This window comes from Streptomyces sp. HmicA12, assembly GCF_000373565.1.
Classification (GTDB): domain Bacteria; phylum Actinomycetota; class Actinomycetes; order Streptomycetales; family Streptomycetaceae; genus Streptomyces.
In genome coordinates this window covers 456572-513919 of sequence record NZ_KB891831.1, presented here as the reverse complement: position 1 = coordinate 513919, position 57348 = coordinate 456572, and the positions used below count along the sequence as shown (strand labels likewise).

51 protein-coding genes and 3 pseudogenes (2 of these 54 only partly in view) are annotated in these 57348 nt (G+C 69.5%); 28 read left to right on the top strand and 26 right to left on the bottom strand.

From position 1 onward, the window contains the following. The 4 genes in view from B072_RS0132485 to B072_RS0132470 are tightly spaced (at most 17 nt apart) and all read left to right on the top strand, a layout consistent with a single transcriptional unit that may run on beyond the window. Nucleotides 1-482: the final stretch of a sensor histidine kinase gene (locus B072_RS0132485; protein WP_043245076.1), read on the top strand. 2020 nt of this gene lie to the left of the window's left edge; the window shows 482 of its 2502 coding nt (coding positions 2021-2502); its start codon lies beyond the left edge, outside the window; the stop codon is at nt 480-482. Next, the gene (locus tag B072_RS0132480; RefSeq protein WP_018534148.1) at nt 479-916 is read left to right on the top strand and encodes a roadblock/LC7 domain-containing protein; all 438 of its coding nucleotides are present in this window, start codon (nt 479-481) and stop codon (nt 914-916) included. The genes B072_RS0132485 and B072_RS0132480 overlap by 4 nt, the downstream gene beginning before the upstream one ends. 17 nt (nt 917-933) lie before the next feature. Further along, nucleotides 934-1419 carry a DUF742 domain-containing protein gene (locus B072_RS0132475; RefSeq protein WP_018534147.1) on the top strand — a complete coding sequence of 162 codons (486 nt, stop codon included), beginning with the start codon at nt 934-936 and terminating at the stop codon, nt 1417-1419. Then, nucleotides 1400-2008 (top strand): GTP-binding protein, encoded by a 609-nt coding sequence (locus tag B072_RS0132470; protein ID WP_018534146.1) that lies wholly within the window; start codon nt 1400-1402, stop codon nt 2006-2008. Before B072_RS0132475 ends, B072_RS0132470 begins: the two co-directional genes overlap by 20 nt. Before the next feature lie 9 nt (nt 2009-2017). Here the strand turns inward: B072_RS0132470 and B072_RS0132465 are convergent, their stop codons facing one another. Beyond that, nucleotides 2018-2446, bottom strand: a complete 429-nt coding sequence (locus tag B072_RS0132465) for a PPOX class F420-dependent oxidoreductase (RefSeq protein ID WP_018534145.1) — start codon at nt 2444-2446, stop codon at nt 2018-2020. A gap of 118 nt (nt 2447-2564) precedes the next feature. Between B072_RS0132465 and B072_RS0132460 the strand changes: the two genes are divergently transcribed. After that, a complete protein-coding gene (locus B072_RS0132460) occupies nt 2565-2978 on the top strand; it encodes a roadblock/LC7 domain-containing protein (protein WP_018534144.1) in 414 nt (137 codons plus the stop codon). A 142-nt stretch (nt 2979-3120) separates the two neighbouring features. Continuing rightward, entirely contained in the window at nt 3121-3987 is an 867-nt protein-coding gene (locus tag B072_RS0132455; RefSeq protein ID WP_026246538.1) for a DUF6397 family protein, read from the top strand. A gap of 27 nt (nt 3988-4014) precedes the next feature. On the opposite strand, the gene B072_RS44635 is transcribed toward B072_RS0132455, so the two are convergent. The 3 genes from B072_RS44635 to B072_RS0132440 all read right to left on the bottom strand — a co-directional run bounded on the left by B072_RS44635 (nt 4015) and on the right by B072_RS0132440 (nt 8013). Beyond that, complete coding sequence (locus B072_RS44635; RefSeq protein ID WP_018534142.1) at nt 4015-4548, bottom strand: tetratricopeptide repeat protein; 534 nt, start codon at nt 4546-4548, stop codon at nt 4015-4017. Further along, complete coding sequence (locus B072_RS0132445; RefSeq protein ID WP_018534141.1) at nt 4545-5417, bottom strand: acyl-CoA thioesterase; 873 nt, start codon at nt 5415-5417, stop codon at nt 4545-4547. The genes B072_RS44635 and B072_RS0132445 overlap by 4 nt, the downstream gene beginning before the upstream one ends. Nucleotides 5418-5499: 82 nt before the next feature. Then, entirely contained in the window at nt 5500-8013 is a 2514-nt protein-coding gene (locus tag B072_RS0132440; RefSeq protein WP_018534140.1) for a DEAD/DEAH box helicase, read from the bottom strand. A gap of 202 nt (nt 8014-8215) precedes the next feature. Between B072_RS0132440 and B072_RS0132435 the strand changes: the two genes are divergently transcribed. After that, nucleotides 8216-9010 carry a metal-dependent hydrolase gene (locus B072_RS0132435; protein WP_026246537.1) on the top strand — a complete coding sequence of 265 codons (795 nt, stop codon included), beginning with the start codon at nt 8216-8218 and terminating at the stop codon, nt 9008-9010. A gap of 29 nt (nt 9011-9039) precedes the next feature. Here B072_RS0132435 and B072_RS0132430 read toward each other — a convergent pair whose 3' ends face one another. Together B072_RS0132430 and B072_RS0132425 are read right to left on the bottom strand one after the other, a co-directional pair. After that, nucleotides 9040-10830: an ABC transporter ATP-binding protein gene (locus B072_RS0132430; RefSeq protein WP_018534138.1), complete on the bottom strand. Its 1791-nt coding sequence runs from the start codon at nt 10828-10830 to the stop codon at nt 9040-9042. After that, entirely contained in the window at nt 10827-12713 is a 1887-nt protein-coding gene (locus tag B072_RS0132425; protein WP_018534137.1) for an ABC transporter transmembrane domain-containing protein, read from the bottom strand. The genes B072_RS0132430 and B072_RS0132425 overlap by 4 nt, the downstream gene beginning before the upstream one ends. A gap of 254 nt (nt 12714-12967) precedes the next feature. Between B072_RS0132425 and B072_RS0132420 the strand changes: the two genes are divergently transcribed. Next, nucleotides 12968-13732: a L,D-transpeptidase family protein gene (locus tag B072_RS0132420; RefSeq protein ID WP_234018965.1), complete on the top strand. Its 765-nt coding sequence runs from the start codon at nt 12968-12970 to the stop codon at nt 13730-13732. Nucleotides 13733-13910: 178 nt separating this feature from the next. On the opposite strand, the gene B072_RS0132415 is transcribed toward B072_RS0132420, so the two are convergent. The 3 genes from B072_RS0132415 to B072_RS0132405 all read right to left on the bottom strand — a co-directional run bounded on the left by B072_RS0132415 (nt 13911) and on the right by B072_RS0132405 (nt 18948). Beyond that, nucleotides 13911-15347 carry a Gfo/Idh/MocA family protein gene (locus B072_RS0132415; RefSeq protein ID WP_018534135.1) on the bottom strand — a complete coding sequence of 479 codons (1437 nt, stop codon included), beginning with the start codon at nt 15345-15347 and terminating at the stop codon, nt 13911-13913. A gap of 157 nt (nt 15348-15504) precedes the next feature. Continuing rightward, a complete protein-coding gene (locus tag B072_RS0132410) occupies nt 15505-18435 on the bottom strand; it encodes an FAD-binding and (Fe-S)-binding domain-containing protein (RefSeq protein ID WP_018534134.1) in 2931 nt (976 codons plus the stop codon). Nucleotides 18436-18504: 69 nt separating this feature from the next. Beyond that, nucleotides 18505-18948: a MarR family winged helix-turn-helix transcriptional regulator gene (locus B072_RS0132405; RefSeq protein ID WP_018534133.1), complete on the bottom strand. Its 444-nt coding sequence runs from the start codon at nt 18946-18948 to the stop codon at nt 18505-18507. A gap of 95 nt (nt 18949-19043) precedes the next feature. Between B072_RS0132405 and B072_RS0132400 the strand changes: the two genes are divergently transcribed. Beyond that, nucleotides 19044-20861, top strand: a complete 1818-nt coding sequence (locus tag B072_RS0132400; protein ID WP_018534132.1) for an ABC transporter ATP-binding protein — start codon at nt 19044-19046, stop codon at nt 20859-20861. A 102-nt stretch (nt 20862-20963) separates the two neighbouring features. After that, the gene (gene mltG / locus B072_RS0132395) at nt 20964-21815 is read left to right on the top strand and encodes an endolytic transglycosylase MltG (RefSeq protein WP_018534131.1); all 852 of its coding nucleotides are present in this window, start codon (nt 20964-20966) and stop codon (nt 21813-21815) included. Between the two features lie 50 nt (nt 21816-21865). On the opposite strand, the gene B072_RS0132390 is transcribed toward mltG, so the two are convergent. The 6 genes from B072_RS0132390 to B072_RS50030 form a co-directional block, all read right to left on the bottom strand. After that, on the bottom strand, nt 21866-22987 hold the full coding sequence (locus B072_RS0132390) for an NAD(P)-binding domain-containing protein (protein WP_018534130.1): 1122 nt from the start codon (nt 22985-22987) through the stop codon (nt 21866-21868). A 53-nt stretch (nt 22988-23040) separates the two neighbouring features. Then, nucleotides 23041-24210, bottom strand: a complete 1170-nt coding sequence (locus B072_RS0132385; protein WP_018534129.1) for an LLM class flavin-dependent oxidoreductase — start codon at nt 24208-24210, stop codon at nt 23041-23043. A gap of 4 nt (nt 24211-24214) precedes the next feature. Beyond that, nucleotides 24215-25270, bottom strand: a complete 1056-nt coding sequence (locus tag B072_RS0132380; RefSeq protein ID WP_018534128.1) for an ABC transporter substrate-binding protein — start codon at nt 25268-25270, stop codon at nt 24215-24217. Between the two features lie 101 nt (nt 25271-25371). After that, nucleotides 25372-26244, bottom strand: a complete 873-nt coding sequence (locus B072_RS0132375) for an ABC transporter ATP-binding protein (RefSeq protein WP_018534127.1) — start codon at nt 26242-26244, stop codon at nt 25372-25374. Next, entirely contained in the window at nt 26217-27158 is a 942-nt protein-coding gene (locus B072_RS0132370; protein ID WP_026246535.1) for an ABC transporter permease, read from the bottom strand. Before B072_RS0132370 ends, B072_RS0132375 begins: the two co-directional genes overlap by 28 nt. 172 nt (nt 27159-27330) lie before the next feature. Then, complete coding sequence (locus tag B072_RS50030; RefSeq protein WP_351286961.1) at nt 27331-27399, bottom strand: putative leader peptide; 69 nt, start codon at nt 27397-27399, stop codon at nt 27331-27333. 140 nt (nt 27400-27539) lie between these two features. Here B072_RS50030 and B072_RS0132365 point away from each other — a divergent pair, with 140 nt between their 5' ends. The 9 genes from B072_RS0132365 to B072_RS0132325 all read left to right on the top strand — a co-directional run bounded on the left by B072_RS0132365 (nt 27540) and on the right by B072_RS0132325 (nt 36283). Continuing rightward, the gene (locus B072_RS0132365) at nt 27540-27965 is read left to right on the top strand and encodes a secondary thiamine-phosphate synthase enzyme YjbQ (protein ID WP_026246534.1); all 426 of its coding nucleotides are present in this window, start codon (nt 27540-27542) and stop codon (nt 27963-27965) included. Nucleotides 27966-28485: 520 nt separating this feature from the next. Further along, the gene (locus tag B072_RS0132360; protein WP_018534124.1) at nt 28486-29199 is read left to right on the top strand and encodes a Crp/Fnr family transcriptional regulator; all 714 of its coding nucleotides are present in this window, start codon (nt 28486-28488) and stop codon (nt 29197-29199) included. 135 nt (nt 29200-29334) lie between these two features. Beyond that, complete coding sequence (locus B072_RS0132355) at nt 29335-30105, top strand: hypothetical protein (protein ID WP_026246532.1); 771 nt, start codon at nt 29335-29337, stop codon at nt 30103-30105. Next, nucleotides 30098-32374: a hypothetical protein gene (locus tag B072_RS0132350; protein ID WP_018534122.1), complete on the top strand. Its 2277-nt coding sequence runs from the start codon at nt 30098-30100 to the stop codon at nt 32372-32374. Before B072_RS0132355 ends, B072_RS0132350 begins: the two co-directional genes overlap by 8 nt. Nucleotides 32375-32460: 86 nt before the next feature. Then, on the top strand, nt 32461-33000 hold the full coding sequence (locus tag B072_RS0132345; RefSeq protein WP_018534121.1) for a Pycsar system effector family protein: 540 nt from the start codon (nt 32461-32463) through the stop codon (nt 32998-33000). Nucleotides 33001-33319: 319 nt separating this feature from the next. Next, on the top strand, nt 33320-33631 hold the full coding sequence (locus tag B072_RS0132340; RefSeq protein ID WP_018534120.1) for a hypothetical protein: 312 nt from the start codon (nt 33320-33322) through the stop codon (nt 33629-33631). Between the two features lie 56 nt (nt 33632-33687). Then, on the top strand, nt 33688-34923 hold the full coding sequence (locus B072_RS44630) for a hypothetical protein (RefSeq protein WP_018534119.1): 1236 nt from the start codon (nt 33688-33690) through the stop codon (nt 34921-34923). Next, the gene (locus B072_RS0132330; RefSeq protein ID WP_018534118.1) at nt 34920-35657 is read left to right on the top strand and encodes a hypothetical protein; all 738 of its coding nucleotides are present in this window, start codon (nt 34920-34922) and stop codon (nt 35655-35657) included. The genes B072_RS44630 and B072_RS0132330 overlap by 4 nt, the downstream gene beginning before the upstream one ends. A gap of 23 nt (nt 35658-35680) precedes the next feature. Then, nucleotides 35681-36283 carry a hypothetical protein gene (locus B072_RS0132325; RefSeq protein ID WP_018534117.1) on the top strand — a complete coding sequence of 201 codons (603 nt, stop codon included), beginning with the start codon at nt 35681-35683 and terminating at the stop codon, nt 36281-36283. Between the two features lie 270 nt (nt 36284-36553). Here B072_RS0132325 and B072_RS0132320 read toward each other — a convergent pair whose 3' ends face one another. From B072_RS0132320 to B072_RS44615, 6 genes are all read right to left on the bottom strand, one after another. After that, a complete protein-coding gene (locus tag B072_RS0132320; protein ID WP_018534116.1) occupies nt 36554-37885 on the bottom strand; it encodes a M28 family metallopeptidase in 1332 nt (443 codons plus the stop codon). A gap of 173 nt (nt 37886-38058) precedes the next feature. Further along, nucleotides 38059-38541 carry a phospholipase gene (locus B072_RS0132315; protein WP_026246531.1) on the bottom strand — a complete coding sequence of 161 codons (483 nt, stop codon included), beginning with the start codon at nt 38539-38541 and terminating at the stop codon, nt 38059-38061. A gap of 348 nt (nt 38542-38889) precedes the next feature. Then, nucleotides 38890-39450, bottom strand: a complete 561-nt coding sequence (locus tag B072_RS44625) for a LysR substrate-binding domain-containing protein (protein WP_018534114.1) — start codon at nt 39448-39450, stop codon at nt 38890-38892. A gap of 3 nt (nt 39451-39453) precedes the next feature. After that, on the bottom strand, nt 39454-39555 hold the full coding sequence (locus tag B072_RS48835; protein WP_018534113.1) for a LysR family transcriptional regulator: 102 nt from the start codon (nt 39553-39555) through the stop codon (nt 39454-39456). A gap of 206 nt (nt 39556-39761) precedes the next feature. Next, entirely contained in the window at nt 39762-43100 is a 3339-nt protein-coding gene (locus tag B072_RS44620; protein WP_234018964.1) for a GH92 family glycosyl hydrolase, read from the bottom strand. 438 nt (nt 43101-43538) lie between these two features. Continuing rightward, nucleotides 43539-44297 carry a hypothetical protein gene (locus B072_RS44615; protein WP_158689272.1) on the bottom strand — a complete coding sequence of 253 codons (759 nt, stop codon included), beginning with the start codon at nt 44295-44297 and terminating at the stop codon, nt 43539-43541. A 437-nt stretch (nt 44298-44734) separates the two neighbouring features. Between B072_RS44615 and B072_RS0132290 the strand changes: the two genes are divergently transcribed. The 7 genes from B072_RS0132290 (at nt 44735) to B072_RS0132260 (ending at nt 53209) form a co-directional block, all read left to right on the top strand. Next, nucleotides 44735-45529, top strand: a complete 795-nt coding sequence (locus B072_RS0132290; RefSeq protein WP_018534109.1) for a heparin lyase I family protein — start codon at nt 44735-44737, stop codon at nt 45527-45529. Nucleotides 45530-45579: 50 nt separating this feature from the next. Next, nucleotides 45580-47601 (top strand): PQQ-binding-like beta-propeller repeat protein, encoded by a 2022-nt coding sequence (locus B072_RS0132285; RefSeq protein ID WP_018534108.1) that lies wholly within the window; start codon nt 45580-45582, stop codon nt 47599-47601. 112 nt (nt 47602-47713) lie between these two features. Next, nucleotides 47714-48820 carry a LacI family DNA-binding transcriptional regulator gene (locus B072_RS0132280; RefSeq protein WP_043245188.1) on the top strand — a complete coding sequence of 369 codons (1107 nt, stop codon included), beginning with the start codon at nt 47714-47716 and terminating at the stop codon, nt 48818-48820. Nucleotides 48821-48934: 114 nt separating this feature from the next. After that, a complete protein-coding gene (locus B072_RS0132275; RefSeq protein ID WP_026246529.1) occupies nt 48935-50239 on the top strand; it encodes an ABC transporter substrate-binding protein in 1305 nt (434 codons plus the stop codon). Nucleotides 50240-50339: 100 nt separating this feature from the next. After that, nucleotides 50340-51236, top strand: a complete 897-nt coding sequence (locus B072_RS0132270; RefSeq protein ID WP_018534105.1) for a carbohydrate ABC transporter permease — start codon at nt 50340-50342, stop codon at nt 51234-51236. Then, on the top strand, nt 51233-52171 hold the full coding sequence (locus B072_RS0132265) for a carbohydrate ABC transporter permease (RefSeq protein WP_018534104.1): 939 nt from the start codon (nt 51233-51235) through the stop codon (nt 52169-52171). The genes B072_RS0132270 and B072_RS0132265 overlap by 4 nt, the downstream gene beginning before the upstream one ends. Before the next feature lie 21 nt (nt 52172-52192). After that, nucleotides 52193-53209, top strand: a complete 1017-nt coding sequence (locus B072_RS0132260; RefSeq protein ID WP_234018963.1) for a hydroxyacid dehydrogenase — start codon at nt 52193-52195, stop codon at nt 53207-53209. Here the strand turns inward: B072_RS0132260 and B072_RS49455 are convergent. The 4 genes and pseudogenes from B072_RS49455 to B072_RS49445 all read right to left on the bottom strand — a co-directional run. Further along, nucleotides 53146-54195, bottom strand: coding sequence for an FAD-dependent monooxygenase (locus B072_RS49455; protein ID WP_018534102.1), 1050 nt, complete (start codon nt 54193-54195; stop codon nt 53146-53148). The two genes, B072_RS0132260 and B072_RS49455, sit on opposite strands and share 64 nt — an antisense overlap. A gap of 69 nt (nt 54196-54264) precedes the next feature. Further along, nucleotides 54265-54666, bottom strand: a pseudogene (locus B072_RS49450) (FAD-dependent monooxygenase); the annotation flags it as partial. A 121-nt stretch (nt 54667-54787) separates the two neighbouring features. Then, nucleotides 54788-54856, bottom strand: a pseudogene (locus B072_RS49695) (hypothetical protein); the annotation flags it as partial. 34 nt (nt 54857-54890) lie between these two features. Beyond that, a pseudogene (locus B072_RS49445) lies at nt 54891-55503 on the bottom strand (VOC family protein); the annotation flags it as partial. Nucleotides 55504-55612: 109 nt separating this feature from the next. Here B072_RS49445 and B072_RS49440 point away from each other — a divergent pair. Both B072_RS49440 and B072_RS0132240 read left to right on the top strand, forming a co-directional pair. Continuing rightward, complete coding sequence (locus tag B072_RS49440) at nt 55613-56077, top strand: FadR/GntR family transcriptional regulator (RefSeq protein ID WP_234018962.1); 465 nt, start codon at nt 55613-55615, stop codon at nt 56075-56077. An 80-nt stretch (nt 56078-56157) separates the two neighbouring features. Next, nucleotides 56158-57087 (top strand): aldo/keto reductase, encoded by a 930-nt coding sequence (locus B072_RS0132240; RefSeq protein ID WP_018534099.1) that lies wholly within the window; start codon nt 56158-56160, stop codon nt 57085-57087. 43 nt (nt 57088-57130) lie between these two features. Here the strand turns inward: B072_RS0132240 and B072_RS0132235 are convergent, their stop codons facing one another. Further along, nucleotides 57131-57348 carry the end of an ATP-binding protein gene (locus B072_RS0132235; RefSeq protein ID WP_026246526.1) on the bottom strand. Its footprint extends 1849 nt past the window's final position, so only the last 218 of its 2067 coding nucleotides appear in the window; its start codon lies beyond the right edge, outside the window; the stop codon is at nt 57131-57133.

Here is a 57348-nt window from a genome sequence, read left to right as displayed (position 1 = left end):
TGATGCCCACCTCCTTGTTGCACAAGGACGGCCTGGAGACATCCGGCGACCGGCACCCACCGTCCGAAGAAGAGCGGCGCTACGCGCGCGTGCCCGAGCCCGAAGCAGCGCCCATGAACGGAAATCCCGTACCCGCACCCGCCCCCCGTCCGGCTCTCGCGCCTTCGGCGGGACCCGCACCCGAAGAAGCGCCGCACCCGCCCGGTGTCACCGCGCTCCGCCTGCGCAGGCCGCCGGACGAGGGCGGCGGCGACGAGGCGCAGGACACCAACGGCCTGCCGCGCCGGGTGCGTCAGGCCAGCCTCGCCCCGCAACTGCGCACACGCCCCGAGGAAGAGGCCTCGTCCGCGCGGCGCGCACCGGAACCGCGAGAGCGAACGCCCGAACAGGTCAGAGCCCGGATGGCGTCCTTCCGGGACGGTTGGGTCCGCGGCGGCGGACGTCCACCAGGCAGAGACAGCAGCGGAGGAGACCTCACATGATCAAGGATCCGACCACGGGCACGGCCCACGGCTCCGGCGAACTCGACTGGCTCCTCGACGACCTGGTGGTGCGTGTCACGGAACTGCGGCACGCCGTCGTGCTCTCCAACGACGGCCTGGCCGTCGGTGCGTCCAACGGCCTCGGCCGCGAGGACGCCGAACACCTGGCCGCCGTCGCCTCCGGGTTCAACAGCCTCGCCAAAGGCACCGGTCGGCACTTCGGCACCGGGGGAGTGCGGCAGACGATGGTCGAGATGGACGACGGCTTCCTGTTCGTGGCCGCCGCGGGAGACGGCTCGTGCCTGGCGGTCCTGAGTACGGCCATGGCCGACATCGGGCTCGTCGCCTACGAGATGGCCCGTCTGGTGAAGCGGGTCGGCGAGCACCTCTACACGCCGACCCGGTTCGCCGGACCGTCGGCCACCGCGGGCTGACGGAAACCGCCGGTCGCATGGACGACGACATGGATGACGGCATGGACGACGACCTGTTCGGCGCACCGTTCCGTGACGCGGGGGCCCCTACGGGCCACCAGAAGCGGGGCAGCCCCGAGGACCAGGGCAGCCAGTGGTTCGACAACGAAGCCGGGCCGCTGGTCCGCCCCTACGCGATGACCGGCGGCCGGACCTCCGCCGGCCCGCAGGGAGCGCGGTTCGACCTGATAGCCCTGGTGTCGCTCGACGCCGCCGCCCCGGACACCCACGACGACATCGCGCTCGGCCCCGAGCACCGGTCGATCATCGAGCTGTGCCGGGCCGAGACACAGACGGTCGCCGAACTCGCCGCCGGCACCGACCTGCCCGTGGGGGTCGTCCGCGTACTCCTCGGCGACCTGCTGGAACTGGGCTGCGTCAAGGTCAGCAGGCCGGTTCCGCCCGCACAGCTACCGGACGAGACGATCCTGAGAGAAGTCATCGATGGACTCCGAGCACTCTGACGCCACGGCCGTGGGCACCTCCGCCGCCATGGCCCTGAAGATTCTGGTCGCGGGCGGCTTCGGGGTGGGCAAGACCACCCTGGTCGGCGCGGTCAGCGAGATCCGGCCCCTGCGCACCGAGGAACGACTCAGCGAACTCGGTGAATCCGTGGACGACACCGCGGGCGTGGCCCGTAAGACGACCACGACCGTCGCCATGGACTTCGGACGCATCACCATCAGGTCGGGTCTTTCGCTCTATCTGTTCGGCACGCCGGGCCAGGACCGCTTCTGGTTCCTGTGGGACGAGCTGTCGCAAGGGTCCCTCGGCGCCGTCGTCCTCGCGGACACCCGACGGCTCGAGGACTGCTTCCCCGCCGTGGACTACTTCGAGCACCGCCGCATCCCGTTCGTCGTGGCGGTGAACTGCTTCCCGGGCGCAAGGGCGTTCGGGGCGCACGAAGTGGCACAGGCCCTCGACCTCGACCGCGGGACCCCCGTGGTGCTGTGCGACGCGCGCGACAAGGACTCCGGGAAGGAGGTGCTGATCAGACTGGTCGAGTACGCCGGGCGCATGTACACCGCCCGGCTGCTCGACTCGGTGAGCTGAGCGTCTCGCTCAGCTCGCCACGTCCCCGAGGGCCACGACCTTGTCGACGCGGACGCGGACGACGAGTTCACCGGGCACGCCGTTGCGCCTGCCGAACTCCTCGGCGCGGTCCGCGCCCATGTACCGGCCGCCGATCCGGGTGGCCGAATCCAGCAACTCGGCCGGGTTCTCGCTGAGTTCGGCCTGCCCCTGGATCGTCACGAACGAGAACGGCGGACGCTCGTCGTCGATGCACAGGGCCACGCGGCCGTCGCGCGCCAGATTGCGTCCCTTGACGGTGTCCTTGCCGGTGTTGAAGACGATGTCGTCACCGTCCAGGACGAACCAGATCGGCGCGATGTGCGGGCTGCCGTCCGCCCGCACCGTGGACAACTTCGCCGTGCGCGTGCCTTCCGAGACGAAGGCCCGCCATTCCTCATCGGTCATCTTGTGTGCCATGGGTCCATCCTGCTTGCCGGGACGGCGACCGTGGGGAAGGCTTGCGAGACAGATCCTCCGGGTGCGGGAGCAGCTGCGCCCGGGGCGGGGAGTCACGGGAAAACGGGGAGACGGGAACATGACGGAGAACGCGGGCCTCGGCTGGCTGCTGGACGACCTCACGCAACGCGTCGAGCACGTCCGGCACGCCCTGGTGCTGTCCAACGACGGCCTCGTCACCGGGGCCAGTACGAGTCTGCGCCGCGAGGACGCCGAACACCTGGCCGCGGTGTCATCGGGTCTGCACAGCCTCGCCAAGGGGTCGGGGCGGCACTTCGGGGCCGGCGGCGTGCGCCAGACGATGATCGAGTTCGATGACGCGGTGCTGTTCGTCACCGCGGCGGGGGACGGTAGCTGCCTGTGCGTGCTCAGCGCCGCCGAGGCCGACATCGGCCAGGTCGCGTACGAGATGACGCTTCTCGTCAATCGGGTCGGCGAGCACCTCGGTGTCGATGCGCGGCAGCCGGAGAAGACATCCGCCAGCGAGCTCTGACCTGCGCATTCTTGGGCTCGGCAGAGTTATCCACAGGTTTGCACGGAGAGCGGTGATCGGCGCTACGGTTTTCCCGAGCGGTCACGGAGAGTGATCGCGTCGTTCGGATCGACGGGGGAGAACCATCGTGCACAGCAACACCATGACCAGGCCCCAGGGCAGCGCGGCCCGCGAACTGGGACTGAAACGGGGCGAGTTCGACCTCGCCGTACGGCTCGGCCGCATCCGCACCGTCGCGGCACCGGACGGCGGCCGACGCCGGGTGCCACGCGAGGAGATCGACCGGATCCGGGAAGCCGAAGGCTTCCCGGACACGCTCCGAGAACAGGTGCGCGTGGTGGGCACCGCGCAGGGCGCCGAGATCATGGACATTCCGCCGACCAGGTTCACACGGCTGGCACGCGCCGGAATGCTGACGCCGGTCACGTTCTATCTCAATCGCTACCGGGCCGTGGTCTGGCTCTATCCGGCGCAGGAACTGAAGGAGTTCGCCGACTCCGAGGTCAACGCCCCGCTCCTGACCGGGCGGGCGCCGGACAAGATGCGTGCCCGCATCGCGGCGGGCGAGGACCGGCGGCCACGCACCTGGCGGGCCCGGCACGCCGGGTACCTGCTCGGGCAGTGCGGCGGCCCGTGGGAGCGGGCCGCCGCGATCGCCACCCTGCTCGACCCGACCCAGCTCGCCGAACTGGTCGAGAGCCCCTACGAGCGGGCCCACCTGCACCGGCTGCGCCCCGAGGAGAGGTGGTACGGGGCGCCCGAGTCGCCGACCGCGCGGGTCGTCGAGCGCATCCTCGTCGCGGACGACCCGGGCGAGATCAGCTGGTTGCGGGCGAACCTGCTGCTGAGCCTGGACGAGGCACGCCGACGGGAGCCCGCGCCCCGTCCCGCCGCACCGCAGCCACCGCCCGAAGTGGCCAGGGAGCCCCAGGGCACCCTGGCCCCTGAGCCGGCACCGGCCGAGCCGACCCGAAGCCTGTGGGGGCGCCTGCTCGGCAGACGAGGCTGAACTCCCGGGAGCGGCACGCTTGTTCCGCTACTCCGCGCCGCCCGCGGTGTCGCCCTCCACGGCGTCCAGGTCCTGGGCGTAGTACTCGATCGCGGGCCGGTAGCCCGTGACGTCCGGGTCGGCGCTGGTCGCGGCCAGCACGGTGAGCAGCAGCCGCATACCGTCGTGGGCGCGCCCCACGTTGTACAGGGCCATCGCCAGGAACGTCTTGAGCGCGTTGTCGTCCGGGAACTCGACGGTCGCCTCGCCCAGGGTGGCCACGGCGTCCGTGTAGCGGCCGAGCGTGCGGTAGGTGCTGCCCAGACCGAGCAGGGCCCCACGCCGGTCCTCCGTGGACAGGCCCGGTCCGGCGAGCGCGTCGACGTAGTGCGGGACGGCGTCCGCCTCCAGGCCGAGCGTGTCGTGAACCCAAGCCGTCTGGTAGGCGACCCGCGCGTCGTCGGGGAAGCGGGCGCGCAGCGCGAGGAGTTCCTCGCGCGCTTCCTCCTTGCGACCGGCCTCGCGCAGTCGGACGGACCGCGCCAGCAGGGCATCGAGGTCGTTCGACGGTGTCGCGCTCACGCGTCGAGCTTCCGGAACAGACCCTCCTGGACCACGGACACCAGCAGCCGTCCCTCGATGTCGTAGATGCGACCGCGGGCCAGACCTCGGCCGCCCGTCGCGATCGGCGACTCCTGGTCGTACAGGAACCACTCATCGGCACGGAAAGGACGGTGGAACCACATGGCGTGGTCGAGCGAGGCCATGTCGAAGCCGCGCGGGCCCCACAGCGGCTCGATCGGCAGACGCACCGCGTCGAGCAGCGTCATGTCGCTCGCGTAGGTGAGCGCGCAGGTGTGCACGAGCGGGTCGTCGCCGAGCGGGCCGACCGCGCGCATCCACACGGCGCTGCGCGGCTCGGCGGCCTCGACCTCCTCGGGGGTCCAGCGCAGCCGGTCCACGTAGCGGATGTCGAAGGGCTGACGCCGGGCCATGCGCTCCAACGCCTCCGGCAGAGCGCCCAGATGACCCTTGATCTCGTCGGCGATGGTCGGCAGCGACTCCGGGTCCGGGACCTCCCGGGCCGGCGGCAACTGGTGCTCGAAGGCTCCCTCTTCGGGCTTGTGGAAGGAGGCGGTGAGATTGAAGATCGTGCGGCCCTGCTGCACGGCGGTGACGCGGCGGGTGGTGAACGAGCGGCCGTCGCGGACCCGTTCGACCTGGTACACGATGGGCACGCCCGGGCGGCCCGGGCGCAGGAAGTACGCGTGCAGCGAGTGCACGGGGCGGTCGCCCTCGGTGGTGCGGCCGGCGGCCACCAGAGCCTGCCCGGCGACCTGCCCGCCGAAGACGCGCTGCAGCGACTCCTGCGGGCTGGGCCCGCGGAAGATGTTGACCTCGATCTGCTCCAGGTCGAGCAGGTCGACGAGCCGCTCCGCAGGATTCGTCATACGTGGTTCTCTCTCGTGTGTGCGGCCGGACCGCTCCGGCGCGGGGACGCGGCCGGACTTTACCGCCCGGCCGGTCGACGTCCTACAACTGACCGACGTCCGTGACCCGGACGACGGCACGGCCCTCGGTGTCGGAGGCCGCGAGGTCCACCTCGGCGCTGATGCCCCAGTCGTGGTCGCCGTTCGGGTCGGCGAAGGTCTGGCGGACCTTCCACAGGCCGTGCTCCGGATCCTCCTCGATCATGAGCAGCTTGGGGCCGCGCGCGTCGGGGCCGGTGCCGAGGTCCTCGTACTCGTCCCAGTACGCGTCCATCGCCTCGCCCCAGGCGTCGGCGTCCCAGCCGGAGTCGCCGTCCATCTCGCCGAGCTCGTCGACGTTGTCGAGCGCGGCGAGCTCGACGCGGCGGAACATGGCGTTGCGCACGAGCACACGGAAGGCGCGCGCGTTCGCGGTGACCGGCTTGACCTGGTCGGCCCGCTCCTGGGCCTCCTCGGCGGTCATCACCTCCGGGTTGGCCAGCTGCTCCCACTCGTCCAGGAGGCTGGAGTCGACCTGGCGCACCATCTCGCCGAGCCAGGCGATCAGGTCCTCCAGGTCCTCCGACTTGAGGTCGTCCGGCACGGTGTGGTCGAGCGTCTTGTACGCGCTCGCGAGATAGCGCAGGACGATGCCCTCGGTGCGCGCGAGTTCGTAGTAGGAGGTGAACTCCGTGAAGGTGAGCGCCCGTTCGTACATGTCACGGATCACGGACTTCGGCGACAGCGGGTGGTCGCCGACCCACGGATGGCTCGTGCGGTACGTGTTGTACGCGTGGAAGAGCAGCTCTTCCAGCGGCTTCGGGTAGGAGATGTCCTGGAGGCGCTCCATGCGCTCCTCGTACTCGACCCCGTCCGCCTTCATCAGGGCGACGGCCTCACCCCGCGCCTTGTTCTGCTGGGCGTGCAGGATCTGCCGCGGGTCGTCGAGCGTGGACTCCACGACCGAGACCATGTCGAGCGCGTACGACGGCGACTCCTTGTCGAGCAGGTCGAACGCGGCGAGGGCGAACGTGGACAGCGGCTGGTTCAGCGCGAAGTCCTGCTGGAGGTCGACGGTCAGCCGGACGACGCGGCCCGTCGCGTCCGGGGTGTCGAGCTTCTCGACGATGCCGCCGTCGAGCAGCGAGCGGTAGATCGCGATGGCGCGGCGGATGTGCCGCAGCTGCGCCTTGCGCGGCTCGTGGTTGTCCTCGAGCAGCTTGCGCATCGCATCGAAGGCGTTGCCCGGGCGCGCGATGACCGACAGCAGCATCGTGTGCGTGACCCGGAAGCGGGACGTGAGCGGCTCGGGATCGGAGGTGATCAGCTTCTCGAAGGTGCTCTCCGTCCACGCGACGAAGCCCTCGGGGGCCTTCTTGCGGACGACCTTGCGGCGCTTCTTCGGGTCGTCGCCCGCCTTGGACAGAGCCTTCTCGTTCTCGATGACGTGCTCGGGGGCCTGGGCCACCACGAAGCCCGCCGTGTCGAAGCCGGCCCGACCGGCACGGCCCGCGATCTGGTGGAACTCGCGGGCGCGCAGGGTGCGCACCCGGTTGCCGTCGTACTTGGTGAGCGCGGTGAACAGCACCGTGCGGATGGGCACGTTGACGCCGACGCCGAGGGTGTCCGTACCGCAGATGACCTTCAACAGGCCCGCCTGGGCGAGCTTCTCGACGAGACGGCGATACTTCGGCAGCATGCCCGCGTGGTGGACGCCGATGCCGTGCCGTACGTAACGGGACAGGTTGCGGCCGAACTTGGTGGTGAACCGGAAGTTGCCGATCAGCTCGGCGATCTGGTCCTTCTCCTCACGCGTGCACATGTTGATGCTCATCAGCGCCTGTGCCCGCTCGACGGCCTGCGCCTGCGTGAAGTGCACGATGTAGACCGGCGCCTGCCTGGTGTCGAGCAGTTCGGTCAGCGTCTCCGTGAGAGGCGTCAGCTTGTACTCGTAGGAGAGCGGGACCGGGCGCGTGGCCGAGCGGACCACGGAGGTGGTCCGGCCCGTGCGGCGCGTGAGGTCCTTCTCGAACATCGAGACGTCGCCGAGCGTCGCCGACATCAGGATGAACTGTGCCTGCGGCAGCTCCAGGATCGGGATCTGCCACGCCCAGCCGCGGTCCCCCTCGGCGTAGAAGTGGAACTCGTCCATGACGACCTGGCCGATGTCGGCCTGGGCGCCGTCGCGCAGCGCGATGGAGGCGAGGACCTCGGCGGTGCAGCAGATGACGGGCGCGTCCGCGTTCACGGAGGCGTCGCCCGTGAGCATGCCGACGTTCTCGGTGCCGAAGAGCTTGCACAGCTCGAAGAACTTCTCGGAGACGAGCGCCTTGATGGGCGCCGTGTAGAAGGTGACCTCGTCGCGGGCGAGCGCGGCGAAGTGCGCTCCGGCCGCGATCATGCTCTTGCCCGAACCGGTGGGCGTCGACACGATCACGTTCGCGCCCGACACCACCTCGATCAGCGCCTCCTCCTGGTGCGGATAGAGGGTGAGACCCCGCTCCTCGGCCCACGACTCGAAGGCGTCGTAGAGGGCGTCCGGATCGGTGGTCTGGGGGAGCTGATCGATAAGGGTCACGTCACCATCTTGCCTGTCTTCCCACTCGATCCGGCAATCGGATGCCCGTACGAAGATCACGAAGGATACGCTGGGCCGCCGACGGGGCGTCAGGGCGCGCACACCCCCATGGGGTCAACAGAGCGTCGACACAAGGGACATGTAGGACTTGCCGGTGCGACGCGGGCGGTCCGCACAAGTAGGACAGGGGCGGAACACAGCCATGATGGGACCGGCACACTCGCTGTCAGGAGCGGCGGCCTGGCTGGGGGTGGGCGCGGCCGCGGCGGCCGCGGGACACCCGATGCCCTGGCCGGTCGTCCTCGTCGGCGCACTGATCTGCGCGGGCGCCGCGCTCGCCCCCGACCTCGACCACAAGGCGGCGACGATCTCGCGAGCCTTCGGCCCGATCTCGCGCGGGCTGTGCGAGATCGTCGACAAGCTGTCGTACTCCGTCTACAAGGCCACCAAGAAGCAGGGCGACCCGCGCCGCTCCGGCGGGCACCGCACCCTCACCCATACGTGGCTGTGGGCGGTGCTCATCGGCGCGGGCGCGTCGGTCGTGGCGATCACCGGTGGCCGGTGGGCCGTGCTCGGGATCCTCTTCGTGCACATGGTGCTCGCCATCGAAGGGCTGCTGTGGCGCGCGGCGCGGGGCTCCAGCAGCGACGTCCTGGTGTGGCTGCTCGCGGCTACCAGCGCCTGGATCCTCGCCGGAGTCCTGGACAAGCCGGGGAGCGGATCGGACTGGCTCTTCACCGCGCCCGGCCAGGAGTACCTGTGGCTGGGCCTGCCGATCGTCCTCGGCGCCCTGGTGCACGACATCGGGGACGCGCTCACCGTCTCGGGCTGCCCGATCCTGTGGCCCATCCCGGTCGGCCGCAAGCGCTGGTACCCGATCGGCCCGCCGAAGGTCATGCGGTTCCGGGCCGGCAGCTGGGTCGAGCTGAAGGTGCTCATGCCCGTGTTCATGCTGCTCGGCGGAGTGGGCTGCGCGGCCGCGCTCAACTTCATCTGAGCCCGGCCGCGCCCCACCTCACGGCACGGTCACCCGTGCCAGGACCGCCACAGCGCGGCGTACGCCCCGTCGGCCGCGACCAGCTCGTCATGGCTGCCGAGCTCGCGAATGCGGCCGTCCTCGACCACGGCGATCACGTCCGCGTCGTGCGCGGTGTGCAGCCGGTGCGCGATGGCCACGACCGTGCGGCCGTCCAGGACCCGGGCGAGCGATCGCTCCAGGTTCCGGGCCGCGCGCGGGTCGAGCAGCGAGGTCGCCTCGTCCAGGACCAGGGTGTGCGGGTCGGCGAGGACCAGCCGGGCCAGCGCGATCTGCTGGGCCTGCGCCGGCGTGAGCGCCACTCCGCCCGAGCCGACCTCGGTGTCCAGTTCCTCGGCCAGGCCCCGGGCCCAGCCGTCGGCGTCGACCGCGCCGAGGGCCGCCCACAGCTCCGCGTCCTCGGCCCCGGTACGAGCCAGGCGCAGGTTGTCGCGGAGCGAGCCGACGAAGACATGGTGCTCCTGGTTGACCAGGGCCACGTGCGAACGGATCCGCTCCGCCTGCATCCGGGAGAGCTCCGCGCCGCCCAGCGTGACCTGTCCGGCCCGCGGCGCGTAGATACCGGCGAGCAGCCGGCCCAGCGTGGACTTGCCCGCGCCGGACGGGCCGACCAGAGCCAGTCGCGTGCCCGGCTCGACCTCCAGGGACACCTTGCGCAGCACGTCGACGCCCTCGCGGTAGCCGAAGTGCACCTCGTCCGCGTGCACGTCACGCCCGTCGGGGAGCACCGATGCGTCGCCCGCGTCCGGCTCGATGTCCCGGACGCCGACGAGCCGGGCCAGGGACACCTGGGCGACCTGGAGCTCGTCGTACCAGCGCAGGATCAGACCGATGGGGTCCACCAGCATCTGCGCGATGAGCGCGGCCGTGGTCAGCTGACCGACCCCGATCCAGCCCTGGAGGACGAAGACGCCGCCGATCAGGAGGACGGACAGGAGCACCAGCACGTGCACCGCGTTGATGACCGGGAAGAGAACCGAGCGCAGGTACAGCGTGTAGCGCTCCCACGCCGTCCATTCCTTCACCCGCCGCTCGGACAGCTCCACCCGACGGTCGCCGAGACGGTGTGCCTCGACGGTGCGGCCCGCGTCCACGGTCTCCGCGAGAGCCGCGGCGACGGCCGCGTACCCCGCCGCCTCCGAGCGGTACGCGGAGGGCGCCCGCTTGAAGTACCAGCGGCAGCCGAGCACCAGCACCGGCACCGCGATCAGGATCGCCGGGGCGAGCGGGGGCGCGGTCACCGCGAGTCCACCGATGAGCAGGCCCGCCCAGACGACACCGATGGACAGTTGCGGCACGGCCTCCCGCATCGCGTTCGCGAGGCGGTCGATGTCCGTGGTGATACGGGAGAGCAGGTCGCCGGTGCCGGCCCGTTCCAGCACGCCCGGCGGCAGTCCGACCGAGCGCACGAGGAAGTCCTCGCGCAGATCAGCCAGCATCCGCTCGCCGAGCATCGCCCCGCGCAGCCGCATCTGCCGGGTGAACACCGCCTGGATCACGAGGGCGATCACGAACAGGCCCATCGCGCGTTCCAGGTGGAGGTCGCGCAGCCCGCTCGCGCCGTCCGTGACGTCCTGGATCAGGTCGCCCAGCAGATACGGCCCGACCATGGACGCCACGACGGCGACCGTGTTCGTACCGATGAGCAGCAGGAACGCGCGCCGGTGGCGCTGGTACAGCTCGCGTACGTAACCGCGGACCGTGGCCGGGGCGCCGACCGGCAGGGTGTTCGCGGTGGTCGGGGCCGCCGGGTCGTAGGCCGGTGGCGCTACGCCGATCATGCCGTCTCCTCGATGTCGATCTCGATGTCCGCTTCGGATGCCGTCCTCGGGCCCCGGGGCGCGCCCGCCGTCTCCGCGTCGGCCTCACGGGTGACGACCGCGCGGTACCGGGGCTCGGTGCGCACCAGTTCACGGTGCTCGCCGACCGCGACGACCGTGCCGTTCTGGACGAACACCACACGGTCGGCACGGTCCAGGAGCAGCGGTGACGAAGTGAGGACCACGGTCGTGCGGCCCTGCCGCAGGGCGCGGACCCCCTGGGCGATCCGGGCCTCGGTGTGCGAGTCGACGGCGGACGTCGGCTCGTCCAGGACCAGTGCCTCCGGGTCGGTGACCAGCGACCGGGCCAGAGCCAGACGCTGGCGCTGGCCACCCGAGAGGGAGCGGCCGCGTTCGGTGATCCGGGCGTTCGACGGGTCCTCGTCCAGAGATGCCTGGGCCAGGGCGTCGAGGACGTCGGTGCACTGTGCCGCGGCCAGCGCCTCGTCCGGCCGGACCGATCCGGAGGACGGTACGTCGAGCAGTTCGGCGAGTGTCCCGGAGAGCAGCACCGGGTCCTTGTCCTGGACGAGCACCGCCGAGCGGGCGACGTCCAGCGGGAGCTCGTCCAGCGGCACTCCGCCCAGCAGGACGGAGGGCAGCGGCTCGCCCGCGGTCCTCGGGGTCTCGGAACCGTCGGCCGAGCCGTCGGACCCGGCGGTCGTATCGGCGTCGGTGTCGACGGACGTCGGGTGCCCGCCGAGCCGGTCGGCGAGCCGCCCCGCCAGGTCGGGGTCGCCGCACACCACGGCGGTCAGCTGCCCGGCCGGGGCCAGCAGACCGGTGGCCGGGTCGTACAGGTCACCGGTCGGCGCGGTCGCGTCGCGCAGCTCCCCGGAGGGCTCGGTGACGCGCCGGAGCGCGAGGACCTTGGCGGCACGCTGCGCCGAGGGCCGCGAGAAGGAGTACGCCATGGCGATCTCCTCGAAGTGCCGCAGCGGGTAGTTGAGGATCATCACCGCGCTGTAGACGGTGACGAGCTCGCCCACGCTGATCCGGCCCTCACGGGCGAGATGGACCCCGTACCAGACGACCACGATGAGCAGCAGACCGGGCAGGAGGACCTGGATCGCGGAGATCAGCGACCACATGCGCGCGCTGCGCACCGCGGCCTTGCGTACCTCCTGCGAGGCGCGGCGGTAGCGGTCGAGGAAGAGTTCCTCACCGCCGATGCCCCGCAGCACGCGCAGTCCGGCGACCGTGTCCGAGGCGAGTTCGGTGGCGCGGCCCGCCTTCTCCCGCTGCTGGTCCGCGCGCCGTGTGGCACGGGGCAGCAGTGGCAGAACAGCGAGCGCGAGCACCGGCATGCCGACAGCGACGACGACGCCGAGCGCGGGCTGGTACACGACGAGTCCGACGCAGACCAGGACGACGGTGAGCGCGGCGGCGGCGAAGCGGGACAGGGCCTCGACGAACCAGCCGATCTTCTCGACGTCACCGGTGGACACCGCGACGACCTCACCGGCGGCCACTCGCCGGGTCAGCGCGGCCCCGAGCGAGGCGGCCTTGCGGGCGAGCAGTTGCTGGACGCGGGCGGCCGCCGAGATCCAGTTGGTGACGGCGGTGCGGTGCAGCATCGTGTCGCCGAGCGCGATGGCGATGCCGAGCAGCACGATCAGCCCACCCGCGAGGGCGAGCCGGGTGCCGGAGCCGTCGACGACGGCCTGGACGGCGTAGCCGACGCCGTACGGGAGGCTGGCGACCGAGCTGAAGTGGAGCAGTCCCCAGGCGAGGGACTTGAGCTGGCCACCGATCTGGTTCCGGCCGAGCCAGAGCAGGAACCGGGGGCCGGAGCGTGCGTCGGGCACGCCCGGGTCGGGATACGGAAGGTCGGAGATCTGCATGACGTCCCAGGGCTCGACAAGTCGATGAGCGGAGAGGAGAGGAGAGGAGGTGAGAGGAGAGGAGGTGAGAGGGGCAGGGAGGGGAGAACGCGGAGCGTGGGTTGACGAGGGCGGAGTGGGTGGAACAAACCGTGAAAGGTTCGCGCCCCTCGGTGACCGGAGGCAAACGGTTTTCCGTCGCGGAGCAAAGATTCGGCCCGGATCGTCCGCTTCGGGCGGGCCCGGCGCCGGGGTTCGCGCGACGGAGTGCGAGCATGGAACGCATGCGTATTGCGGGTGCGGTTCGAGCGGGTGTCGCGGCGGCGGCCTGCGGTGTGTTGCTGACGACGGTCGCCGCGTGCGGCGCGGACAGCGGCGACGGCGGGAGCGGCGACTCGTCGGGGGCGCACAGTTCGGCCGACGGCGGGCGCAGCGACGAGGCGCGCGCCGTCGATCTGAAGACGATCCCGGACGTGGGCGCCCGCTACCAGAAGCAGATTCCGGCCGATTCCCAGCAGGTCGTCGCGGTCTACGGCGACGGCAAGAACTCGGCGGACTCGACGATCGTCCTCTACACCAAGTCGGGCGACACCTGGAAGAAGGACCGCAGCTGGTCCGGGCACAACGGCAAGAAGGGCTGGACGACGGACCACCAGGAGGGCGACAACCGCAGCCCTGTCGGTGTGTTCACGCTCAGCGACGCCGGTGGTGTGCTGGCCGACCCGGGCGCGAAGCTTCCGTACACGCACTCGGCGTCCTTCCAGGCTCCGCACTACTGGGCCAAGTCGCACTGGCACGACTTCGACTACGTGATCGCGATCGACTACAACCGCGCCAAGGGCACCTCGCCGAACGACCCGACACGTCCGCAGGGCCAGTCCAAGGGCGGCAGCATCTGGCTGCACATGGACCACGGCAGCGGTACGTCGGCATGCGTGAGCCAGTCGAAGGCGAACATGGAGTACCTGCTCAAGACGCTCGACCCGAAGCAGCACCCGGTCGTGGTGATGGGGGACAAGGCCGACCTCAAGGCCGCCTGACACTCAGTACGGCGACGGGCCCGTCCGCCGAGTCGGACGGGCCCCGGTCGGCGTGACTCATCGGGCCGGAGTGGGGGGCGCGGCAGCCCGCGCGGGACCGTACCGTTCCCGCGTTGAGCGCGCCCGACACGGCCGGCGCACCGGTCGTCAGCGCACCCCTCACCCCGACGCGACCGGCTCAACCCTCGGCGGGCTTCTCCGAGTCGACGCCGCCGCGTTCCTTGCGCCACTCGCCGCGGGTGAAGTCCGGGATCTGCTGCGGCGCACCCTTCGCCTTGATGGAGAGATGACTCAGTGGCACCGGCGAGGTCCACGTCGCGGCGTCGTACACGTCGAAGTCGGGGACGAGACCCAGCCGCATCGTCTGCGTCAGCCGGTAGACCATGATGTAGTCCATGCCGCCGTGTCCACCGGGCGGGTTGGCGTGCTCCTTCCACAGCCAGTGGTCCCAGTCCGCGTACGCCGCGAAGTCGCCCCACGCGTCGTTCGTGTGGTCCGGCTCGATGTAGATGCGCTCCGGATAGTCCTCGAACACGCCCTTGGTGCCGCCGAGTTGGTTGATACGTGAGTACGGGTGCGGGGTGCTGACGTCGTGTTCGAGGCGGATGACGCGGCCCTTCGCCGTCTGGACGAGGCTGATCGTGCGGTCCGACTCGATATACGTCTCCTTCCAACTCGGGTCGCTCGCGGGCATGTTGGCCGCGCGGTACTCGGCCAGGCCGAGCGAAGGGGTGCCGAAGCTGGAGATGTGCGTGACGCGGTCGCCGCGGTTGATGTCCATGTAGTTGGCGACCGGGCCGAAGCCGTGGTTCGGGTAGAGGTCGCCGCGCAGCCGGGTGTGCCACAAGCGGCGCCAGGGTCCCTCGTAGTAGTCGGGGTCGAACATCAAGCCGCGCAGATCGTGGTTGTACGCCCCCGCCCCGTGCAGGAGGCGGCCGAACTTGCCCGCGTGCGCCATGCGCAGCACCCGCATCTCGTTACGGCCGTAACAGCAGTTCTCCAGCTGCATGCAGTGCCTGCGAGTGCGCTCGGAGAGGTTCACCAGCTCCCACAGCTGGTCGAGTTGGAGGGCGATGGGACATTCGACGCCGACGTGCTTGCCGTTCAGCATCGCCGTCTTCGCCATCTCGAAGTGCCAGTCCCACGGAGTCGCGACGTACACGAAGTCCACGTCCCCGCGCTTGCACAGGTTCTCGTAGTCGTGATCGCCCTTGATGTACGTCGCCGGAGCCGGCTGGCCCGCGGCCGTCACCTTGGCGGCGGCCTTCTCCGTCTTGTCCTTCACCGGGTCGCACAGCGCGACGACCCGGACGCCCGGCATCGCCAGGAACAGGTCGATCATGCTGCCGCCGCGGTTGCCGAGACCGACGATCCCGACGCGGACCGTGGAACGCCGCTCGAACGGGACGCCGATCATCGTCGCGCCCTGCCGTGCCGGCGACGTGCCGACCTCCGCACTCTCCTCCGCGGCAGGCGCGGCCTGTGCCGTTGCCGAACCCGGCGCGCCGAGCCCGAGGCCGAGTCCGGCTCCCGCGACGCCCGCCGTGCGCAGCACGTCGCGGCGTGAACGGCCTTCGGGCTCGGGGGTGTTGAGGGGAAGGCTGTCGTCGTGCATCGGACCTCCAGAATGGTGGGTGCGGTGCGTGGCAAACGCAAGCCACCCTGGAGGCGGTGAGAGCGGGGCGCAAGAGCCCCAAGTGGTCAGGGAGTTGGACTTCCTTTACTGAGCCTTTGGACTTCCGTGAACGGCTACCGGGCCGTCCAAAGGCGGGCTACGTGGGCGGTGTGGGCCGAGTGGCTCGCTCCAGCTCCACGAGAACGGAGTAGTAGCTGCGGCCCGTGGCGTGGTCCATGCCCACCTCGCACATCCGGTTCGCCGAGAGATGCGCGTCGTAGGAGCGGGACGTGACCTCCGCGGCCTCCTTCGCGGTCGCGGACTCGGTGAGCTCCTTGTGCAGCATCCCGCGGTCGCCCGCGAACGCGCAGCACCCCGCGTCGTCCGGGATCACCACCTCGTCGGCGCAGGCCTCGGCGACGGCTCTCAACTGGGCGACGTCTCCGAGGTGTTCCATCGAACAGGTGGGGTGCAGCACCGCCGATCCCACGGTGCGCTCGACCGTGAGGCGCGGCAGCAGCTCCTCGGCCGCCCACACCAGGGAGTCGACGATCGTCAGCTCCTTGTGCAGCTCCCGGTTGTCGTCCGTGAGGTACGGCACCACCTCGTGCGCGATGCCCAGCGTGCACGAGGACGCGTCCACGACCAGCGGAAGCCGACCGCCCGCGGTCCAGCCCCAGGCCGCCTCGACGATCCGGTTCGCCATGACCGTGTTGCCCTCGTCGTACCCCTTGGAGTGCCAGATCGTGGCGCAGCACGTCCCCGCGACGTCGTCCGGGATCCACACCGGCCTGCCCGCGCGCGCGGAGACCGCGACGACGGCCTGGGGGAGCGGCACGTCCCCCGGAGTGCCGAAGATGCGGTTCACACACGCCGGGTAGTACACCGCCGTGGCGCCCTCGCGCGCGGTGCGGGGCAGCGCGCGGGCGGCCGCCCCGGGGATCTCCGGAAGCCACTCGGGCACGAGGTCGGGACGGATCGCCTTGCGGGCAACGGACGTCACGGAGGTCAGGAGCCGGTCACCGATCTTGTCGGCGGCCGCCACCGCGAGCCGTGCCGATGCCTCGACGGCCTTGAAGTTCTTCGCCGCGAGGGCGGCCACCTTCTCCTCGCGGGGCGAGTGCCGCGCATGCCGGAAGCTCTTCATGAAGGCACCCGTGTCGATGCCGACGGGGCAGGCCAGCTTGCACGTCGAGTCCCCGGCGCAGGTGTCGACCGCGTCGTATCCGTAGGCGTCGATCAGCGCCTCCTCGACCGGAGAGCCGGACGGCTGGCGCATCATCTCGCGTCGCAGCACGATGCGTTGACGCGGTGTCGTGGTCAAGTCCTCGCTGGGGCAGGTCGGTTCGCAGAAGCCGCACTCGATGCACGGGTCCGCGATGAGCTCGACCTTCGGGATGGTCTTCAGGCCGCGCAGATGTGCCTTCGGGTCGCGATCGAGGACGATGCGCGGGGCGAGCACCCCGTCCGGGTCGATGACCTGCTTCGTGCGCCACATCAACTCCGTCGCCCGCGGGCCCCATTCGAGCTCCAGGAACGGCGCGATGTTGCGGCCCGTGGCGTGCTCGGCCTTGAGCGATCCGTCGAACCGCTCGACGGTCAGCGCGCAGAACTCGTCCATGAAGGCCGCGTACCGGTCCACGTCCGCGGGCTTGCCCGCGTCGAACGCCAGGAGGAAGTGCAGATTGCCGTGCGCGGCGTGCCCCGCCACGGCCGCGTCGAAGCCGTGCCGCGTCTGCAGCTCGAGCAGCGCCTCGCACGCCTCCGCGAGGCGCGCGGGCGGCACGGCGAAGTCCTCCGTGATCAGCGTGGTGCCCGAGGGGCGCGATCCGCCGACCGCCGTCACGAACGCCTTGCGGGCCTTCCAATAGCCGGCGATCGTCTTCGCGTCCCGGGTGAACTCATTGGTCACCGAGGCGACGGGCGCGACCAGTTCAAGCCCTTCGAGTACCTCGGCGGCCTTCTGCTCGTCACCCTTCTGCCGCTCCTCGTCGGGCGCGCGGAACTCCACCAGCAGCGCCGTCGTCTCCTTCGGTAGCTGCGCCCAGTCCTGCGGCACTCCCTGCACGCTGACCGACGCGCGCAACGTATTGCCGTCCATCAGCTCCACGGCCAGCGCCCCAGCCTCGTTGAAGACGGGCACCGCCGCGGCGGCCGCCGTGAGGGAGGGGAAGAACAGCAGCGCCGTCGTGACCTTGCGCTCCAACGGCAGCGTGTCGAAGACGACGTCGGAGATGAAGCCGAAGGTGCCCTCCGAACCCACCATCAGACCGCGCAGGATCTCGACCGGCGTCGCACCGTCGAGGAACGCGTCCAGCCGGTATCCGTTCGTGTTCTTGATCTCGTACTTGGCGCGGATGCGGCGCGTCAGTTCGGCATCCGCCTCGATCTCCCGCTTGATCGCCAACAGGCCTTCGCAGAGCGCCGGTTCGGCGTGCGCGAGGTCCTCGTCCGCCCGTGGGTCCCCGGTGTCGACGACCGTCCCCGACGGCAGCACGAAGGTGAGTGAGGCGACCGTCCGGTACGAGTTCCGGGTCGTGCCCGCGGTCATGCCCGACGCGTTGTTCGCCACCACGCCGCCGATCGTGCAGGCGATGGCGCTCGCCGGGTCCGGGCCGAGGACGCGGCCGTACCGGGCGAGCGTGGCGTTGGCCCGCACGATCGTGGTGCCCGGGCCGATACGGGCCCGCGCGCCGTCGCCGAGGACCTCGACGCCCGCCCAGAACTTCCGCACGTCGACGAGGATGTCCTCGCCCTGCGCCTGTCCGTTCAGCGACGTGCCCGCCGCGCGGAAGACGACCTCGCGGCTCTTGCCGTGCGCGTACGACATGACGGCCGACACGTCGTCGATGTCCTCGGCGACCACCACGACCTGCGGCACGAAGCGGTACGGGCTCGCGTCCGAGGCGTAGCGCACCAGGTCCGAGACCTTCGTGAGCACCTTGTCGGCGCCGAGCAGCTCGGTCAGGTCCGTGCGCAGCGGCTCGGGCGTGCCACCCGCCTGCCGGTCCGGCACCCGGTCGGGCGCAGGGCCCGACGGGCGGGGCCCGGGACGCAGGGCTTCCGGCTTCGGCTCCAGCAGCGGCATGGGCCTCTCCTCGGTCGACGGATCGGTCGGCGGACGGTCAGCGGTCCGCGGGGTCGGCGGTCCGCAGCGTCAGCAGTCCCGCTCACGCGGGGCTTCGAACAGCGCGTTCAGCAAGACCGTCAGCTGCGCGCGCTGTTCCGTGTCCAATGGAGCCAGGATCTCCTCTGCCGCCGCGCGGCGCGCGCTGCGCAGCTCCCGCAGGGCGGCGCGGCCCTTCTCCGTGAGCTCGATCCGGATGACCCGGCGATTGGTCGGATCAGGCACGCGGCGGACCAGATCGCCCGCCTCCAGGCCGTCCACGACCGTGGTCACGGCCCGTGGCACCACCTCCAGGCGCTGCGCGAGATCGGCCATCCGCGGGGGCTTGTCGTAGTGCACCAGCGTGCGCAGCAGCCGCGACTGGGCAGGCGTGATGCCGACCGGCTCCAGCTGCCGCCTCTGGATGCGGTGCAGGCGTCGGGTCAGCCGCAGCAACTGCTCGGCGAGGAAGCCGTCAGCGTCCGGGGTGTTCATGCCGGGAACATTAGCAGAACTTTGTGCATTGTGAGTATAGGTAACAATGAGCTATGCTCCTGAAATCGGTCAGAATCTCAGAATCTAGGAGGCCCATGCCCCGCGACGACATCAACTGGACGCCGCCCCCCGATGCCAAGGCATCGGGGCAGCCGCGGCAGATCCGCCGCATCCTGTCCCTCTTCCGCCCCTATCGCGGCCGCCTCGCCCTCGTCGGGCTACTGGTCGGTGCCGCCTCCCTGGTCACGGTCGCGACGCCGTTCCTGCTCCGGGAGATCCTCGACGTCGCCATCCCCCAGGGCCGCACCGGGCTGCTCAGTCTGCTCGCCCTCGGCATGATCGCCAGCGCCGTGGTCACCAGCGCGTTCGGCGTTCTACAAACCCTGATCAGCACGACGGTCGGCCAGCGCGTCATGCACGACCTGCGCACGGCCGTCTACGGCCGGCTGCAGAGCATGTCCCTCGCCTTCTTCACGAGGACCCGCACCGGCGAGGTCCAGTCCCGCATAGCCAACGACATCGGTGGCATGCAGGCGACCGTGACCTCCACCGCGACGTCCCTCGTCTCGAACCTGACGAGCGTCGTCGCCACGATCATCGCGATGGTCGTCCTCGACTGGCGTCTCACGGTCGTCTCCCTGCTTCTGCTGCCGCTCTTCGTGTGGATCGCCCGGCGCGTCGGCCGTGAGCGCAAGAAGATCGCCACCCAGCGCCAGAAGCAGATGGCCGCGATGGCCGCGACCGTCACCGAGTCGCTGTCCGTCAGCGGCATCCTGCTCGGCCGCACCATGGGCCGCGCCGATTCGCTCACGAAGTCCTTCGCCGACGAGTCCGACCAGCTGGTCGACCTCGAGGTCCGGTCGAACATGGCGGGACGCTGGCGCATGGCCGTCATCGGCATCGTCATGGCCGCCATGCCCGCGGTCATCTACTGGGCGGCCGGCATCGCCTTCCAGGTCGGCGGTCCGACCGTCTCCATCGGCACCCTCGTCGCCTTCGTCTCGCTCCAGCAGGGACTGTTCCGGCCGACCGTGAGCCTGCTGCAGACCGGCGTGCAGATCCAGACCTCGCTCGCCCTGTTCCAGCGCATCTTCGAGTACCTCGACCTACCGATCGACATCACCGAGCGGGAGAACGCGGTCCACCTGGACACCGTCAAGGGCGAGGTCCGCTTCGAGGACGTCGAGTTCCGCTACGACACCGCGGACGACCGGCACGGCCCGATCCTCGACGGCATCGACCTCACCGTCCCCGCGGGCGGCAGCCTCGCCGTCGTCGGCCCCACCGGCTCCGGCAAGTCCACCCTCAGCTACCTCGTGCCCCGTCTCTACGACGTCACCGGCGGCCGGGTCACCGTCGACGGGGTCGACGTACGCGACCTGGACTTCGACACTCTCGCGCGGGCCGTCGGCGTCGTCTCCCAGGAGACCTACCTCTTCCACGCCTCGGTCGCCGAGAACCTGCGGTTCGCCAAGCCCGACGCCACCGACGAGGAACTGCACGCCGCGGCCAGGGCCGCCCAGATCCACGAGCACATAGCCGGGCTCCCCGACGGTTACGACACCGTGGTCGGCGAGCGCGGACACCGCTTCTCCGGCGGCGAGAAGCAGCGCCTGGCCATCGCCCGCACCATCCTGCGCGACCCGCCGATCCTCATCCTCGACGAGGCGACCAGCGCCCTCGACACCCGTACCGAGCACGCCGTGCAGGAGGCCATCGACGCCCTGTCGGCCGACCGCACCACGCTCACCATCGCGCACCGTCTCTCCACGGTCCGCGGCGCCGAGCAGATCGTCGTCCTGGACTCCGGCCGGATAGCCGAGCGCGGCACCCACGAGGAACTGCTCGAGCACGACGGACGGTACGCGGCTCTGGTGCGGCGCGACGCCCAGCTGGAGAAGGCGGCGGCGTGAGGGCGGCCCTCCCGCCGCGGGCACTGGCCCACCCGGGGCCGCTGCGGGCTCCGGCGTGAAGATATGCCGGGAATGCCCAAAGCCGCGGGTTACCGTTCCCGCATGCTGAACGAGACCCCGCGGACCCCGCGGACTCCGCGACGGAGCACGATCCGACTCACGCGCAGAGGGCGCATCGCCCTGCTCGCGACCGGGGCCGTGGCGGCCATCGCCGTCGCGGTACCGCTGGCCCTGTCCGGCGAGGACGACGGCCGCCCCGAGGCGCTCACCATCCCCGAGGGCTGGCGTTCCACCCAGGTCTACGACGCCGTCGACAAGGCGCTCGGCGTCCCGGCCGGCACCACGAAGAAGGCCGCCCCCAAGGCGGGCCTCAAGCTTCCTGGCGAGGCGGGCGGCAACCCCGAGGGCTACCTCTTCCCGGCGACGTACCCCCTCGGCGACAAGTCGACACCGCAGTCCGTCCTGTCGTACATGGTGAACACGGCGAACAAGAAGTTCAACGGGCCCAAGCCCACCGCAGGCGCCCAGCAGAACGCGGCGAACCTGTACCAGGTCGTCACCATCGCCAGCATCATCGAGGCCGAAGCCGACAACAAGGAGGACATGGGCAAGGTCGCCCGCGTCATCTACAACCGGCTCGACCACGGCATGCCCCTGCAGATGGACTCCACCCTCAACTACGGGCTCGGCCGCTCGACGCTCGCGACCAGCGACAAGGACACGAAGAGCGACACCCCGTACAACACGTACGCGCGCATGGGCCTGCCGCCGTCACCGATCGGGAACCCGGGCGAGCAGGCGATGAAGGCGGCGGCCAACCCGACGCAGGGCGACTGGCTGTACTTCGTCACGGTCAAGCCGGGCGACACCCGCTTCACCGCGGACTTCACCGAGCAGCAGAAGAACGTCGACGAGTTCAACAAGAACCAGGCCGAAGCCAAGAAGAACGGCTGAAGCCCACGGCAGCGCGGGCGCGGCGGGGCTCGCCGCGCCCACTACGCGCTTCAGGCCACCACCGGAGCCTCTCGCGAGAGCAGCCGCCGGATCTCCCGCACCGCTGCCCGCCCCGCACGGTTCGCGCCGATCGTGCTGGCCGACGGCCCGTATCCCACCAGATGCACCCGCGGGTCGAGCGCCGCGCGCGTGCCCTCCATCCGGATGCCGCCGCCCGGTGTGCGCAGCTTGAGCGGCGCCAGGTGGTCGATCGCCGCACGGAACCCGGTCGCCCACAGGATCACATCGGCCTCGACCGCATGCCCGTCGTCCCAGGCCACCCCCGTCGGCGTGATCCGGTCGAACATAGGGAGCCGGTCCAGGACTCCGTTCGCCCGGGCCTCGCGGATCGCGTCGTTCACCGGAAGCCCGGTCACCGACACCACGCTCAGCGGCGTCAGCCCCTGCCGCACCCGCTCCTCCACCAGCGCGACGGCGGCCCGGCCCCGTTCCTCGTCGAAGGGGCCCTCGCGGAAGACGGGCGGCCGCCGCGTCACCCAGGTCGTCGAAGCGGCGTACGGGGCGATCTCCATCAGATGCTGCGTCCCGGACGCACCGCCGCCGACCACGACGACCCGCTGCCCCGCGAACTCCTCGGGCCCCGGGTACTGCGCGGTGTGCAGCTGCCGCCCGCGGAACGTCTCCTGACCCGGATAGCGCGGCCAGAACGGCCGGTCCCACGTCCCCGTCGCGTTGATGAGCGCCCGCGTGGCCCAGACGCCGTCCGACGTCTCGACGATCAGCCGCTCGCTGTCCTCGCCCTCGCCCTCGGACACCCGCCGTACGTCGACGGGCCGCCGCACGCGCAGATCGAAGGTCCGCTCGTAGGCGGCGAAGTACTCGGCGACAACCTCCGCCGACGGCCGCGCGGGATCGGCGCCGGTCAGCTCCATGCCCGGCAGGGAGTGCATCCCGTGCACGTTGCCGTACGTGAGCGAGGGCCAGCGGAACTGCCAGGCGCCGCCCGGCCGGGGCGCGTGGTCGAGGACCACGAAGTCACCCTCCGGCTCGAAGCCCGCCCGGCGCAGGTGGAAGGCGGCGGACAGCCCGGCCTGGCCCGCGCCGATCACCACGACCTCGACCTGGCGCGCCTGGCGCCCGCTCCCGGCTGCTCGTACCCCGATCTCGTTCACGTTTCTACCAACTCGACCGGGGCCCGAGATCTTCCCGCCCGTGCCCGGGAGCGTCAGCGCCCGCCCGCGACCAGCAGCGGCGCTCCACCCCCGGCCGTCACCGGGGCCACGAGGCCGCGCGCGACCAGTTCGGGGATCACGCCCTCCCCGAACCAGTACGCCTCCTCCAGATGGGGATAACCGGAGAGCACGAAGTGCTCGATGCCGAGCGCGTGGTACTCCTCGATCCGGTCGGCGACCTCGGCGTGACTGCCGACGAGCGCCGTCCCGGCACCCCCGCGGACGAGCCCGACACCGGCCCACAGATTGGGCGAGATCTCGAGGCCTTCGCGCTTGCCGCCGTGCAGGGCGAGCATCCGCTGCTGCCCCACCGACTCGCTGCGTCCGAGCGCGGACTGCGCCGCCGCGACCGTCTCGGGGGAGAGGTCGTCGAGCAGCCGGTCGGCGGTGCCCCACGCATCGCGCGCCGAGTCGCGCGAGATGGTGTGCAGGCGGATCCCGAACCGTACGGTGCGCCCTTCCTCGGCGGCGAGCTCCCGGATCCAGTCGATCTTCTCCTTCACCAGCTGAGGCGGCTCGCCCCAGGTCAGATACACGTCCGTGTGGCGCGCCGCGACCGGTCCCGCCGCGGCCGACGAACCCCCGAAGAAGATCTGTGGCACCGGCTCGGGCGGCAGCGCCGAGTACCCGCCGTCGATCCGGTAGTGCTCGCCTTCGAAGTCGTACGGGGCCTGCGCGTTCGCACCCCACACACCTCGTACGACGGACAGGAACTCGGCGGTGCGGGCGTAGCGGCGGTCGTGATCGAGGTGGTCGCCGTAGCGCCGCTGCTCGGCCGAGTCGCCGCCGGTGACGACGTTCAGCAACAGCCTTCCCTGCGTGAGGCGTTGATACGTCGACGCCATCTGCGCGGCGAGCACGGGGGAGATCACGCCCGGCCGGAACGCGACGAGGAACTTCAGACGCCGCGTGTGCTGGGCGAGTGCGACCGTGGTCAGCCAGGCGTCCTCGCACCAGGTGCCGGTCGGCGTGAGCACGGCCTCGAAGCCCAACTGCTCGGCGGCCTTGGCTATTTGGATCAGATACTCGAGGTCGGGCGCGCGCACGCCGCTGATCGCCCCACCAGGAGTGCGCTGCAGCGCGCCGCCGCTGAAGGCGTGCCGGTCGACCAGGGTGCGTCCGTCGCCACCGGTCGGCAGGAACCAGTGCAGATGAACCGTCATGGGATCAGGACTCCTTGCCGTAGGTGCGCGGGGCGGTGGTGGAGGCGGGCAGCTCGCCGTTGAAGCGCGTGTCGACGAACTCCGAGAAGTCGACCTTGCGCGGAATCAGCTTCAACTGTGTGAAGGTGTCGGCGATCTGCTGCTCGGAGGCGATCACGCCCTTGTCGATGGCGACCGTCACGCGCGTGCCGTTCGTGCGCTTCACCGCGTCGAGCGCCACGTCGTACGGCAGCCCGGTGTCCTTCGCCCAGACCTTCGCCCACGCCTCCGGGTGCTTGTAGACCCAGTCCTGGGCGCGCCGCAGCCGGCCCAGGAAGTCCTTGATGGCCGCGGACTTCTTCTTGTCGGCGAGCGCGGTGGGTGAGGCGACCTGGAAGGCGAGCCCGTTGGTGACGCCGTCGCCGTCGGTGAGCACTCGGCCCTGCTTGGCGCGCAGCACCTGTGAGGTGTACGGGTCCCAGACCGCCCACGCGTCGACCTTGCCGCCGGTGAACGCGGCCAGGGCATCGGCGGGTTGGAGGTACTTCACCTTCACGTCGTCGAACCCGAGCCCGACCTTCTTCAGTGAGGCGACCAGCTGATAGTGCGCCGACGACCCCTGCGCGACCGCGATCGACTTCCCCTTCAGCTGCGACGGTGTCCGCAGCGAGGAGTCGGTCGGTACGAGGATGGTGTCGCCCTTCGCGGTGCCGTGACTGGCCGACACCACCTTGATCTTCGAACCGGCGCCGGCCGCGAAGACGGGCGGGGTGTTGCCGACGCCGCCGATGTCGACAGCCTTGGCGTTGACGGCTTCGAGCAGGGGTGGTCCCGAGGTGAAAGTGGACCAGCGGATCTTGTACTTCAGGTCGTCGAGTTCACCGGCGGCCCGCAGCACGGCCTCCGAACCTCCCTTCTGGTCTCCGACGTTGAGGGTGAGTGACCCCTTTCCGTCCGTGTCGCCGCCGCCCGCTCCCGCGGTGGACGTACTGGCGGTGGAGGAGCCGGAGCAGGCGGCGAGGAGCAGGACGAGCGGGGTGAGCAGCGCAGGGAGGGCAGGGAGGGGGAGGAGGCGACGCATCGTCAAAGTCCGTTCAGGGGTGGGTGATGGAGGAGTGGGGGCGGTCAAGCGACGGGCTGGTCCGCGACGGGGTTCCTCGCCACGTGCGGTGCGGCGGGCTCTTACGCGACAGGCTCTTTCGTGACGGGCCCGTCCGTGACGGACCCGGAGGTGTCGTGAGATGGGGCGGCCGAGCCGGGGTTGCCGTCGCTGTGGCCGTCGCCGTCGCCGCCCCGCAGGCCGTGCGCATCCTGCTCGGCGTCGTCGACGCCGAGGCGCCGCAGCAGTTCGGCGCGCAGTTCGGCGAACCGCGGGTCGCCGATGTCGCGCGGCCGCTCCAGGTCGATCCTGGCCTCGTGGGCGATGACGCCGTCGTCCATCACGAGGACCCGGTCGGCGAGGAGCACCGCCTCCTCCACGTCGTGCGTGACCAACAGGACGGCGCAGCCACGCTGTTGCCACAGTTCGCCGACGAGGCGTTGTGCCTTGATCCGGGTGAGCGCGTCGAGCGCGCCGAACGGCTCGTCGAGCAGCAGCAGTTCGGGTTCACGCACCAGGGCACGAGCGAGCGAGGCGCGCTGGGCCTCGCCGCCGGAGAGTGTCTTTGGCCAGGCGTTCGAGCGATGGGCCAGTCCGACCTCGTCCAGCGCCCGCTCGGCGACGTCCCGCCCCGGCTTGCCCGGCAGGCCGAGCAGGACGTTGCGCCACACCCGCTTCCACGGCATCAGGCGCGGCGCCTGGAACGCCACCGCCTTGCGGCGCGGGACCAGGACGGTGCCCTCGATGTCGCGGTCGAGCCCGGCGAGAATGCGCAGCAGGGTCGACTTGCCGCAGCCGCTGCGACCGAGCAGGGCGACGAACTCTCCTTCCTGCACTTCAAGGTGGAGATCATCGATGACGGCACGTCCGTCGAAGGCGCGGGTGAGCCCTGCGACGCGTACGGCGGATCGGGCGGTGGTGGACGGGGTCACCGGCCGGTGAACGTCGGTCGCCATTGCAGCAACAGCCTTTCGAGGGTGCGGACTACGAAGTCGGCGAGCAGGCCGAGGAACGCGTAGACGATCAGGCAGACGACGATGACGTCGGTGCGCAGGAAGTCGCGTGCCTGCACCATCAGGAAGCCGATGCCGGCGTCGGCGTTGATCTGCTCGGCGAACACGAGCGCGAGCCAGGCGATCCCGAGCGAGTAGCGCAGCCCGGTCATGGCCCCGGGCAGTGCCCCCGGCAGCACGACATGCCGGACCAGGCCCCATCGGCTGAGCCCCAACGACTCACCCGCCTCGACGAGTTGGGAGTCGACGCCGCGGATTCCGGCATAGACGTTGAGGTAGAGGGGGAAGGAGACGCCCAGCGTGATGATGGCGATCTTCGGCGCCTCGCCGATCCCGAACCAGATGATGAACAGCGGGATCAGTCCGACGAACGGCACGGTCCGCAGCATCTGCACACTCGCGTCGACGAGATCCTCACCGACGCGGAAGAGCCCGGAGACCAGAGCGAGCCCGACGCCGACGACCACGCCGAACAGCAGCCCCAGGGCGACACGTTGCAGCGAGACCCCCATCGCTGTGGCCAGCGAGCCGTCGGCGAACAGATCGCGGGCGACCCGCGCGATGGTGCCGGGCGGGGCCAGCACGTCGGGTGTCAACACGCCCGTAGTGCTCAGGAGTTGCCACAGCGCGAGCAGGAGAAGGGGGCCCGAGGTGCGGCGCAGCCAGCGGGGGACGCGGGCGCGTCGGGTGGAGGAAGGGACGATCGGCTCCAGCTCGAGCGCGGCACCCGAGGAGGCGACTGATGCGGCCGGATCGACCGCATCAGTCGTCTCCGAAGTATCCGAAGTATCCGAAGTATCAGATGAACCGGATATGTCGCTCGATGGCTTCTGGGGCGGGGCATGACTGATGCTCATGGCACTCCACGGCAGGGGAAGGTGCGCTCCGGCTTCAGCGGACACATGTCAGTGACGCGTCAGCGCCAGCGAGCACCGTGAACCGGTGACCGAAGCGCGGAACGAAGCGGTGGAGCGAAGAGGTGGAAGAGAGAACAGGAGCGCGAAGAGGAACGCGCGGAGAAAAAAGGCGTCAGCAGCCGCGGCGACACGCGGCGGAGGCCACCCGCAGCAGGTCGATGTGACCGCGCGTGGTGAGCATGGCTGAACGCAACATGCGCCAGAACGTAGCCAGTTGTCGACGTACCGTCAATGCCGTCTCGCTGGTCGGACTCCTCGTATCAAGGTCCGAGCGATCCGCGGTCCGTCGCGCCGCGGCCCGGGTGGGCGAGAATGGCCCGCATGTCCGATGCCTTCACCACCCGGGTCCTGAACGTGACCACCGGGTCCAGCGAGCAGATCGTCGACCTGACCCGCGACTGCGAGTCCTTCTTGCGCGAGGTCGCCCGCGGACGCGACGGCCTCCTCAACATCTTCGTCCCGCACGCCACCGCGGGCATCGCCGTCATCGAGACGGGCGCGGGCAGCGACGACGACCTTCTCGCGGCCCTCCACACCCTCCTCCCGGCCGACGACCGCTGGCAGCACCGGCACGGCAGCCCCGGCCACGGCCGCGACCACGTCCTGCCGGCCCTCGTGCCGCCGCACGCGACGCTGCCGGTGGTCGCCGGCGGGCTGGAGCTGGGGACGTGGCAGTCGGTGTGCTTGGTGGACACCAATGTTGATAACGCCAACCGGAGGGTTCGGTTGAGCTTTTTCGGTGGGTGACATCAGTAGGCAGTCGCCAAGGGCGGCTTCCGCGCCCATTGCAGCGGTGCTCTGCGCGTGATGCTGCTCCCGGGCACGGCACCGCCGTGTGTGTCGCCCGATTGGCCAACGCGGCGGTGCCGGACTCGTCGTTCAACTGAGGGGCGGGATGCCGCCAGCACTCTTCCCGAAGCTCGGCGCAGCGGGGATTCCCGAGCAGCACAGTGGCACCGGCTCCGGCCTGCTCAACACCTTCAATGAGGCTGGGGGTGGGCATGGCTCGTCATCGTCGCCTACATCGGCACCCACCAGCAGGCCACGTGCACCAGCCAGCCCGCCGCCGATGGCCACGGCATTGGCGACGGCGGCTCCGCGAGCCCTGGACGGACGTTGTGTGTAAAGAATGCACATTCGGCCAATCCCGGATGTGAAGCGAGGAAACTGGCCACATCCCTACCTGTCTGTTTGTCGGCTGGCAACTCGACGGCAGCATGGTCGGGCACCTGCAAGGTGCGCTGCACTGCGGAGTGAGATCGCGGGGGTGTTGGTGTATCAAGCATGGCCGCCATCGACCTTTCTCGGCCGCTTGCGGAGCGCGTCACGGGAAGAACTCCTGGGCCAGGGAACCCCGATCACGTATCCGCCCCATCGCGCTCTGCTGCAACAGGGCGACGAGAGCCGTCACGTTCTATTGATCACGAGTGGTGTCGTTAAGGTTGTCGCCAGCGCTGAGAGCGGCTACGACATGCTGCTCGCCGTACGGGTAGCGGGTGACTTGGTCGGCGAGATGGCGGCCTTCGAGGAGCGTCCCAGGTCCGGCACTGTGATCGCGTGCAGTGACGTGACTGCGAGGATCATCCAGATGCGGACGTTGGAGGCATTCCTCACCCGCCACCCGGACGCCACGCGGGCCATCCTCCACATGCTGTCTACCCGGCTGCGCTGGGCCAACCGGCGGCGGGTCGATTTCCAGGCGTACGACTCGCTGACTCGACTGGCCCGGGTCCTCGCCGAGTTGTGCCAGGCATACGCGAAGACCGCACCGGACAGTGATGGCAAGCGGTGCGACCTCGGCGTGACACTGACGCAGAATGAACTCGCCTCACTGGCCGGCCTGAAGCTCAACACGGCGGAAAAGAGCCTGGCTGTGCTGACAGCTCATGGCTTGGTGGAGCGTCATTACCGAAACATAACCATCTGTGACGTTCCGAAGCTACTTGAATTCGCCAAAGTCTTTGCTGACAACCCGTACTGATACGGGATCACTTCGCGCGCCTTCTCCTAGCCTCTCGGGCAGCACTTCATGGGCAGTGTCTGCCCATCGCCTGTCCAGAGAGGAAATGATCGAGTGGCTGCGTGGCCTGACTTCTATCCCTGCGCCTGCATAGCCGTGGACGCACAGGCGTACGGGAGCAACAGCGACCGTAGGCAGTCGGAGATCCAGCACGATCTGCCGCGGCTTCTCGACCGTGCCGCCAGAAGCGCCGGCCTTGACCGTCAGCAGTGGCAGATCCAATGCAAGGGCGACGAGCAACTGGCCGTGCGACCCCTCGACGGCAAGGAACCGCGCCTGGTGGATGACTACGTCCGCCATCTCGTCGGGGAGTTGCGCGACTACAACGCCCAGCGCGTTCTCGCAGCTCGCATGCGACTGCGGGTCGTCATCCACCAGGGACTGGTGGAGCTGGCCGACAACGGCTTTGCCGGTACGGCCGTGGTGGCCACGGCACGCCTGTTGAACTCGGGCCCGCTCTATGGAGCTCTGGCCGAACACCCTGAGGCCGACCTGGCGCTGCTGCTGTCCGATGAGGTCTTCCGGTCCACCGTGGCGGGCGGTCACACGACCCTGTCCACAGGTGATTTCCGCCGCGTCCCTGTGCAGGTAAAGGAGTTCGAGGCTACGGCTTGGCTGCGCGTGCCCGCGCTCGGTGCGCCGACCGTGGCCTCACACGAGACAGGAGCCGCGGAGGAAGGGGAGTCCGCGGCCCCTGCACCGGGGGAGCCCGCGGCGGACCGGAGGGAACCGGCCGCCGCGGGCGAGGCCGGCAGCAGGGTGCGGATCAGCAACGAGTACCGGGCCGACAACGTCAACGTCACCAATGTCGCGGGTCCTGTGGACGCCAGGGGTGCTGTCTTCGGCTTCGGGAGCGTCGGTGGCTGACGATGCGCCCCCGGACGACATGGCGGTCGTACTACCTGTATCCGCACCCGATGAGGACGTCCTGCCGCCCACACCGGAGGACGTGGACGGGGCCCCGGAAGGGGATGTGGAGGCCCAAGACCCGGGTGCTGGACCGGACGTGCCATTCGGAGGGCGCAAGGAGCCGGACGAGCACGAGGAGGACGAACGGGGCTACGGCGAGTTGCGCCGCGTCCATCAACTCGTCAACAACAACTTCTACGGCGGCGTCGATGCCTCCGGAGCGGCGTTCGGATTCGGCGCCGCGCCGTCTGTCGGTCTGGCACCCGGCACCATCGAACCCGAGGCGGCTGACCAGGCCCTGCGGTTCTATTACCCGCCGCAGCCCTGCTTCGACGAGGCGTTCGACAAGCTGTGTCGGAACGCCCTCGTGGTGCTGACCGGCGAGGACCGCTGTGGCCGCGGCGCAAGCTCCCTCGCCCTGATCAGGGAGGTCCTGGGCAAGGAGGCCAGGCTGCGCAGCCTGTCGCCCGCCAACGCCCTGGCCGAGCTCGCGGGGTCGCGTGACCTGAAGCCGGGGCAGGGTTACGTCATCCTCGACTACGTCGGCGAGCTGCATGTCGAGTCCGTGCAGGCATACGCGATCGGACGGCTGAGCGAGGAGCTCCGCCGCAAAGGGTCGTATCTGGTGATCACGGCGGGTCGTGAGACCCGTCGGCGACTGGCGTTGCGTGACCACTGTGTGCCGTGGCAGGCCCCGGACCCCGTGGAGCTGTTCGAGCACTGTCGGGAGAAGCTGCCGCACTCCTCTCTGGAGCTTGACACCGAGAAGGAGCTGCTGGAGCGGGTCGGCGAACAGCGACGGCCTACAGACGTCGTCGCTGCGGCTGTGGTTCTGTCCAGGGAAGGAGCGCAAAAGGCGCTGGATAACCTGCAGGACACCCACCAGGAGCTGGTTCAGGAGCTGTTCCGCAAGCAGCCGTCCGCGGCCGATCTGATTCCGCTCGCGGCCCTCGCCTTTCTTGAGGGCATCCCGGAGCGGACGTTCGAGAAAGAGTGTGCCGCGCTCACCACCCACATCCACAACTGGGAGCAGAGCGGCGAAACACCGGTGGTGGAGCGGGGCGAGGAGGCCGCATCGCCCCTTCGCGGTGCGGTTGACCAGCAGTCGCGGGCCCGGTGGAGGGAACGGGCGGTGGGACTCGTGACGACTGAGCATCGGGCCGAGTCGGGTCGGAGCGCCGGACGCAGCGAGCGCCGTCTGGTGTTCACCACGCCACGCGTCCGTGAGCTTGTCATCAAGGAACTGCACGACCTGTACGGCTATGAACTCTGGTACCCGTTGCGCCAATGGCTGGGCGAACTGGCCCTGCTGGGCGACCTGGCCACTCGTACGGAGGTGGCCCGTGGTGTGGCGCTCTTGGCTCAGAACGCGGTCGTCGAGGTCGACGAGAACATGTTGAAGGTGTGGTCCAACGGGCTCGCCAGCCAGCGGGTGACCGCCGCGCTGACGCTGCAGTTCATGTGTGACGACGAACATCTCGCGCCGCAGGCCCTGAACATAGCGCTGAGCTGGACGGACAACAGCGGGCAGGGCCGCGCGGTGACGGCGGCCATGGCGCTTACGGGCCGCCTGGGATCCCTCTACCGTCTGGACGCGCTCAAGTTGCTCTGGTTCCTGACACAGCGTGGGGAGCGGATCGCCTTCGCAGCCCACCGCTCCATGGTCCTGCTGCTGCAGACTTCCGAACAGGACACGGAACGCGCTCTGATCATCCTGCGGTTCATGCGGACCGTGATCGCCAGGACGACTCCAGGATCCCGAGAGCGGTCGATCGCACTGCGAACCGCCGTTCAACTCCTTGAGGCGGCCCGGTTGGAGACTCCCGAAGCGCTCACCTCGGCACTCCTGCGCAACGTCCCAGACAGCGCCCGCCACTTCGGGTCCCTGTGGGCGGATGTCCTGCGCAGCGGCAACCGCAGCCGGGCGGTCAGCGCGCTGTGCCGGACGCTGGTGCAGCTACGGGATGACCCATCCGTCACCGGCGCCGTACACGAACTCACCGCGAGCAACAGCGGAGTGAAGGTCCACGATGCCGAGGTCCGGCTCACCGAATACCGGGCCATGGCGGACATCGAGATCGCCCAGGACGCCATCGAACAGGAGGTCCGGCGGCACCGCGCCGAATCGGAGGCGGTGCTCCGGGAACACACGGCAGCGATGAACATCCGGGTGCGGCAAGCGGTGAACGCGCTGGAGGACGAGATCCGCCGCCAGTCGACGGTCTGACGCAGCTGTCTGCATCAGAACACAGCATCTCGGCCGCCCCGTACACCGGAGCGACCGTCTGACATCGACGCAACGGAAGGGAAGGCATGACCACACCCGGAAGCGACGGCGGTACGGTGCCGGATGCCGACACGACAGCCGTCTGTGGCGCAGAACTCGCCAGGGTCCTCCTGGCCGAGGCTCGCGAGGAGGTCATGAAGGCTGACAACAAGGCCGGACTCATGCTTGCGTCCCTGGGGGCCGCACTGGCCGCCATGCTCAGTGCGATCGCAAGCGGTGTGATTGCCCCACGTCAGTACGCCGTCGTTCCGCAGGTCCTTCTGTGGGCGGGCTGCGCCGCCTGCGTACCGGCACTCGTCCTGCTGGGGCTTGCCGTGACCCCGCGGATCGGGCGTCCCCACCGCTGCCGCACCCACTACTTCGGTGACGCGAGGCTAGCGACGACGGTCGGGCACCTAGAGCGGAGGGTCAGCCACACCGACCTCACGTCCCGGAACCTGAGCCAATTGGCAACCGTGTCCCAGATTGCCTGGACCAAATACCGCTGCATACGCCACGCACTGGCGTGGACCGCAGCCTTCTTTACCCTCTCGCTACTGGGCATGGTGCTGGGGACAGCGACCTAGTGGCACGGCCCCCTACAAGCGCTCAGGGGCCTGATCCGTGCTGCGGATCAGGCCCCTGAGCGGTATGTCAGCTGTCGGATGACGGGATGGCAACCCATGACCTCTTCGTCCCGAAGGACGACCCGAGCGCTCGTGCACAGTTCACGGCTACGCTGACGGTTGTCTCAACGGAGTTGCCGGCTCACCCCGCGCTGCGACGATGCGATCAGCTTCACACTCGCCTCGGCCCTCGCCAGTGACACGATAACGTGGCCGCCAGACCGCGATCAGAAGGCCTTGCAGCGCTGTCCATAGCTGCTGTGAGGGCGGGGAGGCCGGAGTGGGTGACCACTTCAAGACGGACACCGATGAGCTCGCGTCGTTCATGAAGACCCTGAACGACGCCAAAACTGCCCTCGAAGAAGTCCGCAGGTCCATGCAGAACGTGTCGTCTGCAGGCATCGGGACCATGGATCTCGACTCGGCATGCAACGAGTTCCAGGAGCACTGGAAGTACGGCTCAGAGCAGATCGCCGAGCAGACCGGCAAGCTCGCCGAGGGCATCAAGCAGACCAAGAGCAACTACCAGGAAGTCGAGACGGCTCTCGAAGACGGCTTCCGCAAGGCTGCGGGAAAGTCGGGGGAAAAGTGACCGCGAATCCATACACCCACCTCGGCTTCAATCCGACACCGGGGAACCTCGGCACCGTGTCCGAACTGACGGCGAAACTGAAGAAGTCAGCCGAGGTGATTTCCGAAGCGCACAAGATGATCACGAAGCTTCGGAGCGGGACCTCATGGGAGGGCGATGCGGCAGTCGCCTTTCGGGAAGAGCTCGACGGCGCGATTCCGACGAACCTCAAGAACGCCCATACCTCCATCGGCAAGGCTGCAGCTGCGCTGACCGCTTGGCAGGGCGCTCTCGATGGCTACCAGGACCGGGCGCGGAGGCTCGACGGCGAGGCTAAAGCGGCCAAGGACGAGGTCCGTACTGCCGAGAGTCAGGAGGAGAGCGCATCGGCCAACCCTGATCTCAAGCTTGCCGGTAGGACGTTCACCGACGATGCCGAGCTCAAGAGCGCCCAGACCCGGCTGGACAGGGCGACCGAGGAACTGAACAAGGCGCGCGAGTCGGTCACCAACGCCAAGAACGCCTACAACGATGTGATCAGGCGGGCGAGAGAGCTGGAGGACGACCACTCCACTGACGCTCGCAACCAGGCCCGTGTCATCCGTGATGCGACGGACAACCTGGCTCCCGAGGAGCCGAACTGGTTCGAGAAGGCGATGGACTGGGTCGGTGACAACCTCACCGACATCCTCGGTGCGATTGCCGCGATCGCAGGTCTCGCCGCTTTGTTCTTCGCAGTGCCGGTCGGCCCAATCTTGCTGCTGGTGGCCGCGGCGGCCAGCGCCGCCACCCTGGTTTCCCGGCTGTCGGACCCCACGGTGTCGGCCTCGATCAAGGACGGTTTCACCAAGGGCGAGTTCGACGCGGACTTCTGGACCAACTCCGTCGGACTGGCGGGTGACGCGCTAGGAGTGGTTCCAGGTGCCGGGGCCCTGGCTCGCGGCATCAACGGCGCAGCGCGGGCGGCAGGCGCCGGTGCGGAGGCCCTCTCGCTGGGGCAGAAGCTGTCCAGCGTGGGCAGCAACACTTGGACTGCAGCCCAGCGCATCGCCTCCGCCGACAACCCCCTCACTACCTGGATGGTGAAGGGTGCGGCAAATCCGTCTGCCTGGGCCAACGGCATCGACATCGGCGTTTCCGGCGCCGGTGCGGTTACTGGCGCCTACGGTGTCGCCAAGAACGCGTGGGACGACATCAAGAACGACACCGTGGAAAACGTCGGCACCGGCATGGATGCTGCCCGTGCCGGCTCGTTCGACGCCGCCGGCCACGGTGCCACTGCCCTCAAGACACTGCAGGTGCTGTTCAGGTGACACACACGACACCAGCCGATCCTGACGACAGCGTCGAGTACGGGTACGAGATTCAGGATTCCGCGATGCGGCGCGATTGCGCTGTGTGGTTCGCGACTCCGCCAGGCTTCGTGGAGATCCCGATTGCTGATCTCTTCGCCGACCCTGATTCGCCCGAGGCTGCTCGGAGCGTCGAGGCTGTCGATCTGCTCCTCGACCTTGTGCCGGAGGGAAAGCGTGAAGGCTTCCTGACGCAGCTGAGTGAGGCGCGGACTCTGAGCGGGCTGATGATCAAGGAAGGCGTGGTGCATGTCGCCATCGGCGCGCACGAAGGCGACGACGGCGACATGATTTCCTCCGTTCTCACCCTCACCAGCAAGGAAATGCCGTTCTCCCCACCGAAGTTGGCGGCTGCACAGGCCGCGACGGCGCGCGAGAGCGCCCTACCCGTGGCCGTGGTGGATCTGCCGTGCGGCCCCGGCGCGTTCACTGAGGCCGTGGTCGAGGTGCCTGCCGAAGCCGATCCGCAGCAACCCTCCCTCTATGAGGTGGCGGCGTATCTGCCCTACCCCAGTGGACAGAGACTCCTCGTCCTCACCCTCACGACCACGGCGGTCGAGGCCCGGATGCATTACCGCGACATCCACCGGGGGATCGTCCATACGGTGAGCTTCGACAATCCGCTCCCAGAGGAACTAAAGGAGACGATTCCCGAGTCCGACGTCGAAGTGTCCGTACGCACCGCTTTCGGCTGACCAGCGTGGAGAATGAACCGTCCATGGAGATGACCGGGATCAAGACGGCCTATGGAGACCCGGCGACCCGGCAGGGCTGGCGCCGCACGGCCGTGTTCCGACTGTGTGCCTTCCTGTTGTCGCTGGTGTCCTTCCCTGTCTGGCTGTTCTTGGTGATCATGACGCCAGTCTGGGCTCTGGTGGTGTTCCTCCCGGTCTTGTTGGTCCTGCTCTACATGGCCATGCTGAACGTCGTACGACTCTGGGAGGTCATGAGTCTGCGTCGGATTCTGCGGGTCTATCCGTGGCAGTCCTGCCGTGGGGCCGCCGGCCTGGCAAACAATGGCACCACCCGGTTCTCGCTGCCCGACCCGGAGCGCCCCGCGAGGGACATCTCGGTCGGCCATGGCGACTGGCTGGGCAGCGGATTCACGTTCTGGGTACGCGCGGTCAAGGCAGGAACCGTGCACGAGGTGTGGTTCGCGGGCGATCCGCGGTTTCTCGGCGTCGTCGCGGTGCCCGGGCCACGGCGGCTGGTGAGGGTGGCTCAGCGAGAGGCCCTAGACGGCCGGATGTCGGCCCGCAAGCGGGGGATCAGCCCCGAGGCGCGGGAGCGAGCCAAGGCTGCGGGCGCGCGCGTCGGTTGACGATCTCGCCGTCGCCATGGGAAGGGGAGGACGCGGCGCTGGTCGGCGCGGGGTCGGTAGCTTGGTGTTGTCTTAATGGAGTTTCGTGGACACCAACAAGGACAATCCTGGGCGGCAGGTGCGGTTGAGCTTCCTGGGATGACCAAGATCTTCGCTCAGGGTGTGGCCGCGCCTCTTCGCCGGAGCGTCAGCGGTAGGACGTACGGCGGTTGATCCCACGAGAACGGACGCGCGGCACACGATGCGATCACCGTGTGCCGCGCGTTCACATCAGAAGGTCAGTTTCCAGCTGTCGATGTAGCCGGTGTCCTGTGCTGCCACGTCCTGGACCCGCAGCTTCCACGTTCCGTTGGCGGTCTCGCTCGACGCGTTGACCGTATAGGTGGCGATCACGTTGTCCGCGGAGTCGCTGGAGCTGGAGCTCTTGAGCCGGTACGCGGAGCCGTCGGGTGCGAGGAGGTCGACGACCAGGTCGCCGCGGTAGGTGTGCTTGATGTCGACGCTCGCCTTGAGCGTGGCGGGCGCGTTGCCGGTGCGGCCGGTGACGGAGACGGGCGACGTCACGGCCGCCCCGTTGTCCGGTACGGCCACGTCCGCGGTGTTCTCGAAGACCGTGCCGGTGGGCGGGGGAGTGGTCGCGGCGGACAGGCCCCAGACCGCGTAGGCGATGGCGTCGCTGTTCCGGTCGAGCGCCGTGTCGTTGATGTTGGCCGAGGTGTCGCAGGACGCGTGGTAGCACCGGTCGAAGGCCAGGCCGGAGGTGCCGCCCCACTTCTGGGCCTGGGCCGCGGTCTTGATGTAGTCGGCGCCGGAGAAGAGACCGCCGACGGGTATGCCGGCGTTCTTGAACGGCGCGTGGTCGGAGCGGCCGTCGCCCTCCGTCTCGATCTCGGTCGGTATCGAGAGGCCGGCGTAGTAGTCCTTGAACGTCTTCTCGATCGTGGGGTCGTCGTCGTACACGAAGTAGCCGGGGTTGGGCGAGCCGATCATGTCGAAGTTCAGATACCCGGTGATCTTCGCGCGGTCGGCCGTGGCGAGGTGATTGACGTAGTACGTCGATCCGACCATGCCGAGCTCCTCCGCTCCCCACCAGGCGAAGCGCAGGTGTTTCGACGGCTGGTAGCCGGCCCGCGAGACGGCGAGGGCGGTCTCCAGGATCGCGGCCGAGCCGGAGCCGTTGTCGTTGATCCCTGGACCGGCCGTGACGGAGTCGAGGTGCGCGCCGGTCATCAGGACCTGGCTCGCGTCGCCGCCCGGCCAGTCGGCGATCAGGTTGTACCCGGTGGACCCGCTGGAGGTGAACGTCTGGAGCGTGGTGGTGAATCCGGCGGCGTCCAGCTTGGCCTTCACGTAGTCGACGGAAGCCTTGTAGCCGGCCCTGCCGTGGGCGCGGTTGCCGCCGTTGGCGGTGGCGATGGACTGGAGCTGCGCGAGGTGCGCCTTGACGTTGGCGAGCGGGATGTCCGGGGCCGCGAGGACGGCGGCGGACGACGGGGCGGTGGACGGGGCCGCGGATGCGGGGACGGCGGAGGCGAGGAGGGCGGCGAGTGCGAGGGAGGCCGCTGCTGCCACGGTCGTGCGTCTGGGGAAGGAGAGAGTCATGTGAGGGCTCCGGGTTCCGTACGCGCGAAGGGATCGGGGTGTGGAACTAGCCGTGCGCCCCTCCCCGTGGCGGACGGGAAGGGGCGCGGTGCGTGCCCGATCGTGGACTCTTGACGGCGCACCGTCAATACGGCATCCGGTCAGCTGTGTCCGCTCAGCGGACGCGGCCGATATCAGCCCACCAGGGCGTCGGCGGGGGCGACCGAGCCGAGCTTGTCGACCGCCTGGTAGTACGTCCAGGCCAGGGACTTGCAGGAGGTGGCGCTGGCGCCGGAGTAGTTGGCGCAGACCCGCTTGAGGTCCTCGTACAGCATGCTGTCGAGACGTGCCTTGTTGGCGGAGAAGGTGCCCGCGGCCTTGTAGTTGCGGTAGCCGAAGTCGTGGCGCGCGCAGGCCGTCTTGAACGGGAAGCCGAAGGGGTTGTCCGGCGAGGTGGAACAGTAGTCCGTGGACCAGTCGAATCCGTAGGCGCTCCAGGCGCTCTGGTTCTGGCGCGCGGCGTTCCAGCTGTTGTAGCTGGACGCGCTGGTCTGCGTCCAGGAGCTGAGTACCTGCGGTTTGTCCGCCGGAGCCGCCGAGGCGGGTGAGGCCGCCAGGATTGCTGCGGCGAGAGCGGCGGCGGGAACGGCCATCAGGCCGAGGGGTCTGGAGCGCATGACGGTGACCTCCGTGGACGACACGAATGCGGGTGCCCGGGGCAGGCGTTCAGCCCGGGCAGACACATGATGTCCCGTCACCAGCCGTCCCACTAGAGGGCGTTGACCTCACCCGTGACTTGCGAACCGCCTGTGGATTCACGTTTCGGGTTCGCTCGGTGAAAGCGGGGACGGCGCCGGGAGTCTGGTTCGCGGGGGACCCGCGGTTCCTCGGCGTCGTCGCGGTGCCCGGTGCGCGGGGGATGGTTCGGGTCTGCACCCTCGCAGGGTCCGCCGGCAGAAACAGACGTGTGCGGGCCCGGCGCAGCGCTGCGCCGGGCCCGCACACGTCCGCGAGGGCAGGAGCCATCAATAGATGTTGGCCGCGACCTCCGCGTCGTTGTTCCGGCCCGCGTTGATCTGGGCGCGCAGCGCGATCTCGTCGTACACGCGGACCTCCTTCACGATGCGGCCGCCTTGGATCAGGAACTGCGAGACGCCCAGCACCGTGACGGGCTGACCGGTCGCGCTGACGTAGTGCACCTCGTCGCGCAGCAGCGGCGTCACCTGCAGTTCCTCGTCGTCGATGGGGAGCACCACCGGGCCCGCCTCGGTGCGTCGCGCCGCCACGGCGGCCGCCGTCTCCGTCGAGTTCTGCCCGACGAGCCACACCCGCACCGACGGATAGCGGGCGTGGAACATCTGGACCAGGTTGGACAGCAGGTGGTAGTCGGCGTTGCGCAGGACCCCGAAGGTGGCGGTGCCGCCGCCGAGCGAGCCGAGGGAATGCACGGCCCGCGTGCCGCTGTCGGCGGCGTCCACGGACTGCTGGGCGTAGGGCAGCAGCTCCTGTCCCGCCGAGGTCAGCGTCAGGGCGCGGCTGCCGCGCGCGAACAACTCGGCGTCCAGCTCCGCCTTCAGGCGGCGCACCAGTTAGGAGGCGGATGCCTGGGCGATGTCCATGGCTCGCGCCGCGGCGGTGAACGATCCGAGCCGCTCCGCTTCGACGAAGGCCCTCAGCTGGTTGAGGGTCATGCGGCACAGGATATTCCTGTGCTTGCCACGGGAACTACGGGGCTTCTCCTGTGGAAGACGGCCTGCGGGTGAGTCGCTGCGGCTGCCCTGGGAGGGCACGTGCGGGCGCACGAACCGCCGACCGATCGACGGGAGGCCCGGTGCTCACCAGCACCGGGCCTCCCGTCGATCGCTGCGAACCTGTGCAGCTGGGGCGATGGGGACCGTCAGCGTTCCAGCGTCATCGCGTAGATCCCAAGGGCGCTGTCACGTTGCCAGTCGAGGCCTCCGGACCCGGGGGCGACCCATGCCGGAACGGACGGTGTCGCCAGGGAGAGGGACCGGACCTGCTTCCCGGGGTCCAGGGGGACCGTCGTTTCGTAGAGCGACGCCTTGGTCGTGGTCTTCCCCGTTCCGGCCTTGAGCTGGTACGCGGTCGTCAGCGCGACGTCGTTGCCGAAGTCCGGGGCCTTGTTCGCCCAGCCGGTGAGCTGGAGCGGAACCGTCGAGGTGCTGCCGTCGGTGTAGGTGACGACGGCGGTGGCCGACGCGGCGCCGGTGCTGCCGTTGTCGGACGCGCCCACGAGGTGGAGGCTCTTGTAGTCACCGGAGGGGAGGGAAAGTGCCTGCCCGGTGGACTTGACGAAGTTCTTGCTGCTGCCGGAGGTCGGGGGAGCCTGGTAGGTCACTCCGCCGAAGGTGATTGGGCCCGGCGCGGGCAGCTGGTCCGCGGCGAAGCTCAGCCCCGTGCCGTCGAAGTTCCCCTCGTCGGGTGCGGCGAGTGTGGCGACGCCGTCGTTGTTGTAGGCGGCGTTCAGATCGACGGCGCACGAAGTGGTCGTCTCGATGGCGCAGTTCGCCGCCTGCTGGACCACTACGGTGACGGTTTTCTTGACCGGCGTGGCTCCGGGGAGTGCGGCGGCGACCGACACCTTGTAGGCGCCTGCCTTGGTTCCGGCCGGCGCGGTGATCTGCAACTGCTTGTTCATCTGGGCGGGGAGCCCGTCCGAGGTGGCCGTCGCCGTCGTGCCGGCCGGGGACACCGACCACCCCTTCGGCGCCTTCGCCGTCACCGTGACCCGCGCGGTGTGCGCAGACGTGGCCAGCAGCGTCAGGTCGATCCGCTGCCGCGACGCGTGAGCCGCCGTGGGCTCCATGGCGACCTGGTCGGGCCCCACGTCGGCGCTGAGCTGATGCCGCGGGTTCGGCGCCGTGTTGATCGACGGCGGTGCGTCCTTCGCGGCCGTCGCCCACGCGGTGGGCTTGGTGCTCAGGGCGTAGTCGATGCGCCCGCCGTGGGCGATGTCGGGCTGGTCGACCCATGCTTTGTTCCACGCCTTGCCGTTCACCGTCGCGGAGGCGATGTAACGGTTGGCCATGCTGGTGCCGGGCGCGGAGATCGTCAGCGTCCCGCCCTGCGTCTTCCCGTACTCACCGATCCGCACCTGGGCGTTCGGGAACTGCGGCGTGGTGAGGACGTCGAAGTTGCCGCCACTGGTCGTGGGGTAGAGCCCCAGCGACGACATCACGTACCAGGACGACATCTCGCCCATGTCGTCGTTGCCGGGGATGCCGCCGGGGCTGTTCGTGAACAGGGTCTCCTGCGCCTTGATCACGGTCGCGGTGCGGCTGGGCTGCCCGGTCCACGCGTAGAGGTACGGCGCGATCATGTTCGGCTCGTTGTTCGGGTTGTACTTGGTGGAGTCGTAGTAGTTGTACGGGTCGCTGACCCAGGCCGTGCGCGCGGTCCCCTCCGGGTCGCTGACGAGGTCGTCGTAGGCGAAGAAGTCGTTCAACCGCTTGTTCGTCGCGTCCTTGCCGCCCAGCATGCCGACGAGCCCCGCCGGGTCCTGGGGCACCAACCACTGGTACTGGCTCGCGTTCTGCTCGTGCAGTGCGTGGTTGCTCGTGACCGGGTCGTACGGGGTCAGCCAGGTGCCGTCGGCCGCGGTGCGCGGTCGGAACTGGCTGGTCCGCCTGTCGAAGACGTTCTTGTACGACTGACCGCGCTCGGCGAACATCTTGGCGTCGGCCGTGTGGCCGAGCCCCTTCGCCATCAGAGCCAACGAGGCGTCGGCCGCCGCGTACTCCAACGTGGCCGATGTTCCGTAGTAGCAGTCGTTGTCGTTCGACTTGGTCGGGCAGCAGTTGCCGTTCGTGTCCCCGCCGCAGTCGGCGTTCGTCTTCACGTTGAGGCCGTAGGGGATGTACCCGCGCTCCGCGTAGTACGCGGCACCGGCACGCCCGTTCTCACGGACGTCGGCGGGCGGCACCTCGGTCGCGTTCGCCCGGAGGTACTTGTACGCCTCTCTGGCGTCGGCTCCGGTGAGCAGTCCCTTCGACCAGCCCTCGACCAGGAACGGCGTGACCGGGTCGCCGGTCATGATGTTGCCTTCCTCGTTCTCCAGGTACCAGCGCGGCAGCGCGCCGCCCTCCCGGGCGATCGCGAGGATCGACATGTCGATGTCGTGCGCGACCTTGGGAACGAGCATTTCGAGGAGCTTGTTCTGCGTCCGGTACGTGTCCCACAGCGAGAGGTTGCTGTAGGGGGTGTAGCCGTCGGCGGTGTGGATCTTCTCGTCGGCTCCGACGTAGCGGCCGTCGACGTCACCGATGAGGTTCGGGTCGACCAGGGAGTGGTACAACGCCGTGTAGTACGAGACCTGTTGGTCGTGCGAACCGCCACCGATCGCCGCCTTGTGCAGCATGGTGTTCCACTCGTCGTTCAACGCCTTGTGCACGGCGTCGAAGTCGAAGCCGAACTTCCCCGTCTCCGTCGAGAGGTTCTTGTGGGCGCCGGCGAGCCCGGTGAAGGAGAGCCCCACCTTCGCGACCACGGGATCGTCGTTCTTCGTGGTGTCGAACGTCGCCCACGCTCCGTTGGAGCCCTTGGCGGCCGACTCGCGGGACCCCGGGCTCCGTTCGGTGCCCTTCCACGTGCCGTACGACGTGAACGGCCGGCTGAGCTGTGCGACGAAGTAGGTCTTCTTGGAGTCCTCGACCCAGCCCTCGATGGTCCGGTCACCGACGACGTGGATCTCGGAACCGCTCACGCCGGCACCGGCGTTGAACATCACGTTGGCCTGACGCGTCCGCGGGAACGTGTACTGCTGCCACCCGGTCCGTGCGGTCGCCGTCAACGCGGCGGTCACGCCGTACTTGTCGAGCTTCGTCCGGTAGTAGTCGGGCCCCGTCGTCTCGTTCTCGTGACTGAAGGTCGACGCGTACTGTGCCGGATCGGTCGAGCTCACCTCGCCGGTGGTGGGCATCATCGGCAGGTAGTTGAACCGGCACCCGTTGATCGTCGTCTGACTGAACCCGACGACCGTGTCGGACGACTCCTTGTCACAGCCGGTACCACCGGCCGTCTTCATCAGCGGACTTTCCTGCACCAGCCCGAACGGCGCGCCCGCGGCCGGGAAGGTCAGCCCCTCGTTCTCGGTCCCGATGAACGGATTGACCAGCTTCGTCAGATCGGCCCCCGCTCCCGGTGTCGCGTCCGACGACGCCGCCGCCGACGGCGTCGGGGCGTCCGCGCTCGCCGCGGTCCCGGTGGCGGATCCCACGGCAGCGAGGGCGATGCAGAGCGCAACCGCCCCCAACCGGTCTCTCAGGCGCCGTGTCGTCGACCTGCTCCGGGTCGGTGCGTATCGCGTTGATTGCATACCACTCCCGCCGTGCTGCCACTCTTGGACATCGTTGTCATGCACCGCACGCGACGCTAGATCGTCTCCTCCACCCCCTGCAAGGGGTTACCCCTCGATCACCGGGCCGAGGTGGTGACCGTCGCCGCGTCACGGAATACGGAATGGTGTGCCGTCGGTACAACGTCGTCGCATGTGGTGAGTTGCCGGAAGTGGTGGGCGAAGTCATGAGTCTGCGGCGGATTCCGCGCGCCGGCTCGTGTCCCGGAGGGGCCGTCTCACCGAGGTGACCGATCATCGGGTGCCCTCACTGATGCCCTCACTGATGCCCTCACGGACGTCCTTACGGAGATTCGCGCATCACCCTTCAGATGCGAGCTCCCAGCCGTCACCGACGAGAGTCTCCACGGAGCGTCGCAGAGGCGGGTACGCGGAACCTCCCGGGCACCAAGGCGTCCAGAGCACGGAGACGTTCAGATCGAGTTCTCCGTGCTCCTGCGAGATCCAGCACTCCAACGGCGCCTGGATCATGGACGGCGAGGTGGGACCGGCGGCCCACCTCGCCCCCTCATGAATCTCGACGCGATGGCGCACGATTCCGCGCCCGACCTGAACCGGCAGAGTTCCGTCGTCCAGCGGAACATCGGTGGGCAGTCGAACCGCGCAGGCGTGGACCTCCATGGTCCTCCAGCCCACGGGCCACTGGCTCATGTCACGATCGGTCCTGCGCAGGGCGTCGGCCACGAACGTGCGGCAGCCGTTCGGGTCGACCGCCGGGGCGCGGCGTACCTTTTGGTCCTTCGCCCGGGGCCTGATGCGGAGTTCGGGAGGGAGCCCCTCGGAATGGAGCGCCCAATCCGCATCCGGCCTGGCCGGGGAATCCAGCGGAACGCCGAACTCCCCGTCCAGGTACGCCGTCGAGAGCTCCAGCGTCAGCGGAACCTCACCGGCAGCGGCATAGAGACCGAAGAGCGCGGTCAACGCGACGTCCGCCGTGCCCAGTTGCGTGGCGTCCGCAGCGTCCGCAGCGTCCACAGCGTCGACGTCGCACGAGAGAGCGATCGAGTGGCCCGGAAGGTCCCGCATCCGGACGGGGCCGGGGTTGGTGTTCGTCGTCATCGCAGCCTCCGCCGCCATTCTCGCCGTACTCAACAGGCGTCGATCAGGCGGAGGCATCGAGGGCAGCGCGCAGGTGCAGCGCTACTACGTACGCCTTGATGTCGCCTACGCACGGATACCCGTGACGCGGCACCCTTGCCGTGGGCCCTGTCCTGGTGCGCCGACGCCGCGACCGCCCGCGTGCGCGCCTTCAGCGACTGCGTGCTCAGTCCGGTCGGCGCCTGACCGCAAGCCCGTCGGCCGGTCCCCGCGCACAGCCCTGTTTCACATGACTCCCTGCAGCGGTCTTTCGATATCGTTCGGAGTCGTGTCACCATGCGGCGGGCGATTGCCTCCGATTCAATTCAAGTGATGTCGTTTGATTGATCGGATGGAGGACGCGCTCGATCACACCTGTAGCCCCATGTCGCCAAAGAGGTGAAATGACCAAGCTTCGCATGGTTACGACGACACTCTGCGCGGGAGCGCTGGCCGTTCCGTTCCTGTTCTCGCAGGCCGGGGCGGCCGAAGCGGGAGCCGCCGCCGAAGTGCTGAGCGTGGACTACGAGAGCGGAACCCTGGACTCGGGAGTGGCGGGTCTGACGACCACCCACGCGACGGCGCCCGACGCCTCGGGGGTCGTGGAGCCCGGGCACGCGGGCTCGTTCGCCGTGCAGCACAAGGTGACGCTCGGCGATCCGGGCTACGAGTCCAACGGTGCACCGCGCAGCGAGAGCGCGACGGACCTGCTCGAAGCGGGGCAGTTCAACGTGGGGGACGTCCAGCGCTACGAGTTCAGCGTGCTGCTGAAGGACTGGAAGCCGTACGCGTCGGGAGACAGCGAGTCCGGCGACATCGTCTTCCAGGGCAAGTACGCCGGCGGCAACGTACCGGCGTTCTATCTCATGGTGAAGCGCAACGAGATGGCGTTCCGCTCACCGCACCTGAACCGGCAGACGTCGGTCGTGGCGGATGTCCGCCCCTACGTGAACCAGTGGATGAGCTTCCGCGTGGACGCGCGCTGGACCACCGACGAGACGGGCTACTTCAAGGTCTCCGCGCAGCTCCCGGGCCAGTCCGGATACACGCCCGTCGCCGCGTACGAGAACGTCCGTACCTACCAGCCGGAGAACCCGGCCGACCACGGATACGTCAAGTGGGGGCTCTACCGGCCCACGGAGTCGATCGCGAACGGCGACGTGCCCACGCGGATCGTCCAGCACGACGACATCCGCGTCTTCGACCTGTCGTGACGCGCATCCGCCGACGCGTCCCGCCGGACACCCTTCATCGAGGAGCAGACATGACCGACCCTTCTTCCCTGAGCAGGCGCCGACTGCTGCAGGCCGGCGGCGCGTTCGGGCTCGCGGCGGCCGCCGAGTCCCTCGTCGCCGCGCCGGCTCACGCCGAGACCGCAGAACGCCCCACCACCGTGGTGACCGACCTGGGTCCGGGGCTGGTCCAGTTCTCGCTGATGAGCGGCTTGTTGGTCGGCGACACCGTGTACATAGGCTCGCGCAACCTGAACCCGCCCAGCGTGATCGGCTTTCATCTGCCGAGCCGCAAGGTGGTGTCCACCACCACCTTCGACGCAGGGCCCGAGCCCTCCATCCAGGCGCTCGCGGCGGATCCCGAAGGCCGGTATCTGTACGTCGGATTCCTGGTCAAGTCCGACCAGGGCAGGCCCAACCTCTTCCGGTGGGACCTGCGGACACCCGAGAAGCCCGCCGTGGCCATCGGCAGGACCGAGGACCGCGACATCCGGGATCTCGCGGTCGCTCCCGACGGTGCGGTCTTCGCGGTGGGTGGCGCCCCGGGCAAGGCACCCGTCCTGTGGGAGTACGACCCGGCCACCGGCGCCGTCACCGACCGGGGCACCCCCGACCCGAACGCGACCCTCGCGCGGGCGGTGGCGGCCACGGACACCACCGTCTTCTTCGGCGCGGGCAGCGTCCTCGCCGGCGGGGGCAGCGCCAGCAAGGCGTCGCTGTTCGCGTTCGACCGGGCGACGCACACATTCACCTCGGTCGTGCCCAAGGAGATGGAGAAGGATCCCAGCCTGCGCGAACTCGCCGTCATGGACGGCCAGTTGGTCGTCGGCACGTCGGGCGGAGTCGATCCCGCGAAGTTCGCCGTGATGGACCTGGACGACCTGTCCTCGTACACCGTGGTGCCCACGGAGGGGACGACGGTCAAGTCGTTCGCCGCCGACGCGGACCACATCTACTTCGCCTCCGACACCGGCATGAACGCCTACTCCAAGGCGGACAGGACGGTCTCCCCGCTGGAGTTCGACGGTCCTGACCTCGGTGAGATCTGGGGAGTCGACCAGGTGGAGGGCAAGCTGGCGGTCGTCTCGGCCTACGGGTTCGTCGCCGAGATCGATCTGTCGGCCGGTACGTCGGTGGTCACCGACCTGCACGACGCGGGCGCGAACGCCGGGGCGCAGGCAGGCATGGGGATCGCCGCCGGCGGTGGCTACGTCTATCTGGGCGGCAACGGCGCCATTTCCCGACGGAGCCTGCGGACCGGCGAGGTGGTCAACCTGCGGGCACCCGGCGAGGCCAAGGACGCCGAGGTGATCGAGGGCCGCCTGTACACCGGCCAGTACAACGCGCAGGGCATCTGGCGGTACGACCCCTCCCGGGGCGCCGGACCGAGCCAGATCGCGCGCTTCCCCAGCGCGCAGAACAGGCCGCTGGACACCTCGTGGGACCCGGAGAGCGAACTGCTCCTCGTAGGCGTGCAGTCCGACACCGAGGGCGGCGGCGCCCTGTGGACGTACTCCCCGAGGACGGGCAAGGCGGCCTCCTACGTCAATCCGATCGACGACGTCCAACTCGTCCGGGCGGTGGCCAATCGGGACGGGGTCGCCTATCTGGGCGGCGACAACGCCTCCAAGGTGGGGCCGCGCGCCACGGTCGTCGCACTCGACCCGGTCACCGGGGAGGAGAAGTGGCGCGTCGACCCGAAGCAGGACGCCGGAGTGGCGGCGCTCGCGGTGCAGGGCCGAAGCCTCTACGCGCTCACGACCAAGGGCACGTTGTTCGTCGTCGACCTGAGAAGCCGGAAGGTGGTGCACACCGCTGACGTGAGCAGTGTGTCCAAGGGCTTCGCGGCGATGGTCGTGAACCGTGGAGTGGTGTACGGCGTCTCGGACACCACGCTCTTCCGCTTCCACCCGAGGACGTTCGCCGTCAGCACGGTCGTCGCCGGAATCAACGGCGCCTGGTACAGCGGTCCGCACGTCAACGCCCACGGAGGCCGGCTCTACACGCTGCGTGACCACAACCTCGTGGAGGTGGAGGACCGGCCGTGGCGCTGATCCGCCGCCCCTGACGAAAACCGTGATCCCAGCCGGTGCCTGCCTTTGATTGATATCTTTCGGCTATCGAGTGAAAGTGGACGGCTCACTCGTTTCCGAGAGGGGACTGCAGATGTTGGCTGACGAGCGGCGGCAAGCGATTCTGCGCGCGGTGGAGCGCGAGGGGTCGATCACGGTGAAGGACCTGGCGGCGGAGATGGGCGTCTCCGCCGTCACCCTGCGCCAGGACGTACGCGAGCTGGCCGGCCGGGGTCTCCTCGCCCGGGTGCACGGCGGCGCGCGGGCCCTGGCCCCGGCCGCCGAGACGCCCGCCGCCGACAGGCCGGCCCCTGCCGCCGTCCCGTCGCCGACGTCCGCCGCGGGGGAGGCGTACGTCATCGGGCTGGTGGTGCCTCCTGGCGGCTACTACTACGCCGAAGTGATCCGCGGCGTGCAGGACGCGGCCCGCGCGCTCGGGGTCCGCGTCGTGCTGGCCGTGTCCGGGGAGTCCCTCGCGGAGAACCAGGAGCAGGTCCGCCAGCTCACGGCGGGCGGCATCGACGGCCTCCTGCTGATGCTGCACCCGGGCCTGAGCCCGCTGGACGAGGCCGAGCAGTGGCTGAGCACGCTCGGGGTCCCGGCCGTCCTGGTGGAGCGCCGGGTCGGGCCGGGAGCGGGGCGGCTGGAGCAGGTCACCTCCGACCATGCCTACGGTGCGGCGCTCGCGGTGCGCCACCTCGCGGGCCTGGGACACGACAAGGTGGCGCTGGTCGCACGGGTCGAGAGCCCCAACACGCCCCTCCTGAGCGCCGGTTGGGCCGAGGCCGTGCAGGCCATGGATCTGGCGCCGGGGCCCGAGTACCTCATCAGCACGGCCGATGACGCGGCCCCCGCCGACGCGCGCTTCGAGAAGGTCGTGCGGGCCGTGGAGGAGGGTGAGGTGCGGGCGGCGCTGGTGCACAACGACATCGACGCCATCGCCCTCGTGGGCATCCTGCGCGCACGCGGACTGCGGGTCCCGGAGGATCTGGCCCTGGTCACCTACGACGACGAGGTCGCCGAGCTCAGCGAGGTCCCCCTCACGGCCGTGGCACCGCCCAAGCAGGCGGTGGGAGCGTGGGCCCTGGACCTGGCGGTACGCCGGCTGTCGGCCCCCGCCATGCCCCTCGCCGAGATCCTGCTGCGCCCCGAACTGCGGGTGCGGGCGTCCTGCGGCGCCGACCGCGGAGCCACCGCCTGATCACCTGATGCCACATTGCTTCGTTTCTAACGAACGAAAGCAAATGCATTGACTCGCTGTCGTCTCTACCGAATGATTGCGGTGACACCCCAGCGAACGATCGGTGGCACTTTCATGTTGCGTAGACGTCTGACAGCGATGGCCTGCTCCGTCGTGGCACTCGGCCTGACCGCCACGGGATGCGGCGGCTCGGACAGTGCGGGATCCGCGACGCAGAAGAAGACCGGCGAGGTCACCTTCTGGTCCTTCGTCAAGGGCTCCGACAAGGTGGCGGCCGCCTTCAACCGGACCCATCCCGACATCAAGGTGAAGTTCGAGACGGTGCCGTCGGGCCAGGAGTACTACTCCAAGCTCTCGAACGCGGTGAAGGCCGGCACGGTCCCGGACGTCGCGGTCGTCGAGTACCCGCAGCTCCCCGAGTTCGCCACCCAGGGCAAGCTGGAGAGCCTCGACACGACGCTCGGCCCCCTGGTGGACAAGCACTTCCCGGCGCCGGTGCGCCGGCTCGTCCAACTGGGCGGCCGGACCTGGGGTGTTCCCCGCGACGCGGCGCCGCTGATGCTCTACTACCGCAACGACTTCTTCAAGGCGCACAAGATCGACGTCCCCAGGACCTGGGACGCGTACCGGAACATGACCGAGCGGGTGAAGAAGGCCGACCCGAAGGCCCGCGGCGGCGTCCTGTACACCGACAATCCGGGACTGCTCAGTGCCCTCACCTGGCAGGCCGGAGCGACCTGGTTCGCCACGAAGAAGGACGCCTGGAAGGTGTCGCTCGACGACGCGCCCTCGAAGAAGGTGGCGGACTACTGGGGCGACCTCGCCCGCAAGGACCTCGTCAGCTCGCTGAGCACGCTCGACCCGTTCTGGACCAGCGTCCAGCAGAACCGGACCGTCGCCTACGTCTGCGCGAGCTGGTGCGCGGGGGCACAGCAGGCGACCGTCGCCGACCAGGCGGGCAAGTGGTCGGTCGCCCCGGTGCCGACCTGGGACGGCAAGCCGGCCTCCGCGATGTACGGCGGCTCCACCTTCGTCGTCCCGAAGGGCGCCAGGAACAGCGGTGCCGCGGCGGAGTTCATCAAGTGGATCACCACCGACCCCGCCGGCATGAAGGCCTGGGTCTCCGACGGCACGAGCAGCATGTTCCCGGCCGACCCCAGCCTCGTACCGGTCACCAAGAAGGCCTTCCCCACGGACTACTTCGGCGGCCAGGACGTGTACGCCGTGGGCAGCGAGTCCTACGACGCGGTCGTGCCCGGCTGGACGTGGGGCCCCGTCATGGGCACCACGAACACGGCCATCGTCGACCGGCTCCCGAAGGTCGCCGAGGGCGACGTGACGCTCGCCGACGTCCTCGACGGAGCGCAGAAAGCCACCGTGAAGGACATCGAGCACCGCGGCATGACGCTGGCCCCGTAGCCCGCGAACGCCTCTCTGCCGGACCCCCGCCCGACGACCGGGCGGGTCCGGAACCCGGTTCACCCCCCGCACTGTCCCGCTCTCCTTGAGGAAGGCCGGTATGGCAAGCCTGTCAGCCCGTGCCCAGCGCCGCACCGCCGCGATGCTCCTGGCACCGTTCTTCGTCGTCTTCACCGCCGTCACGCTCGCACCGCTGCTCTACGCGGGCTGGATGAGCCTGTTCACCACCCGCACCTCAGGTCTCGGCTTCGGCGGCAGCGAAGACGTCTTCGCCGGCCTGGACAACTACGTGAGCGCGCTGTCGGATCCGGCGTTCCGCGACGGGTTCCTCACCATCGCCGCGTACGTCGCCGTCTACATCCCGATCATGATCGGCGGCGCGCTCGTCCTCGCCCTGCTGCTCGACTCGGCACTGGTGAGGGCGCGGGCCTTCTTCCAGCTGGCCCTGTTCCTCCCGCACGCGGTCCCCGGTCTGATCGCGGCGCTGATCTGGGTCTACCTGTACACGCCGGGACTCAGCCCGGTGATCGACTTCCTCGACTCCGGCGGCCTCGACATCAACTTCCTGTCGGCGGACAACGCGGTGTTCTCGGCGGCGAACATCGCCGTCTGGGAGTGGATCGGCTACAACATGGTCATCTTCTACGCCGCGCTCCAGGCGGTGCCGGGCGAGACGCTCGACGCGGCGAGGATCGACGGCGCCGGGGGCATCCGCACCGCCCTGTCGATCAAGGTGCCCATGATCCGCCCGGCCATCGCGCTGTCCGTGCTGTTCACCGTGATCGGATCGGTCCAGCTGTTCACGGAACCGAAGGTCATCTACAGCGCCTCCAGTTCGATCGGCAGCAGTTGGACGCCCAACATGTACGTCCAGGCCGCCGCCTTCACCCACAACGACTTCGGTCTTGCGGCCGCCGCCTCCCTGCTCATCGCGCTGTTCGCCGCGGCGCTGTCCTTCCTCGTCACCCGCTTTTCGCGCGGCAGGAGCCAGTCGTGACCAAGACCCTCATCGCCCCTTCGCCCGCCGCGCCGGCACCGGTCCGCAAGAGCGCGGGCGTCCCGACCGGCCGCCGTCCGCGCAAGAGTTCCTCGGCCCTGCTGTCCAGGACCGGCGTCACCGCGATGCTGGGTCTCGCCGCCCTCTACACACTCCTGCCGATGCTCTGGCTGGTCCTGTCGTCCACCAAGAGCCGCAAGGACCTCTTCGCCACGAACGGTTTCGCGCCGGGCAAGGACTTCGCGCTCTTCGACAACCTCGGCCACCTGTTCCAGGTCGACAACGGCATCTACCTGCGCTGGATGGCCAACACGGTCCTGTACGCGGGGGTCGGCGCCCTGCTGGCGACCGTCTTCAGCGTGGCCGCCGGGTACGCCTTCGACAAACTCGCCTTCCCCGCGAAGGAGAAGCTGTTCTCCTTCGTCCTGCTGGGCGTCATGGTTCCCGGCACCGCGATGGCGATCCCGCTGTACCTGCTCGCCGCCAAGGTCGGTCTGGTGAACACCTTCTGGGGTGTGTTCGTCCCCGGGCTCGTGTTCCCGTTCGGGGTCTACCTGGCCCGGGTGTTCAGCGCGGCCTATGTGCCGGGCGAAGTCCTGGAGGCCGCCCGCATGGACGGGGCCAGTGAGTTCAAGGCCTTCTGCCGCATCGCCTTCCCCATGCTCGCCCCCGCCTTCGTGACCATCTTCCTCTTCCAGTTCACCCAGATCTGGAACAGCTTCTTCCTGCCCCTGGTGATGCTCTCCGACAAGCACCTCTACCCGGTCAACCTCGGGCTGTACGTCTGGTACTCGTCCGCGCTCTCCCAGGGCCACCCGCAGGACTACCTTCTGGCCGTCGTCGGATCGCTCGTCTCCGTCGCGCCGCTGGTCCTCCTCTTCCTGATGCTCCAGCGGTACTGGAAGTCCGGCATGACCGCCGGCGCCGTCAAGTAGGCCACCCCCATGAGGAACACAATGCCATCCGCTGATTCCCGCCCCCGCGCCCTCTTCGCCATGGGCCGCTCGCACCACGACGCCCTCTTCCCACCGGCCTCGGCCCAGCGGCTGACCCGGCACGTCGACATCGACCCGCAGTACGTGGCCGAGGACTTCGACCGGGTTCCGGACCAGGTTCTGGCAGCCGTGGAGGTCCTGATCACTTCCTGGGGATGCCCGCCGCTCGACGATCCCCTGCTGGACCGCATGCCGGCGCTGAAGGCGGTCGTGCACGCCGCCGGGAGCGTCAAACACCATGTCACGCAAGCCTGTTGGGACCGCGGGGTCCTCGTCTCGACCGCCGCCGCCGCGAACGCCGTACCCGTCGCCGAGTACACGGTCGCCGCGATCCTCTTCGCCAACAAGCGGGTACTGGAGATCAGCGGCCTCTACCGCGAACACCGGTCCGCGCTGAACTGGGCGGCGCACTTTCCCGGCTTCGGCAACTACCGCAGGACGGTCGGCATCGTGGGCGCGTCCCTCGTGGGGCGCAGGGTGCTGGAACTGCTGCGCCCCTACGACCTCGACGTCCTGCTGGCCGATCCGCACATCGACGCGGCGACGGCCGACGGGCTGGGAGCCCGGCTCGTCGACCTCGACGACATGCTCCCGGTCTGCGATGTCGTCTCGCTGCACGCCCCCGAGCTGCCCGAGACCCGTCACCTGATGGATGCCCGCAGGCTGGCGCTCCTGCGGGACGGCGCCACCCTCGTCAACACCGGGCGGGGCTCGCTCGTCGACACACGGGCCCTCACCGCGGAGGCCGCCTCGGGCCGCGTCCACGCCGTCCTCGACGTCACGGAGCCCGAGGTGCTGCCCGCGACGTCGCCGCTGTACTCGCTGCCCAACGTGCTGCTGACCCCGCACATCGCCGGATCGCTCGGCGGCGAGCTGGAGCGCATCACCCGCAGCGCCCTTGCGGAGGTCGAACGCTACTGCGCGGGGCGGGAGTTCCACCATTCCGTGACCCGGGCAGCCCTGGCGACGTCGGCCTGAGGTCCGCCGCCCGGTCGGCTTCCGGGCGGGACGGCGCGCAGCTGCTCACTCAACTGACCTGTCAAGCTGTGCAGTTCGGCCGGTGTCGCGGCCGTTCCGAAGAGATGGAAGTCGGGACGCACGACAGCCGCGACGTGTCCGTGCTCGCGCAGATGCGGCAGGTGGGCGTCGTCGGTGTCTGCGTACTCCGCTCCGGGAGTGGCGGAGGAGTGCAGCGGGAGGATCGTCGCGCCGATCCGGCCGAGGAACTCCCGTTCGTGGGAGTCGAGTTCGCCGCACGCCGCGTCGCCGTCCGCCAGGACGACGAAGCCGCCGCCCGTGATGTCGTCCGGCGGAGCGGTCCTGCCCCGGTGGGTGACGCGGTGCTGTGGAGTGAGGTGCCCGGCGCCCGGTGCCCGGTGCCCGGTGCCCGGCGCCCGGTGCCCGGTGCCCGGTGCCCGGTGCCCGGTGCCCGGCGCCCGGCGCCCGACGCCCGGGACGAGCCGTCGGCGTCGCTCTGCAGCACGCCGTCGCCCAGGACGGGCGGAGGCGTGTCCGGCAGGACGCGCGGGATCCGCGTCGACGGCGATCATCCGGGCGTCGCGCTCGGCGGCCTCGGCCTCGTCAGGGACGCAGATGACCCGGCCCAGCGCCATCGACATGCCGATGGTGTGCTGGACGTGGTCACGGCGTTCGCTGGTGTAGGTGTCCAGCAGGGCGGCGGACGTGGTGCCTTGCAGGACCAGGCCGAGCTTCCAGGCGAGATTCATCGCGTCGCGCAGACCGGAACACATGCCCTGTCCGGCGAACGGTGGCATCTGGTGCGCGGCATCCCCCGCGAGCAGCAGCCGGCCCTCGCGCCAGGTGTCGGCCCAGCGGGCCTGGAAGGTGTAGACGGCGTGCCGCTCGATGGTCGTGTTGTCGGGCGTGCGACCCCACGGCTTCGGCAAGTCCCAAGCGGAGTACAGGGTGTTGAGGGACTCGACGTTCTCGTCGGGCAGGCGCATGAACTCCCAGCGGCGCCGTCCGGGACCGCCCGAGACGATCGTCGTGGGCCGCTTCGGGTCGCGCAGCTGTCAGTTCATCGGAGACCAGACGGTGTCGGTGTTCTGGGGGACGACGTCGACGATGAGCCAGTCGTAGAAGAAGCCCAGGTCGGTGACCGCCGTGGTCATCCGGGAGCGGACGAAGCTGTTGGCTCCGTCGGCCCCGACGGCGTAGCGGGCGCGGAACGCCGCTCCCGCAACTTCGGTCAACTCGACTTGCCCAAATTCTTCTTGACGGTGCGTCACCTCCTGGTCGCGATACAGGGTGATGCCGGACTGTGCCGCCGCGGCCGCCGTGAGGACGGCCTCCAGGTCGGGCTGGGAGAAGAAGCCGGCGACCGGCCAGCCGGAGGGGCCGTCGCCCGACCAGTCGATGCGGACCAGGGCGTCGCCGTCGCGGTTGCGCCATTCGTAGTGGTCCGGCACCGGCTCGGTGACGGACCGTACGCGCTCGCCGACGCCGGCGGGCCTGGAAGATCCGGCCGATCTCGTCGTCGAAGTGCACGGCCCGCGGCAGGTCGTACGGCTCGGGCCAGCGCTCGAGCACGAGGACGTCGAGTCCGGCGCGGGCCAGCAACAGGGACAGGAGCTGGCCGACGGGCCCGAAGCCGACGATCGCCACGTCATGGGTGCGGGATGCCTCACTGGTCACCGGGTCACCGCTGCGCACTGTGGGCGCCGGTCATCAGCGCGCCGAGGTCCTCGGGGTGCAGGAAGGACGGGGGGCGGTGACGGGCCCCAGTTGAACAACCCCTGGGCTCCTTCGAGGACTTCGGGCGTCCACAACTGGTCGTCGACGACGCAGTCCATGTCGGAGTAGTACGCGGAGAAGTTGCCGGCCGGGTCCTTGCGGTACCAGAAGAAGTTCGACCCCGCGTGGTGCCGGCCGAGGCCCCACACATGCCGCTCGGGGTTCCCCTCCAGCATGGCGATGGCGCCGCGCCCGACCTCGTCGACGTCGTCGACCTGCCACGAGGCGTGGTGCGGGAAGGCGACCGGGGCGTTGAGGACGAGGATGTTGTGGTGGTCGGTCGAGCAGCGCAGGAACGCGCCCGCACCCTTGATGTGGTCGCTGGCCCGGAAGCCCAGGCCCGTCGCGGAAGAACGCGGTGGTGGCGTCGAAGTCGGTGGTGCCGACGACGGCGTGGCCGAGCTTGCGCGGCCGGACCGGGCCGGTGCGCAGGACCCCGGGGCACGCGAGCCGGTGCGCTCGGCGCGGCCCGGACCGTTGCAGGGCGTCGCGGGCACGGCGGGCCGGCTGAGCCTGGGGGGCGACTTCGAGCACCGCGCGGACCGCGGTGGCCCGTTCGTATCCCGCGGCCTGGTCACGGTCAGACCGGGTCCCGGCGGTGGAATCTTCGCGGCGGAGCAGTCCCCGATGGTCCGCCTCGGCAACTCCGTCCTCGCGCTCGACGCCCAGGAGACGGACGTCGCGGACGCCGTACGCATCCGGGACGCGCTCGACCCGCCGCTGATCGAGGACGCCCTGTGGCACGCCTCGCCCGCCGACATCGCGAGCCTGCGCCGGCACATCGAGGCCATGGCGGAGGCGGTCACCAAGGCCGACCCCGTGGCCTTCGTGCACGCCGACTGGAAGCTGCACACCCGGATCGCCGCCATCAGCCCGAACCCGCCGCTGAGGTCGCTCTACAAGAACCTGCTCGACCTGATCGAGTCGCACACGCCGGCCGTGCTGCCCGCGAGCGAGCAGCCGCTCGCGGAGTACATCGCCGAACGCCACGAACTCCACCGCGACCTCGTGGACGCCGTCGACGCCCGGGACCGCGAGAAGGCGCTGCGCCTCATCCACGCGCACAACACAAGCCTCACCGACGCGGGCTGACCGCCCGCCGCACCGCCACAGCCGCGAGCCCCGACCGATGCGACTGGCGCGGGATCCGCAGGCTCGGACAGGATGAACCCATGAAGACGATCTCCTTCCCCCGGACCGAACTGCGGGCCTCGAACATCGTCCTGGGACTGATGCGCATCGCGGAACTCCCCGACGAGGACATCCGCGCGCTGTACGGCAGCGCCCGGGACGCCGGCATCAACACCTTCGATCACGCGGACATCTACGGCCCCTCGCGCCACGCCTGCGAGGAGCGTTTCGGGCAGGCCGTCAAACTGACCGCCGCCGAGCGCGAGTCGATCGTCATCCAGAGCAAGGTCGGCATCAGGACCGGCTACTTCGACTTCTCCCGCGAGCACATCGTGCGCACCGTCGACGAGTCGCTCGCGGCCCTGGGCACCGACTACCTCGACATGCTCCTGCTGCACCGGCCCGACACCCTCGTGGAGCCCGAGGAGGTGGCCGCCGCCTTCGACGCCCTGCACGCGGCCGGCAAGGTCGTGAACTTCGGCGTCTCCAACCACACCCCGGGCCAGATCGAACTCCTCAAGACCGCCGTGCAGCAGCCCCTGGTCGCCAACCAGGTGCAGCTGAGCATCACGCACTGCCCGCTGATCGCCTCCGGGATCGCCGCCAACATGGCCGGGCTCGACCAGTCCCTCGACCGCGACAACGGCCTGCTCGACTACTCCCGCCTCAAGGGCATGACCCTGCAGGCGTGGTCACCGTTCCAGAAGGGCTTCTTCGACGGCGTCTTCATCGGAGACCTCGACGCCTACCCCGAGCTCAACTCCGTACTGGACGAGTTGGCCGCAAAGTACGAGGTGACGCCGACCGGCATCGCCGTCGCCTGGATCACCCGTCACCCGGCGAACATGCAGGTCGTCCTCGGCACCACCAACCCCGGCCGGGTGGCCGAGTCCGCGGCGGGCTCCGAGCTGCCGCTCACCCGCGAGGAGTGGTACCGCCTCTTCCGCGCGGCCGGACACACCCTCCCGTAGGGGAGGGCACCGGGCGGTGACCCGAGGCCCGTGCCGCCTCCGGTCACCGCGCCCGCTGCTGTCCGAGCACGGTGCGCAGCAGCGAGTCCGGGGCCATCGACTGAGCCTTCCTCACCTGTTCGTCGTACTCCGCACCACCCAGCCGCGCCCTGGTACGGGCTCGTGTCTGCGCGTGCATCGGCAGAACCTCGGGGGTCGCGCGCCGGAGCAGGCCGACGGCGCCCCAGAACCGGTGGCTCGCCGCGATCGCGACGACCGCTC

Excerpts from the sequence above, each read along its gene's own strand:
- B072_RS0132240 (WP_018534099.1), top strand. The coding sequence starts at position 56,158 with ATGAAGACGATCTCCTTCCCCCGGACCGAACTGCGGGCCTCGAACATC.
- B072_RS49455 (WP_018534102.1), bottom strand. The coding sequence starts at position 54,195 with ATGCGCCTGCCCGACGAGAACGTCGAGTCCCTCAACACCCTGTACTCC.
- B072_RS0132430 (WP_018534138.1), bottom strand. The coding sequence starts at position 10,830 with ATGATCGGCGTAGCGCCACCGGCCTACGACCCGGCGGCCCCGACCACC.
- B072_RS0132325 (WP_018534117.1), top strand. The coding sequence starts at position 35,681 with ATGGAGATGACCGGGATCAAGACGGCCTATGGAGACCCGGCGACCCGG.
- B072_RS49440 (WP_234018962.1), top strand. The coding sequence starts at position 55,613 with ATGGTCCGCCTCGGCAACTCCGTCCTCGCGCTCGACGCCCAGGAGACG.
- B072_RS0132405 (WP_018534133.1), bottom strand. The coding sequence starts at position 18,948 with ATGAACACCCCGGACGCTGACGGCTTCCTCGCCGAGCAGTTGCTGCGG.
- B072_RS44615 (WP_158689272.1), bottom strand. The coding sequence starts at position 44,297 with ATGACGACGAACACCAACCCCGGCCCCGTCCGGATGCGGGACCTTCCG.
- B072_RS0132275 (WP_026246529.1), top strand. The coding sequence starts at position 48,935 with ATGTTGCGTAGACGTCTGACAGCGATGGCCTGCTCCGTCGTGGCACTC.
- B072_RS0132445 (WP_018534141.1), bottom strand. The coding sequence starts at position 5,417 with ATGACGAATCCTGCGGAGCGGCTCGTCGACCTGCTCGACCTGGAGCAG.
- B072_RS0132380 (WP_018534128.1), bottom strand. The coding sequence starts at position 25,270 with ATGCGTCGCCTCCTCCCCCTCCCTGCCCTCCCTGCGCTGCTCACCCCG.
- B072_RS0132260 (WP_234018963.1), top strand. The coding sequence starts at position 52,193 with ATGCCATCCGCTGATTCCCGCCCCCGCGCCCTCTTCGCCATGGGCCGC.
- B072_RS0132320 (WP_018534116.1), bottom strand. The coding sequence starts at position 37,885 with ATGACTCTCTCCTTCCCCAGACGCACGACCGTGGCAGCAGCGGCCTCC.
- B072_RS0132315 (WP_026246531.1), bottom strand. The coding sequence starts at position 38,541 with ATGCGCTCCAGACCCCTCGGCCTGATGGCCGTTCCCGCCGCCGCTCTC.
- B072_RS0132420 (WP_234018965.1), top strand. The coding sequence starts at position 12,968 with ATGGAACGCATGCGTATTGCGGGTGCGGTTCGAGCGGGTGTCGCGGCG.
- B072_RS0132285 (WP_018534108.1), top strand. The coding sequence starts at position 45,580 with ATGACCGACCCTTCTTCCCTGAGCAGGCGCCGACTGCTGCAGGCCGGC.
- B072_RS0132425 (WP_018534137.1), bottom strand. The coding sequence starts at position 12,713 with ATGCAGATCTCCGACCTTCCGTATCCCGACCCGGGCGTGCCCGACGCA.
- B072_RS0132470 (WP_018534146.1), top strand. The coding sequence starts at position 1,400 with ATGGACTCCGAGCACTCTGACGCCACGGCCGTGGGCACCTCCGCCGCC.
- B072_RS0132410 (WP_018534134.1), bottom strand. The coding sequence starts at position 18,435 with ATGCCGCTGCTGGAGCCGAAGCCGGAAGCCCTGCGTCCCGGGCCCCGC.
- B072_RS0132345 (WP_018534121.1), top strand. The coding sequence starts at position 32,461 with ATGACCACACCCGGAAGCGACGGCGGTACGGTGCCGGATGCCGACACG.
- B072_RS0132370 (WP_026246535.1), bottom strand. The coding sequence starts at position 27,158 with ATGAGCATCAGTCATGCCCCGCCCCAGAAGCCATCGAGCGACATATCC.
- B072_RS0132400 (WP_018534132.1), top strand. The coding sequence starts at position 19,044 with ATGCCCCGCGACGACATCAACTGGACGCCGCCCCCCGATGCCAAGGCA.
- B072_RS0132385 (WP_018534129.1), bottom strand. The coding sequence starts at position 24,210 with ATGACGGTTCATCTGCACTGGTTCCTGCCGACCGGTGGCGACGGACGC.
- B072_RS0132290 (WP_018534109.1), top strand. The coding sequence starts at position 44,735 with ATGGTTACGACGACACTCTGCGCGGGAGCGCTGGCCGTTCCGTTCCTG.
- B072_RS0132365 (WP_026246534.1), top strand. The coding sequence starts at position 27,540 with ATGTCCGATGCCTTCACCACCCGGGTCCTGAACGTGACCACCGGGTCC.
- B072_RS0132270 (WP_018534105.1), top strand. The coding sequence starts at position 50,340 with ATGGCAAGCCTGTCAGCCCGTGCCCAGCGCCGCACCGCCGCGATGCTC.
- B072_RS0132480 (WP_018534148.1), top strand. The coding sequence starts at position 479 with ATGATCAAGGATCCGACCACGGGCACGGCCCACGGCTCCGGCGAACTC.
- B072_RS0132475 (WP_018534147.1), top strand. The coding sequence starts at position 934 with ATGGACGACGACATGGATGACGGCATGGACGACGACCTGTTCGGCGCA.
- B072_RS0132375 (WP_018534127.1), bottom strand. The coding sequence starts at position 26,244 with ATGGCGACCGACGTTCACCGGCCGGTGACCCCGTCCACCACCGCCCGA.
- B072_RS0132415 (WP_018534135.1), bottom strand. The coding sequence starts at position 15,347 with ATGCACGACGACAGCCTTCCCCTCAACACCCCCGAGCCCGAAGGCCGT.
- B072_RS0132465 (WP_018534145.1), bottom strand. The coding sequence starts at position 2,446 with ATGGCACACAAGATGACCGATGAGGAATGGCGGGCCTTCGTCTCGGAA.
- mltG (WP_018534131.1), top strand. The coding sequence starts at position 20,964 with ATGCTGAACGAGACCCCGCGGACCCCGCGGACTCCGCGACGGAGCACG.
- B072_RS0132460 (WP_018534144.1), top strand. The coding sequence starts at position 2,565 with ATGACGGAGAACGCGGGCCTCGGCTGGCTGCTGGACGACCTCACGCAA.
- B072_RS0132455 (WP_026246538.1), top strand. The coding sequence starts at position 3,121 with ATGACCAGGCCCCAGGGCAGCGCGGCCCGCGAACTGGGACTGAAACGG.
- B072_RS48835 (WP_018534113.1), bottom strand. The coding sequence starts at position 39,555 with ATGACCCTCAACCAGCTGAGGGCCTTCGTCGAAGCGGAGCGGCTCGGA.
- B072_RS0132280 (WP_043245188.1), top strand. The coding sequence starts at position 47,714 with ATGTTGGCTGACGAGCGGCGGCAAGCGATTCTGCGCGCGGTGGAGCGC.
- B072_RS0132435 (WP_026246537.1), top strand. The coding sequence starts at position 8,216 with ATGATGGGACCGGCACACTCGCTGTCAGGAGCGGCGGCCTGGCTGGGG.